This is a genomic window from Rhodococcus sp. 66b, from assembly GCF_002076325.1.
Classification (GTDB): domain Bacteria; phylum Actinomycetota; class Actinomycetes; order Mycobacteriales; family Mycobacteriaceae; genus Rhodococcus_F; species Rhodococcus_F erythropolis.
In genome coordinates this window covers 57501-101253 of sequence record NZ_MUZB01000003.1, presented here as the reverse complement: position 1 = coordinate 101253, position 43753 = coordinate 57501, and the positions used below count along the sequence as shown (strand labels likewise).

Genomic DNA, 43753 nt, shown 5'->3' with positions numbered 1-43753 from the left:
TTCACCGCCGGTGCAGGGTTCGTCAGCTCCTCGGCGTCCGCTCAGACGGTGACGGTGTCCGATCCGGCTCCGGTCGACAAGGCGACGAAGACGGTTCTGAGCGTTCAGGGTGAAGCCAAGGTCGGACTGCCTGTTGATCTCTTCGCGACAGTGTCCGAAGATCCCTCGGACGCCCTGGTGCCGTCCGGCGGAACGGTTCAGTTCAAGATCGGTGGAGTCGATCAGGGTGCCCCGGTTGCGGTTGTTGACGGAGTTGCCAAGCTGCCGCACGTGTTCGGAGCAGAAGGCAACTTTGTAGTCTCGGCTGTATTCAGTGGCTCCGGCGTGTTCACGTCGTCCACCGCGGAATCCGTCGACGTCAATGTCACGGTTCCGACCCCGTCGGATGTCGAAAGCTCTACGTCGTTGACGGCTCCGTCTTCGGCAAAGGTCGGCACGTCGGTGCAGCTGAAGGCTGTGGTCAGTTCTTCCGGCGCGACGTCGGGAACCGTCCAGTTCTTCGATGGAACGACTCCGATCGGAACGGCCGTCGATGTTGTCGGTGGGCAGGCTGTGTTGAGCCACACCTTCACCACGACCGGCAACCATTCGATCACCGCGGTCTACAGCGGAGCCCAGGGCGTCACGGGTTCCACGTCGACTGCATCGGTTGTGGACGTCGGTAACGGGGGCGGTGACTTCGGTTCGCTCGGATCGTTGTCGCTGCCGTTCGGGTCCTGATTCTCCGATGATGTGATGCCCCTTGCGTCCGACGGGTGCAAGGGGCATCGCTCTTCGCGAATCGATGATTGGTCGTTAGCAGAACTATCGGCAATTCGTGAATATTTGTCTGAAATAACTGATACAAGTACTACTTTCGACGGGTACTGTACGAGCGTCCAGCTCCATTCTGATTTCCGCTCTGTTCGAGTGACCTCCTTCCGTGCGGTTCCCGATCCACGTCTGTTGCTAGCTGAGGAGAGTTCGTGTTGGTGAGAAGAAGTTCCGCGGTTGTGGTGGCAGCGTTGGTCGGTGGCGTGCTGGTGGCAGGTGGTGTTGCTTCGGCTGCTCCGACGTCATCTCCCGCGGTGGAGAACACGATCGGGTTCAAGCTGGGTTGCGATGGTTACGAGCACCCTGGCTTGGGCAGCATCTCCGACGAATTCCACTCCACGGGCGTGACCATCTCGGCTCCGGAGAAGGTCGCGGCGGGGTCGACGTTCACCTACCGAGTCCAGCCAGGTGCGATGACTGTTCCCACGAGTGGTCATGCGGGGCGTTCGGCGATCAGGTGGACACGGATGAAGTACGACTTCGACATTCCTGCGGGGGTGTCGTTGGTCGATGCTCAGGTAGTGGCGGGTACGTCGTCGAATTTGTCGGGTGCGGCGCCCTCGGTAATTCGAATCAACGACGGTGGTTCGCCGGATGCTGCGGGCACTCACTTGCGTATTTCGGGGAACAATCAGACTGCTGACTCCAATGGCGGTGGTGGAAACGGTCCGAGTACAAGTAAGAACGATGATGGCGGAATCGGCGCGGAGGCTGGAAAGACTTTCCGGTTGCCGGCGATCGATGTGACGGTGATTGCGGGTGGTGCGGGTAGCACTGTGCAGCCGAAGTTAAGGGTGACGGATGGCAATTCGGGATCCTTTGATTCTCCGAAAAATGCCTTCACCTTCTTGCAGCGCGAGAAGGACGTCTTCACCGTCGCATACTGGGAGAGGTACAACTGCTCTCCGCATGACTCACGCAGCGCGGGATTGAATGCGGGTGGTCAGGCATTGGCCACCGTCAACGTCGTCTCGCAGGTGGCGACCACGACCGCAGTGACGTCCGGCGCGTCGGCAACGATCGGTCAATCGACGGATTTGATTGCGCAGGTCTCCCCGGCGCCGACAGGCGGCACCGTTCAGTTCAAGGATGGCGGGACTGACATCAGCGCCCCGGTGGCCGTCGTCAATGGCGTTGCCACACTGCCACATACATTCACCGCGGCGGGAGATCACTCCATCACCGCTGTGTACGACGGAGTTCTCGAGTTCTTGACCTCAACGTCACCTGCGCGCACAGTGAGCGTGGCTGCTGCCGATGTACAGACGACCACGGCGCTGACAGTTCCGAGCAGCGCCGTCGAGCAGACCTCGGTCGCGCTGACCGCAAACATCTCTCCGGCAACTGACGGCGGAACGGTCCAGTTCAAGGACGGTGGCACAGACATCGGCGGACCGATCGCGGTGACTGCCGGCGGAGCGACCCTGGATCACACGTTCACTACGACGGGATCGCACTCGATCACTGCGGTCTACTCAGGCACTGCCGGTTTTGGTGGTTCGACCGCGCAAGCTCAGACCATCGAGATCTCGAGCTCCGCGCTGAGTACGACTACAACGCTTCAAGTTCCGGCTGCTGCGATCACGGGCAGCGCGGTTGATCTGACTGCGACGGTTGCTCCGAACAATGCGGTGGGCACGGTGCAGTTCAAGTCGAACGGCACGGCCATTGGTTCACCGGTGACAGTTTCCGGTGGGACTGCGACGCTCTCGCATTCGTTCGATGCTGCTGGCGCTCAGAGCATTACGGCTGACTTCACCGCCGGTGCAGGCTTCGTCAGCTCCTCGGCATCGGCCCAGACGGTGACGGTGTCCGATCCGGCTCCCATCGATGTGGAGACGACGACGTCGCTCTCGGTTCCCGCTACGGCAATCACGGGTGCGGCGGTTGATCTGACTGCGACCGTGGCTCCGAACAACGCTGTCGGTACGGTGCAGTTCAAGTCGAACGGCACGGCGATCGGTTCCCCGGTCACGGTGTCCGGTGGGACTGCGACGCTCTCGCATTCGTTCGATGCTGCTGGCGCTCAGAGCATTACGGCTGACTTCACCGCCGGTGCAGGCTTCGTCAGCTCCTCGGCATCGGCCCAGACGGTGACCGTTTCGGATCCGGCTCCCATCGATGTCGAGACCACGACGTCGCTCTCGGTTCCCGCTACGGCAACTACGGGTGCGGCTGTTGATCTGACGGCGACCGTGGCTCCGAACAACGCTGTGGGCACGGTGCAGTTCAAGTCGAACGGCACGGCCATTGGTTCACCGGTGACAGTTTCCGGTGGGACCGCGACGCTCTCGCATTCGTTCGATGCTGCTGGCACTCAGAGTGTTACGGCTGACTTCACTGCCGGTGCTGGCTTTGTGAGTTCGTCGGCGTCGGCTCAGACGGTGACCGTTTCGGATCCGGCTCCGGTCGATGTCGAGACCACGACGTCGCTCTCGGTTCCTGCTACGGCAACTACGGGTGCGGCGGTTGATCTGACTGCGACGGTTGCTCCGAACAATGCTGTGGGCACGGTGCAGTTCAAGTCGAACGGCACGGCCATTGGTTCACCGGTGACAGTTTCCGGTGGGACCGCGACGCTCTCGCACATCTTCGATGCTGCTGGTGCTCAGAGCATTACCGCGGACTTCACCGCTGGTTCCGGATTCAAGAACTCGGTTGCGAGTGCGAAGTCAGTTCAGGTGAGTGTTGCCGACCAGGAATCCGTCGTCGAACTGAATATCCCCACCGATGCCAAAACTGGTGTGGGGACCGACTTGTGGGCAACAGTCCGAACGTCGTCGGATGACGCTGTCGGCGTCGGAACCGTGCAGTTCTACGACGGTGGCGTCGCGATCGGCGGTCCTGAACCGGTTACGGCCGGCGCTGCTGGTCTGTCGCATACGTTTACCTCTGCGGGTGCGCACAGCATCACGGCGGTTTACTCGGGAGGAGCCGGTGTAGTCGGGTCCTCGGCCCAGGCGCGGACGGTGAATGTGACGGACCCTGCGCCTTCGGATGTCACCACGGAGACTGTGGTGACGGTGCCTGCCGATGGTGTGGTGAACAAGTCGGTGACCCTGTCGGCGACTGTCAGTTCGGTGCAGAATGGTGGAACGGTGCAGTTCATGGATGGGGACACCCCGATCGGTGACGCTGTGCCAGTGGTCAACGGGATCGCGGCGCTGAACCACACCTTCACCACAACCGGCGCGCATTCGATTTCGGCAATCTACAGCGGCGCAGCCGGATTCACAGGCTCCACCTCGGCGGCCCACGCAATTCAGATCAAGGCTGCAACCGGTGGTGGCACGGGCAGCCTCGGTTCAGGCAGCGCTGGCTCGAGCGATTTCCTTCCCTTCGGTTCCTGACCGAAGCGGTTCAGGTCGCGGCCCCGAGGCAGTATCCCTCGGGGCCGATCGACAGGGTGAACTGCATCGACCGTGAGTTACCGGTTCCGTCGCTGACGGGCAGGGTGACACGGACGTAGTCGCCGCGAACCGGAGTGACTGTTGCAGCGTCGGCGTCGAAAGACTTGATACCGGCCAGCTGATTCGGATCGAGCTTGAGTGGCGGCTGGCCGGTGGCGCCGGTGCCGTCGGGATCCCACGGGCTGTTGCCGGGGCAGATCAGTGGATAGAACGTCTCGACGTCGCGGGTATTGACCGGCCGTCCCGTGGCGCGTGAGAGAAACCGGACGACGGCGTGGGAAGCGTCGGCCGCGGTGTAGAAGTTTGATTGCCCCGCAGGGAAGACGAACGGGCACGCATAGCCGGAAGCGATCTCCGAGCGCTTGGCGGCGACGGAGAGTCCGTCTCCACTCCAGGTGACCGCGTACTGGCCGTCGACGCCTGGTGCGGCGATGGCCGTCAAGATGGCGGGCACATCCGAGTATCGGTCGGCAATTGTTGTGGGCGGCATCGTCCAGCATGCGTTCGTGAGCGCGTCGACGTCCAAAGACACCAGGTCCGTTGCCCAGGCCGCCAAGGCCGGCGCAGCAGCCGGATTACCGGGCACGTCACCAACCGGAGGTGGCGCGACCGGCGCGGCGGGCGCAGTGGTGGTCGTGGGCGCGAGAGTGGTTGTCGTCGTGGTTTCCGTCGTAGGCGGAGACGGTTCGTCCGTCAGGATTCCTGTCCGTCCGTCGTCCTCACATGCGGTTATCGCCAACGTCATGGCGAGTGCGACTGCCCCCACTGCCGCTCGTCCTGCCGACTTCATTCGTTCTTACGCCCCTTTTGCGACATTCTGACCAACATCCACCCCATAACTGCTGCGGGTCAGATCACGGATTCCCGTCTACGCTAGCGAACTGTGGATCCCGTTTACAGAACAGTCATCGGCATCGCCCGTACCGTCTTCGCTTTCGAGGGCCTGAAGTTCTCCGTCAAGGGAGAGCAGAACATCCCGGCGTCCGGTGGCGCCGTGATCGCGATCAACCACACCGGATACATGGACTTCACGTATGCGGGACTGCCGGCGCGGACCCCCAAGCGCTACATCCGGTTCATGGCGAAGAAGGAGGTCTTCGACAACAAGATCTCCGGACCGATCATGCGGGCCCTCAAGCACATCCCGGTCGACCGCGGCGCGGGCGCCGACTCCTACAAGGCGGCCGTAGATTTCCTGAAGCGCGGTGAATTGGTGGGCGTGTACCCCGAAGCGACGATCAGTCGGAGCTTCGAGATCAAGGAATTCAAGTCCGGAGCCGCCCGGATGGCAATCGAGGCGGGCGTACCGATCGTTCCCGTCGTCATCTGGGGCGCTCAGCGCGTGTGGACGAAGGGTTATCCGAAGCGGTTGGGCCGCACCAACACTCCCATCTCGATTGCCGTCGGCGAGCCGATTGCACCTTTCGAGCCGGCGAGTGAGCTGACGGCGAAGCTGCGGTCGACGATGCAGGAGTTGCTACTCGATCTGCAGAAGGACTACGACCATCCCGCCGGCGAGTACTGGGTACCGGCCCGCCTCGGTGGCAGCGCGCCGACGCTCGAGCAGGCCGACAAGATGGATGCCGACGAGGCCGAGGCGAAAGCCAAAGCACGTGAGGCGCGGAAGTCCGAAGGCTGACCCATGTCCTTCGAACCCGTTTACACCGCCGTCGAGGTAGTCGCGCGTGGTCTGAGCGGTTTCCAGGGCGTGAAAGTCACCCGCACCGGGACGGAACACGTCCCGGTGTCCGGCGGTGCCGTCATCGCGATCAACCACACGAGTTACCTCGATTTCATACCGGCGGCCCTGGCGGTCGGCACCGCGAAACGCAAGCTCAGAGTGATGGCCAAGGCTGAGCTGGCGGACAACAAGGTCCTCGGCTTCCTTATGCGTGGATGCGGCGTCATCGAAGTGGACCGCTCCGCCGGAGCGCAGGCGTATCGAGCCGGAGTCGACGCCCTCGAGCGTGGCGAATTGGTGGGCGTCTACCCGGAAGCGACGATCAGTCGGAGCTTCGAGATCAAGGAAATGAAATCCGGAGCAGCTCGGATGGCCATCGACGCCGGCGTGCCGATAATTCCGCTGATCGTCTGGGGCGCCCAGCGGATCGTCACCAAGGGCGGACCGAAAAATCTGGGCCGCAATCATTTCCCGATCTCGGTGGAGGTGGGCGCACCGATCGATCCGGTCGAACCCGCCGAAGCGCTCAGCGAGATCCTGCGCATCGAGATGGATGCAATCCTGCGCCACGTTCAGGACGGGTTCGTGCACGAGCCCGGGGCGTACTGGGTGCCTCGCCGACTCGGCGGTGGCGCGCCGACGCCGGCGGAAGCCGCGGCCATGGATGCCCAGGAGCGCGCGAAGCGGGCGCGCTGAATAGACGGCGCTTGCGCTGATGCGGTCAGTACACAGCGTTGGCTCCGTACTCGGCCTGCGCACTCGTGAAGCCCTCGTACTCGAGCTGTTCGATCAGTCCTGACCTGGAGAACGACGTCATCTCGAGGTACTGCTCGGCACTCAGCGCAGCCTGCTTGTTCCAATCGGCGTTCAAATTGTCTACTGCGTACGTCGCATCCTCCGTGGAGAAACCTTCGTACTCGAGCTGTTCGATCAGTCCGCTGCGGGAGAAGGCAGTCATGTCGATGTACTGCTGGGCGGATCGGACGGCGTTGCGCTGACCGGAGCTGACCTGCGGCCTGGCCGGGGCAGGCGCAACTGTCGGAGTGACCACAGGTGCGGGCGCCTGGTACGTGGTCGTCGTGGGCTCCGCCACCTTGCTGGATGGCGGGGCAGGAGCAGCGGTCGGCGAACTGACGATCGGTGCGACAGAGGCGCGCGACGTAACGGCACTGGTAGTGGCCTGTAAGGCGCTCGAGCTCGGTGCAGCGCTGGTGGTTTTTGCGTCGTCCTTGTCTCGTCCGCCGAGAATGCCTGCGACGACGAGCAACGCGACGACTGCACCCGCAATCCACGGCCACTTCTTCGACTTCTTGGTCTCAGGTTGCGGTTGTGGCGGAATCTGGAATGGAGGCTGTGAGCCCCCGTAAGGCGGCGGCAGATCGGGTGGCACGGACATGGGGTGTTCTCCTTGAGAAGGTTGATCGTCTCGGGTTCGAGGACGAAAGGACCCTGAGTCAGGTGCGCCGAAGGAGCAGGGCAGCGGTACCCAGGTAAGGCCGAATGTCTGGTTCTCCCGCAATAGATACCAGACCGGTCGGACTGAAATGTGATTTGCGGGAATCTCTCGGGGTTCGCGATCTCCGGTGAGGACGCGCGAAGCGGGCGCGCTGAGCGAGACCGTCGTACCGGGCAGGCACAATGGCGGTGTGAGCCCAGACCGTCGTATCAGCCCTGACCGCCCAACCTTGGTTGCGACCGATGTCGACGGCACCCTCATCGATCACGACGAGTTGGTCAGTGCCCGCACCCGCGCCGCCGTGCATGCCGTCGTCGAATCCGGCACGCCGTTCCTGCTGGCAACCGGGCGTCCTCCGCGATGGATTTCGCCAGTCGTCGAAGGTTTGGGATACGCGCCACTCGCCGTCTGCGCCAATGGAGCCGTTGTCTACGACAGCTACGCCGACCGCGTCCTCAGCGCCGCGACCTTGTCGGTCGACGCACTCACCGAACTCTCCGAGTTGGCTCTGGTTGCACTTCCCGGGTCGGGATTGGCCGCGGAACGGGTGGGGGAGAGCGCACACGACGCCGCCACCCCACAGTTCGTCAGCTCACCAGATTACGAACACGCCTGGCTCAACCCGGACAACACCGAGATGTCCGAGGACGAAGTGCTTGCGGCGCCGGCCGTCAAACTCCTGATTCGCCGTCCAGGCATGACCAGCACGGCGATGTACGACACGCTCGCCCCGCACGTCGGTGCGCTCGCCGACATGACGTACTCCACCGAGAACGGACTGATCGAACTCTCGGCGCCGGGAATCACGAAGGCGTCCGGCCTGGTTGCCGCCGCTGAAAGGTTCGGCTTCGACCTGTCGGGTCTGGTTGCCTTCGGGGACATGCCCAACGACATCCCGATGCTGGGGATGGCACGCCTCGGCGTTGCCATGGGCAACGCTCACCCCGAAGCCAAAGCCGCAGCCGACGAGGTCACCGACACCAATTCGGCGCACGGGGTCGCAAAAGTCCTCGAGCGCTGGTGGTCGTAGAACCCACCAGCGCCCGAGGACGTGTACTGCTCGAGTGTCAGCCGACAGGCGCGCTGTTGGCCATTTCCTGGGCAAAGGTCTCGTTGTAGGTCTTGAGGACCTTCGTGACCATGCCGGTGATCTGGTTGAAGATCAGCGAACCGTTCTCGAAGTCGCTGCGCAGGCCGTCCGGGATCGAGTATTCGTCCGAGATCGGCAATCCGAGTTCACCCGCGTCGGAACCGAAGCTCTGCCACGACTTGAAGATCTCGCCGAGCACGGTGAACACTCCGCCGTTGGGTGAGGTGTAGACAGCGCCGTTCTGGAACAACGCACCCTGGTTGCCGAGCTTCGCCTGCAGGATTCCGGACAGCGCCTGGCCGAGGCGTCCGAGGTCACCACCTTCGGCGATCCACTTCTGCGCGAGCGGTGAATTGTCGGTGATCTTCAGAATCTGGGTGACCAGATCCGGGATCGACGATCCGGTGCCACCGGTGACCGTGTCGACCGGAGTGGTCGGCTTGGGCGCAGGCGTCGACGGATTGGAGGGGTTCGACGGGTTCAACGATCCCCCGATATTCGCGGCCGCGATGTTCCGGATGTCGTTCATGTGTGCGTATGCGGCATCACCAGGGCAAGCCGTGTTTCCGACGTCGCGGTGGGCGAAGATGATCGGCAGATCCACTGCTGCGCCCTGCGGGTACGGAGTGAACTCCGTGCCCTCGGAGTACATCGTCGTTCGACCCTTCGGGTCGAGGCCGGCCAGGCCGAGCTTCCAACCGAGGAACTTGCCGACGGCATTGAGCGTCGCCTGCGAAGGCTCGACGGTGGAGTAGTCACCCATCATCGCGATACCGGTGGTGTTCTCGTTGAAGCCGCCGGCGTGCGCGCCCTGAACTGCTTTGTCGAGTCCGCCTGCGCGGCCTTCGAAGGTCTGACCGTACTTGTCGACGAGGACGTTGTATCCGACGTCGCACCAGCCGAGAGTCCGTGCGTGGTAGGCGTAGATAGAGCGGACGATGCCGGCCGATTCTTCCTTGGTGTAGTTGTTGCTGCCCGCGGTGTGGTGAACGGTTGCTCCACCGGTGAAGTCGTCGTATGTGGGGGAGTCGCAGCGAAGTGACTCGTCGGCTCCCCACTGTGCGCGGGTGATGACGGAGGGTCCACTGCCGCCGAGCGGTGCCGCGACTGCCTGCAGATTGCTGTCCGCGTCGCTGGTACCCGGATCGATCAACACTGCGGTAACGGCATCTGCTGCCGTCGTCGCCTGGCGAAGCGGCTTGGACACCGAAGCCGGGGTGTACCCGAGTTCGCCGGTGGCTGCGGGTGCTTCCGCAGGCACAGGTGCTTCGGCCGGCGCTTCGGCCGGCGCTTCGGCAGGCACAGGCGCTTCAGCAGGTGCTTCGACAGGTGCGGGTGCGGCTTCCGGAGCCGGCACAGCTTCGGCCGCGGGGGCAGCGACACCCTGCGGGGTGAGGATCTGGATGGACTTGGTGGCGCCGACGAAGACAGGTTCGGTGGCGGTACCGGCGTTGGTGGCCTGATCCGAACTGGCGGAGTCGATGGCGTCAGGGGTGAACCACGGACCCCAGGTGCCGTCCTCGGCCAGGGCGCGGACCTTGGACTGCGCCGAGGCGAGCGTGTCCGAGGTCAACGCGACCATGCTGAACGGAGTGTCGCGGGTGACTTCCTTGACCACGGCACCTGGCTCTTCCTCGGAGGGAACCGGAGCGGTTTCGGTCGGGGCCCCGGGAGCAGCGGGTGCCGGGAAGAGCTCGGTCGGCAACGTGATCCCTGGAGGTAGCGGGATTTCGGTCGGGAGCTTGAGGTTTCTGAGATCGCCCAGGTTGATGTCGGGGAGATCGAGACCGGTCAGCTCCTTGACCGGAATGATGATGTCGGGCACCGACGCGAGGAGCACCTCTGCGATCTGGGTCGGCACTGCTACTGACGTCGTTTCGTTCGCGGAACGTACATCGGACGTAGTGCTCGTGAAGCCGTAGACCGCAAAAGGACTTGCGACAGCCACTGCGGCTACAGCCCCGAGTACGAGCGAGGGCTTCGGTCGACGGTGTGGCAAGGGATTACTCCTCGGTTGTAGTTACTTGCGAGCGAACTTCAGGGCCGATGACGGCCGTGAACGGAATCCTTCAAAACCGGATCCGAGCAGGTCGGATGCCATGTTCTGGGGTTGAACTCCAGTTTTCGGACGCGTACGTCTGCAACTCGTGATGCTGATGTGACTCGTGTGACTGGTGTTGCTAACTCCAAACACTCTTGCCACACTAGTCACAAAAGTCCATAACGCTCAACCTTAGGGTGAGACTTTAGTTAAATCGTTGTGGACTGGCCTGCGCGCGAAGTACCGACTTCGCGGACTCGTGAGGCCGGTAGCGATGAGGAGAGCATTGATGGCGAGAAGCGGAAGAAGCGGAACTGCAGGTAAGAAGCCTGTGTCCGGTCGCGCAGGTCGCTTTCTGGTGGGCGGACCCGGGAGGCGAACCTCGCTGATGCGGGTCTCGGTACTCGGTCTCGTTCCGGCTCTTGCGCTCGGCGTCGCGATCGGAGGTTTCACGCAAATCCGCGCTGACGAGCCGTCGATCCTGCACGCCGTCGCCGCCGATACACAATTCACGCTCTCCGGTCATGGCAACGGACACGGCCGCGGAATGGGGCAGTGGGGCGCTTACGGCTACGCCAAGAACGACGGCTGGTCCGGCGAGCGAATCCTCAGTCACTACTACGGCGGAACCGTCCTGGACTCCTTGCCGCCCGCCCAGATGAGTGTGCGGCTCACAGCCCAGGACAACTCGACGCTCGACGTCTACTCCGACCCCGGCCTCGTGGTCAACGGTCAGCGCACCGCGCCGGGCGAGGCTGCCCATCTCACTGCACTGCCCGGTGGCGGTGCGCAGGTGGTTGTCACCAGCGGGTGTGGTGGCGGGGTTGTCTGGGAAGCGGTCACCGAGCATCCGTGGGTGGATCCTGTGGATCTCAGTCCCGATCGACCCGCCGACCAGTTCCTGAAGCTGTGCAACAACGACGCGCCCTATCGCGGCGCCCTCGGCGTAGTGCTCGACAACGGCTCGGCTCGGACGGTCAATCTCCTCGACATGGAGGACTACCTGCTCGGCGTGGTGCCGGTCGAGGCGAAAGCCGAATGGGCCGATTCCGGTGGGGCCGAAGCACTACGGGCGCAAGCCGTGGCGGCGCGCTCGTACGCTGCTACCGAGCATCGCAGCTCGTACGCCGACACGTGCGACACTCAGGACTGCCAGGTCTACGGCGGAGCTGGCAAGGAAGATCCCCGGACCACTGAAGCCGTTCGGTCCACCGCCGGCGCCGTTCTGTCGCGTGACGGCAAGATCGTTGCCACCGAATTCTCTTCGTCCACAGGAGGTTACAGCTCCGGCGGTGAATTCCCGGCCGTCGAGGATCTCGGTGACGCCCTTTCGCCCAATCACGACTGGACAGTGAATCTGACCGCGGGTGAGATTGCGGACGCCTTCGATGTGGGCGAGCTGCAATCGCTCAAGATTCTCTCGCGCAACGGATTCGGTACCGACGGCGGGCGAGTGACGGCAGTCGAGGTGGTCGGAACAGATGCAACTGTTGGCGCCACCGGAATGCAGTTCCGTCAGAAACTCGGCCTGAAATCGGACTGGTTTACCGTCGGCGACGGCGCTGGTGTGGTAGTGGCACCGGATTCGGAATCGACAGTGCCGGAATCTAATTCGCCATCCGGCGATCCATCGGGTACGGTTACGGAGACGCAGATCGAGAAGAAGTATCGGGAGCTCGGCGGTGAAAGCGGCTCTCTCGGTGCTCCTGCCGGCCCGGAGATGCAGTTGCCCTCCGAAGCAGGCACTTTCCGTGTCTACGAAAACGGAACCATCATCTGGACAAAGGTTTTGGGTGCGCAGGTAGTTGATGCCAACGTGCTCCGCGAGTGGATACCGACGGGCGGAAGCTAGGGGAAGGTCGGTCGGTAGCGACTCGCACGTATCGACTCTGAAGGGTCTCTGCCGTAACCCGGCGGAGGCCCTTCAGGTCGTTCAGGGCTCATTGGTTGTCGGTCAGATGGTCGGAGCGTCGCCGAGCAAGCGGTACTCGAGCCACAACTCCGCACGTTCCGTGGGGGAGCCGAGGTCCAGTTGGAGAAGGCTCTCGATCCGAGCGAGTCTGCTGCGCAACGTATGCCGATGAATATTCAGCGCTGTGGCTGCGGCGTCGCCCACACCGTTGTGTGCCAACCACATGGCCAAGGTTCGGTAGAGATCGCTACCGCCCTTCGCTTCCAGAAGCGGGCGCAAGTGTGCCGCCGCGAATGCCGTCGAGCGATCCTGATCGAGAAACGCGGACAATCCGCTCTCCGAGAGTTCGGCGAACCGCATCGAAGGCAGGTTGCGGGCGCCGGCCTCGGCTGCTGCCTGCGCGGCTTGGCGTCTGGCGCGCGAGAGATCGTCCCACCACAGCATGTCCGACACGCCGACGGTTACGTCGATTTCGTTGACACGGGCGAGGATTCGCCCGCTGTCGGTAGCCGAGACGACGGCGATCAACGCTCCGTCGGTGATGCCGAACGCCAGATCGCGGCTGAGGCCGTCGAGCAGTGAGACGGACACGCTCTCGAGCAGGCCACTCGGGCCCGCTACGTGGAAGACCTGGAAAGGTTCGACCGGAAATCCTCCCCACAGTTCCCCGGAGATGTTGCGGGCGAGCGCATTCTGTCCTTCGAACAGCTGATGCATCGCCACGGTACGCAAGTGGTTCATCGTCAACTGCGCATCTCGGGTTCGAGCCGTCATCAACGTGAGCAGAGACGCGGCGGCGATGACGATGCCCTGATTCAGAGAGCCGACGGCGCCGGGGCAGCCGGCGACGAGATACCCCATCAGCTTTCCCCTCGACGTCATCAAAGGGTGCGAGATGACGTCCTCGTTCTCACTCGTGAGGAAACTGACTTCCATCGGGCGGGCGTCGCGCTCGGGAGCCGTTCGCTCGATTCCTGCGGCAGCAGCGGTGTGTGAGATCTCGACGGTATGGCCGGCCGAGTCCAGCAGGGCCGCCCATCCGCCGATCAATTCCGCCACCCGTCGTACGACTGCCCGGGTGCCGTTGACCGTCACTGCAGCTTGAAGCAGTCGCCGCAGGCTCTGGTAGTTGCTGCGCAGCGCTTTCATGTCGTCGTCGGATTGCGCCTTCGACACCGCTTTGGTCAGGGCGATGAAAGGTGTTCGCAATGGGACGTCGAGTAGGGGCACACTGAAACGGGTGGCCGCATCCACCAGAGTCTGCGGCGCCTGCTCGTATCCGAGGCCGGTTCCGAAACCGATTCCGGCAATTCCGGCCGCCACCAGGGTGCGTACGAAACGGGTCGTTTCCGCGGCCGTCGTCGGTAGCGACACCCCGGTGATGAGTAGTAGTTCGCCGCCGTCGAGGAAGGGCGTCGGGTCGGGAAGTTCGGAGACATGTGCCCAGGTCAGGGTGCGATCGAGCTGATCGTGCCCCGCCAGGACGCGAAGGCCGAACTGTTCGGTCGCACAAAGCTGGCGGAGCGTGATGGGCATGGGTCCAGTCTGACACCTCCGGCTCGCCACTTTGTAGTGCCTGCGGTCACGTTTGTACAAAGTGGAGCCTGACGCGAGCTTGCCGAAGGTCCGACACTGGCGCTATCGAAAATGCGCTCCAGAAGAGCGTCACCGAGATCCACCCTCCCGAACAGCCCACAAGGAGTACTGATGTCCAGTACAGACCAGCCGGCACTTCAGCACACGCTGAAGAAGCGGCATCTGTCGATGATTGCGATCGCGGGCGTCATCGGCGCCGGACTGTTCGTCGGCTCCGGTGTGGCGATCCAGGAGACGGGACCGGGTGTCCTGGTTTCCTACGCGTTGGCCGGCGTAGTCGTCATCCTCGTGATGCGCATGCTCGGCGAGATGTCGGCAGCGTCGCCGGAAACCGGCTCGTTCTCGTCGTACGCCGACAAGGCCATCGGCCGCTGGGCGGGCTTCTCGATCGGCTGGCTGTACGCGTGGTTCTGGATCATCGTGCTGGGCATCGAGGCCACCGCCGGTGCCCTCATCATGAATCGTTGGGTTCCCGGCGTTCCCCAGTGGACCTGGGCTCTGATTCTGATGATCGTGCTGACGCTGACCAACATCATCTCGGTCAAGTCGTTCGGCGAGTTCGAGTTCTGGTTCGCTTCCATCAAGGTCGTCGCCATCATCGCGTTCCTCGGCATGGGCATCGTGGCGATCTGCGGATGGATGCCCGGCGTCGAAGCACCGGGAATGACCAACCTGACCGGTCACGGCGGTTTCCTGCCGAACGGAACAGGAGCCATGCTCGCCGCAGTCCTTGTGGTCGTGTTCTCGTTCTTCGGCGCTGAAATCGCCACCATCGCCGCCGGTGAATCGGCCAACCCGCTCGAAGCTGTTCGCGCTGCCGTCAAGTCCGTCGTCTGGCGAATTCTCATCTTCTACATCGGCTCGATCGCGGTGGTCGTCACCCTGCTTCCCTGGGACAGCGCATCGGTCGCGCTCAGCCCGTACGTCGCCGTCATGGACTCCTACGGCATTCCGGCCGCGGGCAACATCATGGACGTCGTCGTCCTCACGTCGGTTCTGTCCTGCCTCAACTCCGGTCTCTACACCGCGAGCCGCATGATCTTCTCTCTCGCCGGCCGCGGCGACGCCCCCAAGTCGCTCTCACGTATCGAGAAGACCGGCGTCCCGATGCGCGCTGTCCTGGTCTCGACGATCGTCGGCTTCCTGACCGTCGGCATGAACTACCTCTCCCCGGACAAGGTCTTCCTGTTCCTGGTCAACTCCTCCGGTGCGATCGCTCTGTTCGTCTGGCTCGTCATCTCGGTGTCCCAGCTGCGCACCCGCCGCAAGCTCGAAGCTTCGGGCCAGGAGCTGGAACTCAAGATGTGGTTCTTCCCGTACCTGACCTACGCGACGATCGCCGCCATCATCGCGCTCTGCATCGGCATGCTCACCCTGGACTCGACGCGCAGTCAGATGATCGTGTCCATGGGGCTCGCAGCGATCCTCGTGGGCATCGGGCTCTACCGATACCGGAACCACAAAGAGACCGAGGACGCCGAAGGCGCCGACGCCGAGGTTGTACCCGTGTCCGAGAGCGCTCCCACACCCTGACACCAACGTCCCCATCTGCGAGATACTTAGATGTCCTAGTATCGGCCACGGACAGAGAAATCGACGTGAGCACAGCAGATGGGGACAATCATGACCACACCCGAACCGATCGTCATCGTCGACGGGGCCAGGACCCCCGTCGGTAGCTTCGGCGGCGTCTTCAAGGACGTACCCGCACACGAGCTGGGTGCCGCAGCAGCCAAGGCCGCGCTGAGCCGCGCCGGCGTTGCACCCGAAGACATCGACGAGGTCGTCATGGGCTGCATCGGCCAGGTCGGCCCCGACGCCTACAACGCACGCCGCGTGGGCATCGCCGCTGGACTGCCCGAGAACGTTCCCGCCTACACCGTCAACCGCCTCTGTGGCAGCGGCCTGCAGGCCGTGTGGTCTGCGGCGATGCAGATGCGCTGGGGCGCAGCTGCCATCACCCTCGCCGGCGGCGACGAGAGCATGTCCCGCATGCCGTTCTACGATTTCGCCGCCCGCTCGGGCTACAAGCTCGGCGATCGCAGCCTCGTCGACGGCACCGTCGCCATGCTCACCGACCCGTTCAGCAAGGCTCATATGGGCCGCACCGCCGAAGCCGTCGCCCGCAAGTACGGCGTCAGCCGCGAGCAGCAGGACGAGTTCGCCGTGGAATCTCAGCGCCGCGCTGCTACCGACGCAGCCAAGGCAGCATTCGCCGAGGAGATCACTCCCGTCGAGACCGGTGGTCGGCGCTCCGTCACCGTCACCGAAGACGAGCACCCCAAGCCCGGAACCACTGTCGAAACCCTCGCCAAGCTGCGCCCTGCATTCGAAGAGGGCGGATCCGTCACCGCCGGTAACGCGTCGGGCATCAACGACGGCGCCGGCGCACTCGTCCTCGCTACAGGCACCGAGGCAGCCAAGCGCGGCCTCACCGGACTCGTCACGCTCGAAACCGTCACGACGGCAGCCATGGAGCCCGGCCTGATGGGCTACGCTCCCGTGCTCGCTCTCGAAAAGCTTTTTGCGCAAACAGGATTGAAGCCGTCCGACATCGGCACCGCCGAGGTCAACGAGGCCTTTGCTTCGCAGGCCATCGCCGTCATCCGCGACAGTGGCCTGGATCCGGAAAAGACCAACCCGTACGGCGGAGCAATCGCCCTCGGCCACCCGGTCGGCGCCACCGGAGCCATCCTGACCCTGCGCGCCGCCCGCGACATGGTCCGTCGCGACCTCGAATTCGGCATCGTCACCATGTGCATCGGCGGCGGTCAGGCACTCGCTGCCCTGCTGAAGCGGGTCTGATCATGGCGACCAAGCGCAAGCCGTCGTGGCATGACGACGAGATCACCGCAGTAGCCGAACTGGCCCGTGGTTTCTTCGATCGTGAACTGATCGCCAAGCGTGAGCAGTGGGACGCTCAGCATCGCGTCGACCGGTCCGTGTGGCTCGAAGCCGGCAAGCTCGGCCTGCTGTGCTGCTCGATTCCCGAGGAATACGGCGGGGGCGGTGGAACTTTCGCGCACGATCTTGCAGTCTTCGAGGCGCAGGGCTACTGCGGGGACTATGCACTCGGGAACTCCGTGCACAGTGGCATCGTCGCCCACTACGTGCTCGAGTACGGAAGCGAAGAGCAGAAGAAGGCCTGGCTGCCAGGTATGGCGACGGGCGAGATCCTCGGCGCCATCGGAATGACCGAGCCGGGAACAGGTTCCGACCTCAAGGCCATCACCACGTCCGCGATCCGCGACGGTGACCACTACGTCGTGAACGGGTCGAAGACCTTCATCACCAACGGTGGCAGCGCAGACATGATCGTGCTTGCCGTCAAGACCGATCCCAAGGCGGGCGCCAAGGGTGTCTCGCTCCTGATCGTGGATCTGCGTGACTGCGAAGGCTTTGCGGTCGGCCGCGTCCTCGACAAAGTCGGTCAGCACGGCGCCGATACGTCGGAGCTGTCCTTCACCGATGTTCGCGTTCCCGTCTCGAACCTCCTAGGCGAGTCCGAGGGGCTCGGTTTCGGTCAGTTGATGGCGCAGCTGGTGCAGGAACGTCTCATCATCGGCGCGCAGGCCATCGGCACCATCGAGCGTGCCGTCGAGGAGACCGTCGCGTACACCAAGGCGCGTCAAGCGTTCGGGCACAGCCTCTTCGAGTTCCAGAACACTGCCTTCGAGCTGGCCGAGTGCCAGACGATCGCGCGCACCTGCCGTGTCTTCCTCGACAACTGCATCGAGGATCACCTCAACGGCGAGCTGGACGGCGCAGACGCCGCGATGGTCAAGTACTGGCTCACCGAACAGCAGTGCGCCGTCGTCGACCGGTGCGTGCAGCTCTACGGCGGATACGGCTACATGCGTGAATACCCGATCGCGCGCATGTACGAGGACTCCCGCGTCCAGAAGATCTACGCCGGCGCCAACGAAGTGATGAAGGGCATCATCGCGAAGAGTCTTTGATCACCGGCGTCGAAAACCATTGACACCGACCAGGCACCCACCGAGCATTTCGGTGGGTGCCTTTGTGTGTGCCTACAAGCGGGATCGAGCTGTTCGGAAGGCAATCACTGATGAGCTTCACCATCGACGTCGGATCGGCGCGCGTCACCCAACTGACGGAGTTGGCGCACTGGCCGTTCCCGCCGCGAGAGCTTTTTCCGCACGCGGGTGATGCGGAGATCGAGGACGCGTCGGCGCGGCTGACACCGGAGTTCTTCGACGCGGGTAGCGGTGACCTCGTACTTGCCATCCACACCTACCTGGTGGAGATCGGCGGCAAGGCCATCGTCGTCGACACCGGCAACGGGAACAGCAAGCACCGGCCGAACCTCCTGCCGCACCACATGTTCGGTACCGACTACCTCTCGCGCTTCGCCGACACCGGCGTCGACGTGGACGACGTCGATCTGGTGGTCAGCACACATCTGCACCCCGATCATTGTGGTTGGAACACCAACCTCGAGGCCGAAACCTGGCGGCCCACCTTTCCCCGCGCGACCTACATTTTCGACCGCACCGAACTGGCCGCGCTCGAAAAACTCGCCGCCGACGGTCCACACGAAGGAGTGGTCTCGGATCTGGCGCAGACCTTCGAGGACAGCGTCCGTCCCGTTCTGGACGGGGCGAAGTGGGAGGCGGTCGACGACGGCCACGTTCTGGCCGAGTCCGAAGGCACACGCGTCGTCGTGCGCAGCGCGCCCGGCCACACGCCGGGCCACGTCGTGATCGAGATCCGCACTGCCGACGGCGGCGCCGTCATCGCCGGCGACGTGATCCACCATCCGATCCAGTTTCTGTACCCGGACCTCAGCCAGGGCGGCGACGCCGATCCCGAGATCGCCAGGGTCACCCGCCGCGAACTTCTCGAACGCTGCGCGTCGGAGGGACTGCTTCTACTTCCCGCACACTTCCCCGTCGACGAACCGATCACCATCGAATTCGATTCGAGCGGTGCACCGAGTGCTTCCGGTCTGATCGGTCTTGCAACGTCCTGACTTGCCGCATCGTCCCTGGTGACGCATCCAACCCTCGGCGTCCGAACAGGTCCGATACCCTGGTTCATCGTGACCGCTGCAAATTCAGAGACCGCCCGTGCCCAGTACGACCTGATCGTCGTCGGTTCGGGATTCTTCGGGCTGACCATCGCCGAGCGTGCCGCTACCCAGCTGGGTAAGCGTGTGCTGGTGTTGGACCGCCGTCACCACCTGGGGGGGAACGCATACTCGGAGGCTGAGCCGGAGACCGGCATCGAGGTCCACAAGTACGGTGCCCACCTGTTCCACACCTCCAACAAGAAGGTCTGGGACTACGTCACCCAGTTCACGGAGTTCACGAACTACCAGCACCGCGTCTTCGCGCTGCACAAGGGACAGGCGTACCAGTTCCCGATGGGCCTCGGCCTCGTGTCGCAGTTCTTCGGTCGGTACTTCACTCCCGAAGAGGCACGGGCCCTCATCGCCGAGCAGTCCAGCGAGATCGATTCGAAGGATGCCTCCAACCTCGAAGAGAAGGCGATCTCCCTGATCGGACGCCCGCTCTACGAAGCATTTGTGCGTGACTACACGGCAAAGCAGTGGCAGACCGACCCCACCGAGCTGCCCGCGGCGAACATCAGCCGCCTGCCGGTCCGCTACAACTTCGACAACCGCTACTTCAACGACACGTACGAGGGCCTGCCCGTCGACGGCTACACGGCGTGGCTCGAGAACATGGCAAAGGATCCGAAGATCGAGGTCCGCCTCGACACCGATTACTTCGACGTCCGCGACGAACTGCGCACCGCGAGCCCCGACGCACCCGTCATCTACACGGGCCCGCTCGACCGCTACTTCGACTACTCCGAAGGTTCGCTCGGATGGCGCACCCTCGATTTCGAGACCGAGGTTTTGCCCACCGGAGACTTCCAGGGCACCCCGGTCATGAACTACAACGACGCCGACGTGCCGTTCACCCGTATCCACGAGTTCCGCCACTTCCACCCGGAGCGCGAGTACCCGACCGACAAGACAGTCATCATGCGTGAGTTCTCACGTGCCGCGGAGGCGAAGGACGAGCCGTACTACCCGATCAACACGCCCGAGGATCGCGAGAAGCTCTCCGCGTACCGCTCCCGCGCCAAGAAGGAGACCGCGGAGAACAAGGTCCTCTTCGGCGGGCGTCTCGGCACCTACCAGTACCTGGACATGCACATGGCGATCGCCAGCGCACTGACGATGTTCGAGAACACCCTGCGCCCGCATCTCGAAACGGGTGCGGAATTGGCAGGGGAGAGCGAATGAACGCACGTCATCTACTCGAAGGCGAAGAAGTCGTCACCGGCGACGAGGTGACCTACCTCGGCAAGTCCCTGCTCTCCCGGATCATCCTTCCCCGCGCCGGCGAACCTCTCGACGTCCGCACGCTGTACTTGGAGGAAGCTTCGACCAACAGTCGTCGGGCTCACTCCACCTCGCGGACGTCCGTCGCGCTCGGCGCCGAGACCGAGGTCTCGTTCGCCACGTACTTCAACGCGTTCCCCGCCAGCTACTGGCGCCGCTGGTCCATTCTGAAATCTGTGGTCCTTCGACTCGAACTGTCCGGACACGGCCGCGTGGATGTCTACCGTTCCAAGGCGGACTCTTCGCGAATTCACGTGGAAGGCAAGGAATTTGCCGACGGCGATGCCGCGGTCGAGTTCGAGGTGGAACTGGCGCCGTTCGAGGACGGTGGCTGGATCTGGTTCGACATCACCACCGATACGGCCGTCGTCGTCGAGAGCGGTGGCTGGTACGCGCCCGTCGAGGCGCCCGGCGAAGCGACTGTTGCCGTTGGTATTCCGACGTTCAATCGCCCGACCGACGCTGTCAAGGCGCTGGCTGCATTGTCCTCGGATCCTCTGGTGTCCGACGTGATCAAGGCCGTCATCATGCCGGACCAGGGCACTCGTAAGGTGCGTGACGAGCCCGGGTTCGCCGAAGCTGCTGCAGCACTTGGTGATCGGCTCGCCATTCACGATCAGGGCAACCTCGGCGGCTCCGGTGGATACAGCCGAATCATGTACGAGGCACTCAAGACCACGCAGTGCCAGCACATCCTGTTCATGGACGACGACATCGAGATCGAACCCGACTCGATCCTTCGCGCGCTTGCTTTCTCGCGCTTCGCGAAGTCGCCGATGCTGGTGGGTGGGCAGATGCTCAACCTGCAGGAACGCAGCCACCTTCATGTGATGGGTGAAGTGGTCAACCGCGGGATCTTCATGTGGTCTGCGGCGCCGAACGTCGAATACGACCACGACTTCTCCAAGAATTCGCTGCGAGATTCGAAACTGCTGCACCGTCGCATCGACGTCGACTTCAACGGCTGGTGGATGTGCATGATCCCGCGCCAGGTCGCGGAAGAGCTCAAGCAGCCGCTGCCACTGTTCATCAAGTGGGACGACTGCGAATACGGTTTGCGCGCAAAGGAAGCCGGATACCCGACCGTCACGCTGCCCGGTGCCGCGATCTGGCACATGGCGTGGAGCGACAAGGACGACGCCATCGACTGGCAGGCGTACTTCCACCTCCGAAACCGTCTGGTGGTGGCCGCGCTCCACATGCCGGGCAACGGCCGCGGCCTTGTCGTCAACACGGTGAAGGCGACTCTCAAGCACCTGCTGTGCCTCGAGTACTCCACCGTTGCGATCCAGAACAAGGCCATCGCAGACTTCCTTGCCGGACCGGAACACGTCGCGAACATGCTGCCCACCGCACTCGGTGAGGTCCATGCCCAGCGCAAGGAGTACCCCGACGCCGTCGTGGTGCCCTCGGCAACCGCACTACCGCTGCCCTCCGGCGCCGAGGTCGGGGACGTCAGCGCGCCGACCAACCCCGTCGCCAAGATCGTCCGCGTCGGCAAGGCCGTGGTACACAACCTCAAGCCTGCGCACCCTGAGCATCACGAGCGTCCTCAGCTCAACGTGCCGACCATCGACGCCAGGTGGTACCTGCTCTCACAGGTCGACGGCGTCACGGTCACCACCGCTGACGGTCGCGGCGTCGTCTACCGCAAGCGAAACCCCAAGCTTGCGCTCGAACTGCTCAAGGAAGCCATGCGTTTGCGCCGCGAACTCGCCGCGCGTTTCCCCGAGCTCAAGAAGCAGTACCAGGACGCCGTTCCTTCACTGACCAGCACGGAAAGGTGGGAACGTGTCTTCGGCATCTCCTGAAGTACAGATTCTGGCCGGTATTCAATCGACCGTCGGGCAGCTGCCGGGAGCCGTCAAGGTCGCCCGCGGTATGTCTCACTTCGGTGAGCACTCCCTCGGGTGGATCGCGATCGCTGCCGTCGGAGCTGCCGTGGACAAGCCGCGTCGACGTGAGTGGGCCGGAGCAGCCGTCGGCGCATTCGGTGCACACGCCGCCTCCGTGGTGATCAAACGAGTCGTCAGGCGCAAGCGACCTTCCGACCCTTCGGTGCAGGTCAACGTCTCGACACCGAGCAAGCTCAGCTTCCCGTCGTCACACGCGACGTCGACGACGGCGGCGGCTGTGCTGATCGGTCGACTCACCGGGCTACCCTTACCGGCGTTGCTGGTGCCCCCGATGATGCTCTCGCGTCTGGTCCTGGGAGTTCACTACCCGACCGACGTACTCGCCGGAGCGGCACTGGGAGCCGCATCCGCGGCGGTAGTTCGCCGGGTCGAAGAAGCCAGAGCCGAACAGAAATGTGGAGATAAATGAGCGAGGAACCGGCTACGGTCAGCGGACCCCCGAAGTCCCTGCCCGCCGGCATCGTCAAGGCGCTTCGCCCACGTCAGTGGGTCAAGAACGTCCTTGTGCTGGCAGCGCCCATCGCGGCCGGAACCGCCACCGAAGCCGACGTGCTCCTGCCCGTCGCGCTGGCGTTCGTCGTGTTCTGCATGGCGGCATCGGGCATCTACCTCGTCAACGACGCGATGGATGTCGAAGCCGACCGTGCTCACCCCACGAAGCGATTCCGTCCCATCGCGGCCGGAGTTCTACCCGTCAACATCGCGTACGGCATGGCAGTCGTGCTGCTTGCCGGTGCGATCGGGCTGTCCTTCCTGGCCAACTGGCAACTCGCCGTGGTCATGGGCGTGTACATCGTCATCCAGCTCGCCTACTGCTTCGGTCTCAAGCATCAGGCCGTCATCGACATCTGCATCGTCTCGTCCGGCTTCCTGCTTCGAGCGATCGCCGGTGGCGTTGCCGCCGAGATCGATCTCTCGCAGTGGTTCCTGCTGATGATGGCGTTCGGCTCACTCTTCATGGCGGCAGGCAAGCGCTACGCCGAACTGCAGTTGGCCGAGAAGACCGGCGCGAAGATCCGTAAGTCCCTCGAGAGCTACACGATGACGTACCTGCGTTTCGTGTGGACGATGGCAGCGACGACGCTGGTCCTCTGCTACGGACTGTGGGCGTTCCAACAGGACGCCATCAAGGGCACCAACTGGTATGCCATCTCGATGGTGCCTTTCACCATCGCGGTGCTGCGATATGCGGTGGACGTCGACGGCGGCGAAGCCGGAGAGCCTGAGGAGATCGCGCTCGGTGACCGGGTGCTGCAACTCCTCGCGATTGCGTGGATCGGAGTAGTGGGTGTCGCTGTCTACCTCGTCTGAGCCACGCACCGAGGCCGACCCGCACGTCGACACTGCGGCGAATCGCACCACCCTCAGTCGAGGAGTTTTTCTCGGCGGGGTGGTGCTTGCTGCTGCCCTCATGTTCTGGGGGGCGTGGGAGCGTCGCTGGATCGCCGACGACGGACTCATCGTCTTGCGAACCGTCCGCAACCTGCTCGCGGGGAACGGCCCGGTCTTCAATGCGGGGGAGCGTGTCGAGGCGAACACGAGTACCGCGTGGACATACATCGTCTACGCGTTCAGTTGGCTCACGCAGATCCGCCTCGAATACGTCGTTCTGACGATCGCGCTCGTACTCTCGACTGCTGCCGTCGTGCTGGCGATGCTCGGCACCGGTCGTCTGTACCGAGGCGTTCGGCCGTCGGCGGGCGGAACGATCCTGCTGGTACCGGCAGGTGTTCTCGTCTACATCGCGGTTCCGCCTGCGCGAGATTTCGCCACTTCCGGGCTCGAGACTTGCTTGGTGATCTTCTGGATCGCGCTCCTGTGGCTACTGCTCGTTCGGTGGGCGCAGGCGTCGACGCCGTCCACGGCGTCGATCCTGACTCTCTCGTTCGTGGCAGGCCTCGGACCATTGGTTCGACCCGAGATGGCAATTCCCGGTGCTGCCGCGTTGATGATGATCGTTCTCTCCGCAGGCCTGACCTGGAAGATTCGCGCACTGATCGTGGTAGTCGCCGGACTTGTGCCGGTGGGCTATCAGATCTGGCGAATGGGCTATTACGCCCTGCCGTACCCGAACACCGCGGTGTCGAAGGACGCCGGTGGCGCGAAGTGGGCGCAGGGTTTTGCGTACCTGTGGAACCTCGTCGGGCCGTACCTGCTCTGGCTGCCGCTGCTGTTCCTGCTCATCGGCGCGCTGCTGCTCGTGTGGCGAAGCCGAGCGGACGCACCTGCCACCGCCACCGATCAACCCGCACGCTCGCTGTGGCAGCGCTTTCAGCAGTTTCTGCGCACGCCGCGGGCCGTCGTCACGTTCATCCTCGGCAGTGGGCTGATCCTCGGGATCTACTCTCTGCGCGTCGGCGGCGACTTCATGCACGGCCGCGTCCTGTTGCCGGTGTTGTTCTGCCTGCTCATCCCGGTCGCCGTCATTCCGCTGCGGGTTCCGGCGCGGGCAGCGTTCGGCAGTAACCGCGACACCGCGATCTTCGGAGTCTCGGCGGTGCTGTGGATCGGCACGATCATCTGGGCCTTCTTCGCTGCCAACACGACGGGCATGCCGGAAGGCTCCGTGGTGGGTCGCTCGGGAATCGTCGACGAGCGTGCGTTCTATGCACTCAACACCGGTCACAAGCACCCGATTCTTGCCGAGGACTACCTCGACTATCCGCGAATGCGTGCCATGGTGGAGACCATCGCGCGGACTCCGGAGGGTGGGCTGCTGTTGCCGTCGGCGAGCTACGACTCCTGGTTCGTCGTCCCACCGCCAGGGCCGCTCGAGGAGCCTGCCGAGCACGTCGTCTTCTTCCTCAACCTCGGAATGACGAGCATGAACGTGGGCCTCGACGTTCGGGTGCTCGATCAGATGGGGCTGGCGTACCCCCTGGCCGCTCACACCGAGCGACTAGAGGACGGCCGGATCGGGCACGACAAGAATCTCTATCCGGACTGGGTGGTCGCGGATACCGGAATGATCGACGTTCGCCCGTGGCTGCCGTTCTTCCTCGACGAGGACTGGGTAGCCGACGCGAAGCTGGCCATCACGTGCCCGGAAACGCAGGAGCTGCTCACGTCGTATCGCTCCGAGCTGACCTGGGCCAGATTCAAACAGAACTTCCAGCAGGCTTTCGACTTCGCGAAGTACCGATTCGACCGGGTTCCGGCCTACGAATTGGAACGCTGCGGGCTCGTTCCGCCGGAGCCACCCAAGTGATGTGATCAGCATCACCGACGGTTGAAGGTTTGAATATTTCGATTCAGTAACACCGAATCGATTGGCCACGATGTACTCGAAGACGATTCACCTAACCTGAATCACTCCCTAGGGGTGATGACGGCGTCGCCCGCGGACTGAGACGTAACGGTCTGTCTATTTGTCACAGCTGAACCTGTGACATAAAGTCCAGCGAGCGCAGTGTGACTTGGAAGAGGTCCGCTGCCGACCCGAACTTGTTCGGGCTGGCAGAAAAGCCTGTTCCCCGACGGAATCCGCCGGAGCCACTCCACCGAGTGAGTGCCGCAGACGAAGAGAGAGAGCAGTATCCATGCGTTTTGCCAGAAAGAGGCTGACCCAGCGCCTCAAGCACCGAGCGTTGGCCATCGGTGCCGCAGCACTTGTGCTACCCCTTGCTGCAGGAGTTGCCGGTAGTGCTGTCGCCTCTGCTGCGCCCGCGCACACTGCTCCCAGCCACACCGCCCCCTCCGGCGGATACGACGAGCTGTGGGTGCCCTCCTCGATGGGCAACATCAAGGTCCAGGTCCAGTGGGCCGCACGCGGCGGAAACGCTGCCCTCTACCTCCTCGACGGCCTGCGTGCGCGCAACGACGCCAACGCGTGGAGCTTCGAGACCAACGCGATGGACCAGTACCGCAACGACAACATCACCCTCGTGATGCCCGTCGGCGGCGAGTCCAGCTTCTACAGCGACTGGTATGCACCGTCGAACTTCAACGGCCAGCAGATCACGTACAAGTGGGAAACGTTCCTCACGCAGGAACTCCCCAACTTCCTCGCGAACTACGGCGTCTCGCCGAACAACAACGCGGTTCTCGGTCTCTCGATGGGTGGCAGCGCTGCTCTGACGCTGGCTGCTTACCACCGCGACCAGTTCAAGTTCGCCGGCTCGCTGTCGGGCTACCTGAACATCTCGGCTCCCGGCATGCGCGAGGCAATCCGCGTCGCAATGCTCGATGCCGGTCGCTTCAACGTCGACTCCATGTGGGGACCGCCGTGGAGCCCGTCCTGGCTGCGCAACGACCCGTTCGTCTTCGCACCGCGTCTGCAGGGCCTGTCGATGTACATCTCGTCGGCAAGCGGCCTGCCCGGTGAATACGACCACCCGCGCGCACCGATCGATTACTACAACACGGCTAACGGCATGGGCCTCGAAGCACTCGCCCTGGTCAACACCCGTGCATTCCAGATCCGCATGAACTCGCTGGGTATCCCGGCCACCTACAGCTTCCCGTCCAACGGCACGCACTCGTGGCCGTACTGGTCGGCAGAGCTGTGGAAGGCTCGCGGCCAGATCCTCGACACCATGAACGCTTGGTGATCGTGCGCCATCCCGTGACCTAGTCACTTCACCAGTGCCGTTCCGGACTCCCTCCAAGGGAAACCGGGACGGCACTTGTGTATTCAGGTGCTGCACGATCGCCTGAGGTCAGTAACAATTGCACCACCAGTAACAGCGCGGCTACCCCAAGCGGGGATCGTTTGCGTGTAGAAATAGTTTCAACGGGGGTCTGGCTGCTCAGGCGGCTACACGATCGACGCGCGGACCGAACGTAAGGAAAGAGAGTGAGCTCATGCGAGTAGGCCTTGCCACGGAGGACCGTCGCCGGTCCCGGGCAACCTTCCGGACAAAGGTCGTCGGCGCACTGGCAGCGATGCTGGTACTGCCGATCGCCGCGGGCTTGACGACGGCCGGAACCGCGGCAGCCGCGCCGGCACCTGCTCAGGCCGCACCGGCCGTGACCCAGAACCCCACCGGCGCAGCGGTCACGAAGGTCGACTGGCTCAGTGAGCGTCGCGTCGCGCTGTGGGTGAACTCTCCCGCGATGGGCACCCCGATTCAGGTGCAGATCCTCTTGGCTCGCGATTGGAACGTCAATCCGTCGGCCAGCTTCCCCTCGGTCTGGATGCTCGACGGTCTTCGCGCGACCGACAACGAGAACGCCTGGACCTACGAAACCGACGCCGAGTCCTTCTACGCGGACAAGAACGTCAACGTCATTCTTCCCGTCGGCGGTCAGTCCAGCTTCTACTCCGACTGGCTGCAGCCCGACAACGGCAAGAACTACCAGTGGGAGACGTTCCTGACCAAGGAACTGCCCCCCATCCTCGAAAAGGACTGGCGGACCACGCAGACGCGCGGTGTCGTCGGACTGTCGATGGGCGGAACGTCCGCGATGTTCCTCACGGCGCGAAACCCCGGCTTCTTCAAGTTCGCGGCTTCGCTGTCCGGCATCCTCACCACCACCTCGCTCGGCATGCCTCAGGCAATCCAGTTCGCGATGACCGACGCCGGTGGATACAACTCCGCCGCGATGTGGGGACCGCCGTCCAACGCACAGTGGGCTGCACACGATCCGTATGCGCTCGCCGAGAAGCTCAAGGGCGTCAGCCTGTACGTCTCGAGTGGTAGCGGTACGACCGGCCCGTACGACCAGCCGTCGGGAATTCCCGGCGTCAGCACCAACTACGCAGGTATGGGCCTCGAGATCCTCGCTCGGCTGACCTCGCAGACCTTCGCGACCAAGCTCAACCAGCTCGGCATCCCCGCGCAGGTCAATTACCGCCCGTCAGGAACCCACTCGTGGCCGTACTGGCAGTTCGAGCTTCATCAGCTGTGGCCGCAGTTGGCCAACGCCATCGGCGTCGAGGTCGAGAAGCCGGCTTGCGGCACTTCGGGTGAGATCGGTGCGACGGCCGCAGCCAACGGTTGGATCGGCGACTGCATCACCCCCGAGTACAGCGTCGCGGGTGGCCTGGCACAGGACTTCCGCAACGGTCGCATCTACTTCACCAGTGGAACGGGCGCCCAGCCTGTCGCCGGTCGTATCGCCGGCGCGTACATGAACACCGGAGCAGCGGCCGGCCCGCTCGGCTTCCCGCGTACTCCCGAACTCGGTACCCCCGACGGACGCGGACGCTTCAACCACTTCCAGAACGGCTCTATCTACTGGACCCCGCAGACCGGTGCTCACCCCGTCAGCGGCGACATCCTCGCCGAGTGGTCCGCACAGGGATGGGAAGGTGGCCCGCTCGGCTACCCGACCGCTGACGAGATCGCGACGCCCGGCAAGCCGGGCAAGGTTCAGGGATTCGAGATCGGCGCGATGTACAGCAGCGCCAACGGAACTCACGCGGTTCTCGGAATGATCATGGGCAAGTACGGCGAACTCGGTTGGGAAAACGGCTGGCTCGGATTCCCGAAGTCGAACGAGGTTCCGATCAAGGACAACGGACGCTTCACCGAGTTCGAGGGCGGCAACATCTACTGGAGCCCCGGCACCGGTGCATGGTCCGTCGAGAACGGCCCGCTCTTCGACGGCTGGAAGAGCGTCGGATACGAGGGCGGCCGCCTCGGATTCCCGATCAGTGACAAATTCGACATCCCCGGTGGTGTCCAGCAGAACTTCCAGTTCGGCTACATCACGGTGATCGGTGACAAGACAGAAGTTCACTAACTCACAGTGGTGCACGACGGGCGGGCCCGATCACGGATCGGTGCCCGCCCGCGTGCGTTGCGTAACCTGTTGATGGACTTTCGACTGAAGGCAAGGACGGACATTGATGTCGCTTTTCTCGGGTAACCGAAACACTTGTGCACGCGCGATCGCGGTCGGCGCCTTGGCGCTCGCCGCGGGCGGCGCGCTTGTCGCGTGCGGTAGTGACGACTCCACTGCAACCTCCAATCCGGTCACCACGACGTCCGCTGCGGCTTCGTCCTCGAGCGGTTCGGCGTCTGCGTCCGCCTCTGCGACCACGACGGCGTCGGCTGCGCCCACCAGTCCAGGAGCAGCAGCCACTGCGCCGCCGGAGCAGCCGCAGAGCATCGAAGGCTTCCCAGGCCCCACAGTCGTCGAGGTCAGTCCAGTGGCACAGAAGTTCCTCGACGGACTGAAGGCGAAGGGCATCACCCCAGCCGGTGACGGAAGCATCGCCGTCAACACGGCCAATTACATCTGCGCTGCCGGTCCTCAGACCGACGACGAGGTCCTGACCTTCGTGACTGCCTTCGTCGGCCAGGAAGCGTCGGCGGAAGGCAAGCAGATCACTCCCGAGCAGGCAGGTGCGAACGCTCAGATCTATATCGACGTCGCCAACACCACCTACTGCAAGTAGGCGCGGGTCATGGCGAGGTCTGGAAAGCGTCGTGGGTGCCTGATCCCGCTGCTGATCATTCTTGTGGTCGCAGCGGTCGTGATCGGCGGTTGGTACATCCTGGCCGGGCGGGTGCCTTCGCCGACTCCGATCCCGCCGAGTCCGGAGCCACCGGTCTCTCAGCCGGCCAGTTGCCCCGATGTCCAGGTAGTAGCCATACCGGGTACGTGGGAGTCGAGCGCTACCGACGACCCGTACAACCCGACGGCCAATCCGGCGTCGTTGATGCTGAACGTGACCCGTCCTCTGCAGGAGAAGTTCGATAGTTCGAGGGCCGACGTCTACACCGTTCCTTACGTCGCACAGTTTTCGAATCCGGTTGCGATCCCGCCGGACGGACAGCAGTCCTACAACAACAGCCGGGCTGCGGGAACTGCTGCCACTAACGACTTTCTGATGAAGCGGCACGCCGAGTGCCCGCTCACGAGCTACGTTCTGACCGGATTTTCCCAGGGCGCGGTGATCGCGGGTGACGTCGCCGCGAGTATCGGCGACGGTACCGGCGCGGTGCCTGCCGATCTGGTTCTGGGCGTGGGCTTGATTGCCGACGGTCGGCGCGATCCGGCGTTCGGGAACACGGTTGGCCCGAGCGTTGCCGGTGTCGGTGCCGAGCTGTCGCTGAACGGGCTGAAGCTTCCCGGTCTCACGATGACCGGCCCGAGGCCAGGCGGATTCGGTGACCTCAACGACCGGACTTATCAGATCTGCGCGCCGAGCGACGGTATCTGCGACGCTCCGGCCGCCGCTCTCAATCCGACCAACTGGTTGAGTTCGGCGCCGCGGCTTCTCGAGTACTACAACAACCCTGTGCACGCGATGTACAACTCCTTCCAAGTCGATCCGAACGGCACGACGGCCACCCAATGGATGGCACAGTGGGCTGCGGAGCAGATCGACGCCGCACCGACACCGCCCCACAGTTGAGTCACCGCCGCACTGTTGATTCGTCACAATCGGGCGTCTCGGGAGTTCGCTCGCGGGTAATCTGCTCGTTTGGTCCCGGTAGAGTGCTGCACGGTCCGGGGGCGTCCTCTACAGTGCTGTCACGTAAGTGACTGGCGAGTAGGTTCGATTTGTCCGGTTTCGAAGTCCGAGTACGACGTACGTGTCCATCACAGGAGAATCGCTATATGAGTTCCACCCACGGCAGCGATGCCCTACGCAAATTCCGGTTTGCGGCCGGTGGCGAGGGCAACGCCGAAGAGGGTGGTGCGCGACGTTTCGTCAAGCTTGCGCAGAAGGCCGAGGAACTCGGCTACGACTCGTTCATGATTCCGGACCACCTGGGTAATCAGGTCGGACCGATCGCCGCTCTGGGAGCGCTCGCAGTGGCCACGGACAAGATCCGTCTGGGCACTGCCGTGTTGGCCAACGGCTTCCGTCATCCTGCTGTGCTCGCGAAGGACGCGGCGACTATCGACGTGCTGTCCGGTGGTCGACTCGAACTCGGTATCGGCGCAGGCTGGATGAAGGAAGAGTTCGACAAGGGCGGCATCGCATACGAAAGCCCCGGCGTTCGCATCGAGAAACTCGAGGAGTCTCTGCAGATTCTCGACACACTGCTGCGCGGGCAGGAATGCACTTTCGAAGGCAAGCACTATCAGGTGCGTGGCCTCAAGGGCAGCCCGCGGCCGCGGCAGGGCCCGCGGCCACCGATCATCGTCGGTGGCGGTGGACCGAAGATGCTCGCTCTCGCCGCGAAGTACGCGGACATCATCTCGGTCGCCACACCGACCAACCGTGACGGGCGGCTTCTGCTCTCCGGAATCACGATGGAAAAGACCATCGAACGTGTCGAGCGGATCCGCGAAGCTGCCGGCGAGCGTTTCGATGAGATCGAACTCAACTGGACCATCACCATGATCATGATCACCGACGATCGAGAGCAGGCTGCCGAGATGGCAATCGCCGCTCTGGACCAAGGTTTTCCGCCGAACATCGAAGTGGATCGTAAGCTGAGCGTGGAGGAGTTGCTGAACTCTCCATACCTGGCTGTGGGCACTTTCGAGGAAATCGCAGACCAGATTCGACTGGTCCGTGAGAAGACGTCGATGTCGTACGTCGGGGTCTTCCCGACGCAGATGGAAGCGTTCGCCCCGATCATCCCGTTACTGGCGGGCGAGTAGGCCGGAGAATACGGACGATGCGAATCTGTAACATATCGATGGTTTGGGATCGATGAAGTGATTCAGGTGAGTTGCGCACAAAGTGCGATTCGATTGATCGAAGATGGACCCGAGAGAGCGAAGGAAGTCTGGGGCGCAGGCATGAAAGACAGTGCTTGTGTGATCGCTTCGGAGGAGATGGAATGAACGCGCTGTTCGATGGCTTTCTCGACGAGAAGGGCCAGATCCGCCTGCAACCAGGCTTCACGCTGGTCGACTACGTCGAGCAACACTCGCGTGTCAACGCGGACGAGCTCGCGTATCGGTACATCGATTACTCACGCGAGCGTGACGGTGAAGCCCTGGAGCTGACCTGGGAGCAGTTCGGTGTGCGTCTGCGCGCTGTTGCAGCCCGTTTGCAGCAGGTCACCAAGCGTGGCGACCGTGTCGCGATTCTTGCGCCGCAGGGGCTCGACTACGTCATTTCGTTCTTTGCCGCCATTCAGGCAGGTTCCATCGCGGTGCCGCTCTTCGATCCGGACGAGCCTGGCCATACCGACCGTCTTCACGCTGTTCTCGGTGACTGCAAGCCGACTGCGATTCTGACTGCCGCATCGTCGGCAGCCGGTGTTCGTCAGTTGTTCCGCTCGCTTCCCGCTGCCGAGCGTCCGCGCATCATCGCCGTCGACGCGATTCCCGACACTGTCGGTGAAACGTGGGTTCGTCCCGACATCGAACTCGACGACATCGCGTACCTGCAGTACACCTCCGGTTCGACCCGAGTTCCCGCCGGCGTGGAGATCACCCACCGCGCTGTCGGAACGAACGCGCTGCAGATGGTCGACTCCATCGAACTCAACGAGGACTCACGCGGCGTCACGTGGCTGCCGCTGTTCCACGACATGGGCCTGCTGACGGTCATCCTGCCTGCTCTGGGCGGCAAGTACATCACCATCATGAGCCCGCGCGCTTTCGTGCAGCGGCCGTACCGGTGGATCAAGGAACTGGCTGCGGTTTCCGACGGCGCAGGCACTTTTGCCGCCGCTCCCAACTTCGCTTTCGAGCACGCTGCCGCGCGCGGCCTGCCGAAGGACGGCGAGACCCTGGACCTGAGCAACGTCATCGGCCTGATCAACGGCAGTGAGCCGGTCACGACGTCGTCGATGCGCAAGTTCAACGACGCTTTTGCTCAGTACGGTCTGCCCAAGACTGCGATCAAGCCGTCGTACGGCATGGCCGAAGCGACGCTCTTCGTCTCCTCGACCAAGCATTCCGACGAGGCCAAGGTCATCTACGTCGACCGCACGGAACTCAACAAGGGCCGCATGGTCATCGTCGACCAGTACTCCGAGAACGCCATCGCACAGGTCTCCTGTGGGTACGTCTCGCGCAGTCAGTGGGCGGCGATCGTCGATCCCGAAACTCTGACCGAGGTCCCCGACAATCACGTCGGCGAGATCTGGTTGCACGGCGAGAACATCGGCATCGGCTACTGGGGTCGCCCCGACGAGACGGCGGAGACCTTCCACAACAAGCTGGACAATCGGTTGAGCGAAGACAGCCACACCGAGGGCACGCCGACGGATGCCAACTGGATGCGTACCGGCGACTTCGGTGTCTACGTCGACGGCGAGCTGTACATCACCGGTCGCGTCAAGGACCTCGTGATCGTCGACGGTCGCAATCATTACCCGCAGGACCTCGAGGCTTCGGCTCAGGAAGCCAGCCCCGCCCTGCGCCCCGGCTTCATCGCTGCGTTTGCCGTACCGGCCAACCAGCTGCCTTCTGTCGTGTTCTCCAACACGCACTCCGGTCTGAAGTTCGACGACGACGATTCCTCGGAGCAGTTGGTCATCGTGGCCGAGCGTGCTCCCGGCGCAGGCAAGGCCGATCCGCAGCCGATCGCGGACACTGTGCGTGCGGCGATTTCTTCCCGTCACGGTGTTACGGCCCGAGACATCCTGCTCGTCCCCGCGGGTTCGATTCCGCGTACGTCCAGCGGCAAGATCGCTCGCCGCGCGTGTAAGGCGAGTTATATCGAGGGAACGTTGCGAGGCGGCTATCAGCAGACCGCATTCCCCGATAGCGTTTGAGGAGCAGTCCCTTCATGATCGGTGGCTTGGTGAGTTGATGGTTGAACAAGATGGTGTGCAGAGCAAAGACGTTGTGAGCGAGATGAGTGTTGCGCAGCTGCGTGAGTGGCTTCGCAATTGGATCGCGAATGCGACCGGTCAGCCGGCTGGGTCGATCACGGACGATCGCCCGATGGAAGAGTTCGGGCTCGCCTCGCGGGACGCAGTCGCTCTGAGCGGAGACATCGAGGATCTGCTCGGCGTCACGCTGAACGCCACGGTTGCCTATCAACACCCCACCATCGCTTCGCTGGCTACTCGGATCATCGAAGGTGAGCCCGAGGCGCCGGAGGAGACCGTCGACGCGTCGTACTACGTCTCAGGCGCCACGACGGACGCCCACGACATCGCCATCGTCGGACTGTCCACACGATTCCCCGGTGCCGGGCACACGCCTTCGGACATGTGGGAAATGCTGGCGGCCGGACGCGACGGCATCAGCGACCTCCCCGAGGACCGCTGGGCCGAGTTCATGTCGGATCCCGCCGTCAAGGCCGCGGTCGAGAATGCCAACACCAAGGGCGGGTACCTCGACGACGTCAAGGGCTTCGACGCCGAGTTCTTCGCGATGTCTCCGCTCGAGGTCGTCAACGTCGATCCGCAGCAGCGCCTCGCCCTGGAACTCGCGTGGGAAGCGCTCGAGCACGCGCGCATTCCGGCCAGCGGGCTCAAGGGCAAGCAGGTCGGTGTTTTCATCGGCAGTTCCGCCAACGATTACCAGTTGCTCGCGGTCAGTGATCCGACGACGGCGCATCCGTACGCACTGACCGGAACGTCGACGGCCATCGTCGCGAACCGGGTTTCGTACTTCTTCGACTTCCGTGGACCGTCCATCGCTCTGGACACCGCGTGCTCGTCTTCGCTGGTTGCCGTTCACGAGGCTGTGCGTTCGCTGCGCAGTGGTGATTCCAACATCGCGCTGGCCGGTGGCGTCAACATGCTGCTGGCCCCTCCCGGAACCCTCGGTTTCGATCAGACCGGGATGCTCGCTCCCGACGGAAAACTGCGTGCATTTTCCGCACACGCTCAGGGCATCGTTCGCAGTGAGGGTGGCGGACTCGTCGTGCTCAAGCGTCTCGAAGACGCCGAGCGTGACGGCGATTCCATCCTCGCGGTGATCGCCGGATCCGCGGTCAACCAGGACGGCCGTTCCAACGGTCTGCTCGCGCCCAACCCTGACGCCCAGGCCGACGTGTTGCGTTTCGCGTACCGCGACGCCGGAATCTTGCCGACCACAGTCGACTACATCGAGGCGCACGGAACGGGCACCGATCTCGGTGATCCCATCGAGGCCGACGCGCTCAGCCGTGTCGTCGGTCGTGGCCGTGACGACGACAAGCCGGCTCTGCTCGGTAGTGCGAAGACCAACTTCGGCCACCTGGAAGCAGCTGCGGGCGCCGCCGGCCTGATCAAGGTCGTTCTGGCGATGCAGGAAAACAAGATTCCCGCGACGATCAACTACCTGGGCCCGAACCCGCACATCGACTTCGAGAAGGCGCACCTGCAGGTGACGCCCGAGGCCACCGACTGGCCGCGCTACACCGGCAAGGCCGTCGCCGGCGTTTCCGGTTTCGGTTTCGGCGGAACCAACGCGCACGTCGTGGTCAAGGAATACGTGCCCGCCGACGTGGCAGTCGATGAACCAGTCGTGGATGCCCCGGTAGTTGACGAACCGGCAGCAGAGGACGAGAGCACCGTTGTGCTGGCTGTGTCCGGTGCGCTGCCTTCGCGTCGTCGCCGCGCAGCTGCAGATCTGGCCGACTGGCTCGAAACCGAAGAGGGAAGCAAGACGCCCCTCTCCGACGTTGCCCGCACACTCGCGCGTCGCAACCACGGACGCTCGCGCGCCGCTGTTCTGGCGAAGACGCGGTCCGAGGCCATCAGCTCGCTGCGCGCCGTCGCCGCAGGCAAGCCGGCTCAAGGAGTCTTCTCGGCCGACTCGCCGTCGCCCAAGGGCGCGGTGTGGGTGTTCTCGGGCTTCGGCTCGCAGCACCGCAAGATGGCCAAGCAGCTCTACACGGAGAACTCGGCCTTCAAGGCAGCCGTCGACGAGGTCGACGCGCTGATCCAGGACGAGGCCGGCTACTCGATGGTCGAGATGTTCCTCGACGATTCGATCGAGTACAACGTCGAGACCGCACAGGTGGGAATCTTCACCATCCAGGTCGGTCTGGCCGCATTGCTGCGTCACCACGGCGCTGAGGCCGAAGCCGTGGTTCCGCACTCGATGGGTGAGGCCGCTGCCGCATACGTGTCCGGTGGTCTGAACCTGGAAGACGCTGTGCGCGTGATCTGTTCACGATCACGGCTGATGGGTGAGGCCGAGGGCGCACTCGTCGGTGACGACATCCGTCTGATGGCACTGCTCGAGTACAGCGCATCCGAGATCGAGGCGCTGCTGCCCACGTACCCCAAGCTCGAGGTCTGCGTTTACGCAGCTCCGACGCACACGGTGATCGGTGGACCGCAGCCGGACATCGAGGCGATCGTCGCGGCCGCCGAGGCCGACGGCAAGATGGCGCGTGTCCTGCAGACCAAGGGCGCCAGCCACACCTCACAGGTCGATCCGTTGCTCGGCGAGCTTGCCGCGGAGTTGGCCGGTATCGAGCCGACCACGTTGAAGCTCGGCGTCTACTCGTCCGTCGACAAGGACACCTTCTACCGTCCCGGTCACGAGCCGATCCATCAAGAGGCGTACTGGGTCAAGGGTCTTCGCCACAGCGTGTACTTCACCAATGCGGTACGCGGTGCAGTTGCCCACGGCCACACCACTTTTGTCGAGCTTGCACCCAATCCGGTGACGCTGATGTCGGTGGCGGCTACCGCTTTCGATTCGGGCCTGCACGACATGGAACTCATCCAGACGCTCAAGCGTAAGGAAGACGAGTCCGCGGGTGTGCTTGCCGCTCTCGCGCAGCTGTACGTGCACGGCCATGCCGTGAACCTCGAGTCCTTGCTTCCTGCAGGCGATTTCGCCTCGGTTCCGCGTACTGCATTCCTGCGTAAGCCGTACTGGCTCGACATTCGCGTCAGTGCCGGCGGTTCGGCTCGCGTACCCGGTTCGCACGTCGCTCTGCCCGACGGCCGCCACGTGTGGGAGGTCGACGCATCCGCCGTCACCGATCTGGCTGTGCTCGTGAGCGCTGCTGCCGGACAGGTGCTCTCGGATGTCGCTCTCACCGCTGCCGTTCCGCACGGTGAACTGGCCGGCGCTGCGACCCTGACGACAACTCTCAACCCGCACCCGGGTGGAGCGTCGGTGCAGGTGCATGCTCGTGAGGGCGCTATGTTCCGTTTGCTGTTCGACGCCGTCGTCACGTCCGGTGAGCCGCTGCCCGAGCTGGTCGTCAGCGCGCCGGTCAAGACCAGCGCGCCGATGGAAACCCTGGCCGAGGTCGTCGAAGACGCCGGAGACAAGTGGGATCCGAACGGTTCGCAGAGCCTCGACGACCGCCTCAAGATCGTTGTGGCCGAGTCGATGGGGTACTCGCCGGAAGATCTTCCGGCCGAGGTTCCGCTCATCGAACTGGGTCTCGATTCGCTCATGGCGATGCGTATCAAGAACCGCGTCGAGTACGAGTTCGACATTCCGCAGCTCCAGCTCCAGGCAGTCAAGGACGCGAGCCTCAACGAGGTCAACAAGTACCTGCGCTACGCGATCGACAATCGCGAAGAGGTTCAGGCGATGGCCGACAAGCAGGCTGCCGAGAAGTTGGCAGCCGATGCGGCTGACGAGGACGCTGCTCCCGCTGAGGAGTCGGTGGAACTGCCGGCGACTGCTCCGGTTGCTGCTGCGCCTTCCGATCCTTCTCGAGCCGGAACTGCCGACGATGCCGGCTCCGATGTTCCGCCGCGAGATGCGGCCGAGCGCTTGACGTTTGCGACGTGGGCCGTCGTCACCGGGAAGTCCGCCAAGGGTATTTTCAACGATCTGCCGATCGTCGGTGACGAGGTCGCCGAGAAGCTTGCTGCTCGGCTTTCCGAGCGTGCGGGCGGCGAGATCACTCTCGACGACGTTCTCGATTCCACGACCATCGAAGAGCTTGCGGACGTCGTGCGCCAGTACCTCGAGGACGACGGCAAGATCGACGGACTCGTACGCACTCTGCGTGCCCGTCCCGAAGGTTCCACTGCCGTACCGGTATTCGTCTTCCATGCTGCCGGTGGTTCGACGGTGACGTACGAGCCTTTGCTCAAGCGCCTGCCCGCCGGCACGCCGATGTACGGGTTCGAGCGGGTCGAGGGCTCGATCGAAACCCGTGCTGCTGCTTACGTTCCGCTGCTGCGTGAGATCCAGGGCGACGGACCGTACGTACTGTGTGGCTGGTCGTTCGGCGGCGTGATGTCGTATGCGGTCGCGAAGTTGCTGCGTGAGCAGGGCGCCGACGTGCGTGTGGTTGGACTTCTCGACACCGTCATGGCCGGCGAGGTCGTGCCGGACACCGAGGCGGAACGACGCAAGCGTTGGGAGCGCTACGGCAAGTTCGCCAAGCGCACCTACAACCTGGATGTTCCGCTGCCGCTTGACGTTCTGGCCTCCACCGAAGCGGACGAGGATCAGATCCAGATCTTGATGGACATGATCAAGATGAGCGGCGCCAAGATTCCCGGCGGCATCATCGAGCATCAGCGGACGTCGTGGTTGGACAACCGCGCCATCCAGACGGCCGAGTTCAGCAGCTACGACGGCGACGTCGTGCTCTACATGGCCGACAAGTACCACGACGAGCTGATGACGCTCGAGCCCGCATTCAAGACCCGCAAGGCAGATGGTGGTTGGGGTGACTACGTGAAGAACCTCGAGGTCGTCTACATCGGCGGGGACCACCTGCAGATCGTCGACGAGCCGTACATCGCGAAGGTTGCGGCAGACCTCACCACCAAGCTGGCCCAGATCGAGACAGCTCAGACCAAAGCAGCGGAAACCGGAGTTCAGAAGTGACGACAACCACCGCGGAGAAGCTCGCTGAACTCCGCGAAAAGTTGGAGAAGGCAAAGGAACCCGGCTCGGCTCGGGCCATTGCGAAGCGCGATGCAGCAGGGCACAGTACGCCGCGCCAGCGCATCGACATGTTGCTCGATCCCGGTAGCTTCGTCGAGGTCGGCGCCCTGGTGAAGATGGCGGGCGAGGACAACCCGTACAGCGACGGCGTCATGACCGGTCACGGAACTGTCGACGGGCGTCCGGTTGCCGTGTTCGCGCACGATCAGACTGTGTTCGGCGGTGCCGCCGGAGAGATGTTCGGCCGTAAGGTCGCCGCCGTCAACGATTTTGCACTGAAGGTGGGCTGCCCGGTCGTCGGTATCAACGATTCCGGTGGAGCTCGAATCCAGGATGCCGTTTCCTCATTGGCCTGGTACGCCAACATGGGTTCACGTCAGGAGCCCTTGTCCGGCGTCTGCCCGCAGATCTCGGTCATCCTCGGTAAGTGCGCCGGCGGTGCCGTGTACGCACCGATCAACACCGACGTCGTTGTCGCGACCGAAGAGTCGTACATGTTCGTCACCGGACCCGACGTCATCAAGTCGGTCACCGGCGAAGAGGTCAGCCTCGAGGATCTGGGCGGAGCGCGCAAGCAGGCGGAGTACGGAAACATCCATCACGTCGCTCCCGACGAGAAGGCTGCATTCGACTGGGTGCGTGAGTACCTGAGCTTCATGCCGTCCTCGTGCACGGAGAAGGCGCCGTTGATCAACCCGGGTCTCGAACCCGAGATCACCGAGTCGGATCTCGAACTCAACGCCTTCATGCCGGATGCCGACAATGCCGGCTACGACATGCACGACATCATTCTGCGGATCTTCGACGACGGAACCTTCCATGAAATCGGAGCCCAGGTCGCGCACAACGTGATAACCGGGTTCTCCCGCGTCGACGGCCTGCCCGTCGGTGTCGTGGCCAACCAGCCCACGTACCTCAGCGGCGCCCTCGATGCGGACAGCTCCGACAAGGCTGCCCATTTTGTGCGCCTGTGCGACGCTTTCAGCATCCCGCTCGTTTTTGTCGTCGACACACCAGGCTTTCTTCCCGGCGTCGATCAGGAAAAGGTCGGTGTCATCAAGCGCGGCGGGCGTTTCCTGTTCGCGTACATCGAAGCCACTGTCCCGAAGGTGACTGTGGTGGTTCGTAAGGCGTACGGCGGCGGTTATGCCGTCATGGGTTGCAAGCAGCTCGGTGCCGACATCAACCTCGCGTGGCCGACCGCTCGTATCGCCGTGATGGGTGCCGAGGGTGCCGTCAACATCATGGGACGTCGTCAGCTCGCCGAGGCGGGAGAGAACGCACCCGCGGTGCGTGCTCAGTTGATCAACTTCTACAACGAGTTCGTCGCGACGCCGTACATCGCGGCTGAGCGCGGATACATCGACGCGGTGATCGAGCCTTCGCAGACGCGTCTCGAAATCCGCAAGGCTCTGAAGTTGCTCAAGGACAAGACGATCTTCAAGAACCCGCGCAAGCACAACTTGATGCCGCTCTAATTCTTCTTGTCACCGAGGGCGTCGAACTGGCGGCGTAGCGCTTCTATCGCCGCCAGGACGGCAGGTCTTTCGCTGTCGGTCCGCCAGGCGAGGTAGATGTCGCGGCCCAGCGGCGGAAGGGTGTCGAGCATTCGAACACCTTCCGGTGGTACAACTCTCGCGAGGCGCGGGATCAAAGCGACGGCGAGGCCCTGAGCTACGAATTCGACCTGGGTGGGAAACTCGGCGACCTCGTACTCGATTCGTGGGTCGAACCCCTGCGCGCGCAGGGTCCTGACGGTGAAGGTGTGAAAGTCCGTTCCCCGGGTCCACGTCGCCCAGGCATGCTCGGACAGCTCGCTGAGCGCGACGACCTTGTTCTCCGCCAGCGGATGTGACGCGGGGAGAGCGAGCAGCGCCACGTCGTCGTACACGGGCGTGAAGGAGACTCCGTCGGGAAGTTCGACGGGCAGAGTGCTCCAACTGTCGACCACCACGACGTCGAGGTCGCGGCGAATCAGTGCGGGGAGGAGTTCTTCGGATTCGCCTTCGTTGAAGGTGATTTCGAGCTGGGGGTGCGCGTGCCTGATCTCGGCGATGGCTCGCGGCAGCACTGTCCTGCTGGGGGAGACCAGGGCCCCGATGCGTACGCGGCCCGTCACCTCGCTCTGCAGCGACGCGATTTCCGCCTCGGCCTGGGCGAGCGTCGAGAGAACCTCTGCGGTTCGGCGCGCGAGGATCCGGCCCGCTTCGGTGAGTCGTACACCGCGGCCCTGCGGTTCGAGGAGCGGAACACCGACCTCGCGCTCGAGCTTGTTCAACTGCTGCGAAATTCCGGAGGGTGTGACATGCAAGGTGCGGGCGGCAGCCGCTACTGATCCGTTCTCGGCGACAGCGTGCAGGGCGCGAAGTCTTTCGAGATTCAACACAGTAGTAATGCTACCGAATATACGGTCTGAACATTTGCTTGTGCTGAATAGTTAGCGGCAGGAACATTGTCGAGTGACCACTCTGACCTCCGTGACTGCGCAGACACCGAAACCCACCAGAACTCCTCGGGGGCGCATCGACCCTCGATTGCTGGTCGTCGGAGGCGCAGCCGCGATCTCGATCAGTTCGCTCCTCATCAAGCTGGCCGATGTCGGGCCCTCGACGGCCGTCTTCTTCCGTTGCTTCCTGGCCTTGCCGCCGCTGTTGTGGTTGGCGTGGCGAGAGTACCGCCGGGTGGGCAAACCGAGCCGGCGGGCAGCCGTTCTGCAGGTGCTCGGCGGTCTGTTGCTCGGACTGGATTTCGCGTTGTGGTCGCAGTCGATTCTGATGATCGGCGCGGGTATGGCGAGCGTCGTCGTGAACGTGCAGGTGATTGTGGTGCCCGCACTGTCCTGGTTGGTGTTCGGCAATCGGGTGCCGATGCGCTTCGTCTTCGCCCTACCGTTCATGTTCACGGGAATCGCCTTGGCGGGCGGCGTGTTCGGGGGCGGGGGAACCGGCGACGACCTGCTGTGGGGAACGGCGCTCTCGCTCGTCTCCGGAATCGCGTACGGCGGCTACATCTTCGTGGTCGGTCGTACGGGCGAGGCGGATCGGGCCGCGAGCCAGGTGTTGATCTCGACGACGTCCGCGGGCATCGCCGGCTCCGTCATCGGATCACTGTGGGGCCGGATCGATTTCGTCCCGGGTTGGGAAGCGTTCGGCTGGCTCGCGGCACTGGCGCTGGTCGGCCAGGTGTTCGGCTGGATGCTGATGGGGCACTCGCTCCCTCGGCTGCCCGCCGAGGTGGGCGCGACGCTCCTGCTCATGCAACCGGTCCTCGCCGTACTGCTGGCGGTTGTGCTGCTCGGCGAACGGCCGGGCGTTGGGCAACTACTCGGGTGCGTCGTCGTTGTCGGAGCGGTCTCGGCCGTCTCCATACGTCGCACCCGAGCAGTCACCCGAGTAGGTAGCGCAGGCTAGTGCACTCGCATCTCGCCGGGCATCCACATGCCCGAGCGGGTTGCGGTGCCCGTCTCCACCTCTGCCGGAACAGCATTCGGGAAGTACCGGTCGTAGCGCTCGAGTGATCCCCAGTCTCGTGCCCAGTCGTCCTTCAGGTACGTCGGAACCGTCGTAGCACCGGCGAGGACCTCGGTGAATCCGAGCGGTCCACCGTTGTCTGCGGACTGCCAGGTATCGGTGGAGCTGACGGCCAGGGGACGGTCCGGGAGGATGCGGAAGTTCGGCATCTCGGCCACACCGTTCTGATGTGTGAACGGACGTTGGCACGGGAACTGAAGGCCGACAGCCCAGTCCAGGAGGACCGGCTGCTCGCTGCCGATGTACGAGTCCAGGGACTCGAGCTTGGGCACGCGCGGCGGCGTGAACGCCATCCACTGATCGCCCGTGAGGTTGGGATCGAACGCGACCACCCGAACGGCATCGGCATCTGGCGCGAGTTCGTCGATCGGGATACGGACGTTGCGCCACGACGGCGCCGGGCCGATGTCTCGCGGCATGTACGAACCCTGAACCTGCACGGTTCCGTCGGGCTGAGTCTTGCCGTACTCGACCAGAAGCGACTGGCCGTACGTGATCGCACCGGTGTTGTCGACGGACCACACGCGGCCCGCTACGGACATGACCACCAGCGGTGATTCTTCACTGCGAGTGGGCAATCCGTACCAACTCGAGATGAGGGAAGCAGGTTCCTGCACGCCGGGCTGGTAGCTGCCCATGACCGGTGTCTTCGACGGATCGAGGCCGAAGGGGAGCTTGGCCGTGCTGCCGTTGACGCCGAGGTTACCGGTGCCGCCGCTGGTTCCGGCGCCGGAACCGGTGGCGAAGGTGGGGCCGACACTCTGGCTGTCGGTATTACCCATGCCCTGCTTGACTTCGATGTAATCCGCAGTCAGATCGCTGGGAACCCCATTGGGGGAGAAGCCCTTCGAATCGACTCCGGACAACGGATCCTCCGCGTTGAATCCGGGAGCGGGCAGAGGCCGCAGATTCCCGGAATTGACGTCGGTCTCGACCAGAACATCCTCGGCCATGCCGCAGGTCCTGCCCGCGAGTGCCTCGATGTTGCTTCGGCCCAGCGAGTACGCCGGGTACTGCGACACTGCGCCCTTGAGTAGCGAGAGCACCTCGAACAGGACCATCAGACCGGCAATCACGGTGAGCGGAGCGGCCGCGAACTTGCGAATTCGTCTGCCCTTGGCCGTGTTCGGCTTCTCGGGCGGGGCTGCAAATCCCTCACGCAGGTACTGCCAGGCGGCAAAGGCCAAGGCGAGAGCAAAGAGCGCGAGGAACAGTGTGTTGGATTCACGGCCGTCGTAGGAGATGGTCTTGTCGAACCACGGCACGCCGTAACTCGAGACGTACCAGTAGCCGTTGATGCCGGCGAACG

At 63.6% G+C, this 43753-nt stretch carries 30 protein-coding genes (1 of these 30 running past the window's edge); 24 read left to right on the top strand and 6 right to left on the bottom strand.

The genetic code is table 11. The annotated features are described in order from the left end of the window. Together B0E55_RS06195 and B0E55_RS06190 are read left to right on the top strand one after the other, a co-directional pair. On the top strand, nucleotides 1-720 hold a 720-nt coding region (locus tag B0E55_RS06195), incomplete at its 5' end, for an Ig-like domain-containing protein (protein WP_133053406.1). A 251-nt stretch (nucleotides 721-971) separates the two neighbouring features. Further along, nucleotides 972-4163 (top strand): beta strand repeat-containing protein, encoded by a 3192-nt coding sequence (locus B0E55_RS06190; protein WP_080909422.1) that lies wholly within the window; start codon nucleotides 972-974, stop codon nucleotides 4161-4163. Between the two features lie 10 nt (nucleotides 4164-4173). Here B0E55_RS06190 and B0E55_RS06185 read toward each other — a convergent pair whose 3' ends face one another. Beyond that, nucleotides 4174-5013 carry a hypothetical protein gene (locus B0E55_RS06185; RefSeq protein ID WP_080909292.1) on the bottom strand — a complete coding sequence of 280 codons (840 nt, stop codon included), beginning with the start codon at nucleotides 5011-5013 and terminating at the stop codon, nucleotides 4174-4176. 93 nt (nucleotides 5014-5106) lie between these two features. Between B0E55_RS06185 and B0E55_RS06180 the strand changes: the two genes are divergently transcribed. Both B0E55_RS06180 and B0E55_RS06175 read left to right on the top strand, forming a co-directional pair. Continuing rightward, nucleotides 5107-5862, top strand: a complete 756-nt coding sequence (locus tag B0E55_RS06180) for a lysophospholipid acyltransferase family protein (RefSeq protein ID WP_020905757.1) — start codon at nucleotides 5107-5109, stop codon at nucleotides 5860-5862. A gap of 3 nt (nucleotides 5863-5865) precedes the next feature. Further along, nucleotides 5866-6600: a lysophospholipid acyltransferase family protein gene (locus tag B0E55_RS06175; protein WP_029254200.1), complete on the top strand. Its 735-nt coding sequence runs from the start codon at nucleotides 5866-5868 to the stop codon at nucleotides 6598-6600. Between the two features lie 25 nt (nucleotides 6601-6625). Here the strand turns inward: B0E55_RS06175 and B0E55_RS06170 are convergent, their stop codons facing one another. Continuing rightward, entirely contained in the window at nucleotides 6626-7300 is a 675-nt protein-coding gene (locus B0E55_RS06170) for an Ltp family lipoprotein (RefSeq protein WP_080909291.1), read from the bottom strand. 268 nt (nucleotides 7301-7568) lie between these two features. Here B0E55_RS06170 and B0E55_RS06165 point away from each other — a divergent pair, with 268 nt between their 5' ends. Continuing rightward, on the top strand, nucleotides 7569-8390 hold the full coding sequence (locus B0E55_RS06165; RefSeq protein ID WP_024488043.1) for a Cof-type HAD-IIB family hydrolase: 822 nt from the start codon (nucleotides 7569-7571) through the stop codon (nucleotides 8388-8390). Between the two features lie 37 nt (nucleotides 8391-8427). Here the strand turns inward: B0E55_RS06165 and B0E55_RS06160 are convergent, their stop codons facing one another. Then, nucleotides 8428-10449, bottom strand: coding sequence for an N-acetylmuramoyl-L-alanine amidase (locus B0E55_RS06160; RefSeq protein WP_080909290.1), 2022 nt, complete (start codon nucleotides 10447-10449; stop codon nucleotides 8428-8430). Nucleotides 10450-10780: 331 nt separating this feature from the next. Here B0E55_RS06160 and B0E55_RS06155 point away from each other — a divergent pair, with 331 nt between their 5' ends. Next, a complete protein-coding gene (locus tag B0E55_RS06155; protein WP_080909289.1) occupies nucleotides 10781-12343 on the top strand; it encodes a SpoIID/LytB domain-containing protein in 1563 nt (520 codons plus the stop codon). A 102-nt stretch (nucleotides 12344-12445) separates the two neighbouring features. Here B0E55_RS06155 and B0E55_RS06150 read toward each other — a convergent pair whose 3' ends face one another. Further along, on the bottom strand, nucleotides 12446-13939 hold the full coding sequence (locus B0E55_RS06150) for a PucR family transcriptional regulator (protein ID WP_019746400.1): 1494 nt from the start codon (nucleotides 13937-13939) through the stop codon (nucleotides 12446-12448). 171 nt (nucleotides 13940-14110) lie between these two features. On the opposite strand from B0E55_RS06150, the gene B0E55_RS06145 reads away from it, so the two are divergent. The 17 genes from B0E55_RS06145 to B0E55_RS06065 all read left to right on the top strand — a co-directional run bounded on the left by B0E55_RS06145 (nucleotide 14111) and on the right by B0E55_RS06065 (nucleotide 40392). Next, on the top strand, nucleotides 14111-15532 hold the full coding sequence (locus B0E55_RS06145) for an amino acid permease (protein ID WP_080909288.1): 1422 nt from the start codon (nucleotides 14111-14113) through the stop codon (nucleotides 15530-15532). A gap of 90 nt (nucleotides 15533-15622) precedes the next feature. Further along, complete coding sequence (locus tag B0E55_RS06140; protein ID WP_007731825.1) at nucleotides 15623-16804, top strand: thiolase family protein; 1182 nt, start codon at nucleotides 15623-15625, stop codon at nucleotides 16802-16804. Nucleotides 16805-16806: 2 nt separating this feature from the next. Further along, a complete protein-coding gene (locus B0E55_RS06135; RefSeq protein ID WP_007731824.1) occupies nucleotides 16807-17958 on the top strand; it encodes an acyl-CoA dehydrogenase family protein in 1152 nt (383 codons plus the stop codon). A 110-nt stretch (nucleotides 17959-18068) separates the two neighbouring features. Then, complete coding sequence (locus B0E55_RS06130; protein ID WP_080909287.1) at nucleotides 18069-18992, top strand: MBL fold metallo-hydrolase; 924 nt, start codon at nucleotides 18069-18071, stop codon at nucleotides 18990-18992. A 69-nt stretch (nucleotides 18993-19061) separates the two neighbouring features. Next, nucleotides 19062-20276 (top strand): UDP-galactopyranose mutase, encoded by a 1215-nt coding sequence (gene glf / locus B0E55_RS06125; protein WP_046377735.1) that lies wholly within the window; start codon nucleotides 19062-19064, stop codon nucleotides 20274-20276. Next, entirely contained in the window at nucleotides 20273-22186 is a 1914-nt protein-coding gene (locus B0E55_RS06120) for a glycosyltransferase (RefSeq protein WP_080909286.1), read from the top strand. Before glf ends, B0E55_RS06120 begins: the two co-directional genes overlap by 4 nt. After that, nucleotides 22167-22700: a phosphatase PAP2 family protein gene (locus tag B0E55_RS06115; RefSeq protein WP_003943893.1), complete on the top strand. Its 534-nt coding sequence runs from the start codon at nucleotides 22167-22169 to the stop codon at nucleotides 22698-22700. The genes B0E55_RS06120 and B0E55_RS06115 overlap by 20 nt, the downstream gene beginning before the upstream one ends. After that, a complete protein-coding gene (locus B0E55_RS06110) occupies nucleotides 22697-23602 on the top strand; it encodes a decaprenyl-phosphate phosphoribosyltransferase (protein ID WP_003943808.1) in 906 nt (301 codons plus the stop codon). The genes B0E55_RS06115 and B0E55_RS06110 overlap by 4 nt, the downstream gene beginning before the upstream one ends. After that, nucleotides 23580-25499, top strand: a complete 1920-nt coding sequence (gene zomB, locus B0E55_RS06105; RefSeq protein ID WP_029254208.1) for a flagellar motor control protein ZomB — start codon at nucleotides 23580-23582, stop codon at nucleotides 25497-25499. Before B0E55_RS06110 ends, zomB begins: the two co-directional genes overlap by 23 nt. 331 nt (nucleotides 25500-25830) lie before the next feature. Then, nucleotides 25831-26841, top strand: a complete 1011-nt coding sequence (locus tag B0E55_RS06100; RefSeq protein ID WP_020905770.1) for an alpha/beta hydrolase — start codon at nucleotides 25831-25833, stop codon at nucleotides 26839-26841. 253 nt (nucleotides 26842-27094) lie between these two features. After that, nucleotides 27095-28978 (top strand): alpha/beta hydrolase-fold protein, encoded by a 1884-nt coding sequence (locus B0E55_RS06095; protein WP_021342458.1) that lies wholly within the window; start codon nucleotides 27095-27097, stop codon nucleotides 28976-28978. Nucleotides 28979-29084: 106 nt separating this feature from the next. After that, entirely contained in the window at nucleotides 29085-29636 is a 552-nt protein-coding gene (locus B0E55_RS06090) for a DUF732 domain-containing protein (protein WP_080909285.1), read from the top strand. A gap of 9 nt (nucleotides 29637-29645) precedes the next feature. Next, nucleotides 29646-30599, top strand: a complete 954-nt coding sequence (locus tag B0E55_RS06085; protein WP_080909284.1) for a cutinase family protein — start codon at nucleotides 29646-29648, stop codon at nucleotides 30597-30599. 206 nt (nucleotides 30600-30805) lie between these two features. Further along, nucleotides 30806-31801 (top strand): LLM class F420-dependent oxidoreductase, encoded by a 996-nt coding sequence (locus B0E55_RS06080; RefSeq protein ID WP_019746410.1) that lies wholly within the window; start codon nucleotides 30806-30808, stop codon nucleotides 31799-31801. A 182-nt stretch (nucleotides 31802-31983) separates the two neighbouring features. Further along, on the top strand, nucleotides 31984-33873 hold the full coding sequence (fadD32, locus tag B0E55_RS06075; RefSeq protein WP_064073591.1) for a long-chain-fatty-acid--AMP ligase FadD32: 1890 nt from the start codon (nucleotides 31984-31986) through the stop codon (nucleotides 33871-33873). 37 nt (nucleotides 33874-33910) lie between these two features. Further along, entirely contained in the window at nucleotides 33911-38854 is a 4944-nt protein-coding gene (gene pks13, locus B0E55_RS06070; protein WP_080909283.1) for a polyketide synthase Pks13, read from the top strand. Beyond that, entirely contained in the window at nucleotides 38851-40392 is a 1542-nt protein-coding gene (locus tag B0E55_RS06065) for an acyl-CoA carboxylase subunit beta (protein WP_019746413.1), read from the top strand. The genes pks13 and B0E55_RS06065 overlap by 4 nt, the downstream gene beginning before the upstream one ends. On the opposite strand, the gene B0E55_RS06060 is transcribed toward B0E55_RS06065, so the two are convergent. Beyond that, nucleotides 40389-41300: a LysR family transcriptional regulator gene (locus B0E55_RS06060; RefSeq protein WP_020968113.1), complete on the bottom strand. Its 912-nt coding sequence runs from the start codon at nucleotides 41298-41300 to the stop codon at nucleotides 40389-40391. The genes B0E55_RS06065 and B0E55_RS06060 overlap by 4 nt on opposite strands. A 73-nt stretch (nucleotides 41301-41373) precedes the next feature. Here B0E55_RS06060 and B0E55_RS06055 point away from each other — a divergent pair, with 73 nt between their 5' ends. Continuing rightward, a complete protein-coding gene (locus B0E55_RS06055) occupies nucleotides 41374-42324 on the top strand; it encodes a DMT family transporter (RefSeq protein ID WP_047888755.1) in 951 nt (316 codons plus the stop codon). On the opposite strand, the gene B0E55_RS06050 is transcribed toward B0E55_RS06055, so the two are convergent. After that, nucleotides 42321-43753: the end of an arabinosyltransferase domain-containing protein gene (locus tag B0E55_RS06050; RefSeq protein WP_080909282.1), read on the bottom strand. The gene runs 1870 nt beyond the window's last position; the window shows 1433 of its 3303 coding nt (coding positions 1871-3303); its start codon lies off the right edge, out of view; it ends in the stop codon at nucleotides 42321-42323. The two genes, B0E55_RS06055 and B0E55_RS06050, sit on opposite strands and share 4 nt — an antisense overlap.

Bases quoted from the DNA above. Each gene is read 5' to 3' on its own strand.
- B0E55_RS06185 (WP_080909292.1), bottom strand. From the start codon at position 5,013: ATGAAGTCGGCAGGACGAGCGGCAGTGGGGGCAGTCGCACTCGCCATG.
- B0E55_RS06175 (WP_029254200.1), top strand. From the start codon at position 5,866: ATGTCCTTCGAACCCGTTTACACCGCCGTCGAGGTAGTCGCGCGTGGT.
- B0E55_RS06170 (WP_080909291.1), bottom strand. From the start codon at position 7,300: ATGTCCGTGCCACCCGATCTGCCGCCGCCTTACGGGGGCTCACAGCCT.
- B0E55_RS06155 (WP_080909289.1), top strand. From the start codon at position 10,781: ATGGCGAGAAGCGGAAGAAGCGGAACTGCAGGTAAGAAGCCTGTGTCC.
- B0E55_RS06150 (WP_019746400.1), bottom strand. From the start codon at position 13,939: ATGCCCATCACGCTCCGCCAGCTTTGTGCGACCGAACAGTTCGGCCTT.
- B0E55_RS06145 (WP_080909288.1), top strand. From the start codon at position 14,111: ATGTCCAGTACAGACCAGCCGGCACTTCAGCACACGCTGAAGAAGCGG.
- B0E55_RS06140 (WP_007731825.1), top strand. From the start codon at position 15,623: ATGACCACACCCGAACCGATCGTCATCGTCGACGGGGCCAGGACCCCC.
- B0E55_RS06135 (WP_007731824.1), top strand. From the start codon at position 16,807: ATGGCGACCAAGCGCAAGCCGTCGTGGCATGACGACGAGATCACCGCA.
- B0E55_RS06130 (WP_080909287.1), top strand. From the start codon at position 18,069: ATGAGCTTCACCATCGACGTCGGATCGGCGCGCGTCACCCAACTGACG.
- B0E55_RS06120 (WP_080909286.1), top strand. From the start codon at position 20,273: ATGAACGCACGTCATCTACTCGAAGGCGAAGAAGTCGTCACCGGCGAC.
- B0E55_RS06110 (WP_003943808.1), top strand. From the start codon at position 22,697: ATGAGCGAGGAACCGGCTACGGTCAGCGGACCCCCGAAGTCCCTGCCC.
- B0E55_RS06100 (WP_020905770.1), top strand. From the start codon at position 25,831: ATGCGTTTTGCCAGAAAGAGGCTGACCCAGCGCCTCAAGCACCGAGCG.
- B0E55_RS06095 (WP_021342458.1), top strand. From the start codon at position 27,095: ATGCGAGTAGGCCTTGCCACGGAGGACCGTCGCCGGTCCCGGGCAACC.
- B0E55_RS06090 (WP_080909285.1), top strand. From the start codon at position 29,085: ATGTCGCTTTTCTCGGGTAACCGAAACACTTGTGCACGCGCGATCGCG.
- B0E55_RS06085 (WP_080909284.1), top strand. From the start codon at position 29,646: ATGGCGAGGTCTGGAAAGCGTCGTGGGTGCCTGATCCCGCTGCTGATC.
- B0E55_RS06080 (WP_019746410.1), top strand. From the start codon at position 30,806: ATGAGTTCCACCCACGGCAGCGATGCCCTACGCAAATTCCGGTTTGCG.
- fadD32 (WP_064073591.1), top strand. From the start codon at position 31,984: ATGAACGCGCTGTTCGATGGCTTTCTCGACGAGAAGGGCCAGATCCGC.
- pks13 (WP_080909283.1), top strand. From the start codon at position 33,911: ATGGTTGAACAAGATGGTGTGCAGAGCAAAGACGTTGTGAGCGAGATG.